This window comes from Lacisediminihabitans sp. (genome assembly GCF_036569425.1).
Lineage (GTDB): Bacteria > Actinomycetota > Actinomycetes > Actinomycetales > Microbacteriaceae > Lacisediminihabitans.
The window spans coordinates 1-55,341 of the sequence record NZ_DATCQQ010000052.1; the positions used below are offsets into that span (position 1 = coordinate 1).

Genomic DNA, 55,341 nt, shown 5'->3' on the forward strand with positions numbered 1-55,341 from the left:
TTCACTGCAGCCTGGCTCTGGCCAGACTCAGCGGCAACTGCCGCGACGAGCTCGGTACGGTTTAGTGACTTGTCAGCCATTGAAGTCCTCCTCGGACGTTGTGCTTTGCAGAACAAACATTCCTGCTCAAGAGAACAGTTCTGTTGGTTGGATTAGTTAGCGATTGGCAGGGCTAACCCTGTAACCGCCTGTAATTTACCAGCTTGACTTGGTAATTCCGGGCAACTCGCCCCGGTGAGCCATATCGCGGAATCGAACACGTGACACACCGAACTGGCTGAGGAAACCACGCGGACGACCATCGATGGCGTCACGACCACGCACGCGCACTGGTGATGCGTTGCGTGGAAGCTTCTGCAGTCCGAGGCGAGCGGCTTCGCGCTCAGCATCGGTAGAGGTGGGGTCGACGAGCGCCTTCTTCAGCTCAAGTCGCTTGGTCGCGTAGCGCGCGACCACGATTTTGCGCTGCTCATTGGCAGCAATCTTGCTCTTCTTGGCCATGTTTAGCGCTCCTCGCGGAATTCGACGTGCTTGCGCACGATGGGGTCGTACTTCTTGAGCACCAGACGGTCTGGGTCGTTGCGACGGTTCTTCTTGGTCACGTAGGTGTAACCGGTGCCAGCCGTCGAGCGGAGCTTGATGATCGGACGAACGTCGTGCTGCTTAGCCATTAGATCTTCACCCCACGAGCCAGGATGTCCTTGACCACAGATTCGATACCGCGAGCATCGATGACCTTGATGCCCTTTGCGCTCAGCGTGAGCGTGACGTTACGGCGCAGGGAAGGAACGTAGTACGTCTTCTTCTGCACGTTCGGGTCGAAGCGTCGCTTGGTGCGACGGTGCGAGTGGGAAATGTTGTGTCCGAAGCCGGGAATGGCTCCGGTCACCTGGCAGGTTGCTGCCATGGTTGTCCTCCATCAGTACCGTAGAGACGAACTGTCTCTACCCAAGGTCTCTTGTCGGCACGCACAGCCCACCGGATTGTTCCAGTTGGTGAGTTTGCGTACAGGCTGCGGCGCAGATCACGCCCAGCAGCGTCCAATACTACGGATTCACCGCCGACAAAGCAATCCGGGGCCGGTCAGGGCCGCGGCGGATCGGCGGCAACCGAGCAGGCGGCGCAGAGTCCGAAGACGTCGACCACATGGTGCGGCTGGGTGAAGCCATGGTCGGCAGCCACCGACTTTGCCCACCGTTCAACGGCATCCGCCTCTATTTCGACGGTGAGTCCGCAGTTGCGGCAGATCAGGTGGTGGTGGTGCTGGCCGGGAGTGCAGGCCCGGTACAGGCTCTCGCCCTCGATCGACTGGAGCGAGTCGGCCTCGCCCTCCACCGCGAGATCGGCGAGCGCGCGATAGACGGTGGCCAGGCCGATCGGCGAGCCGGCCCCGCGCAGCGACGAGTGCAGGCTCTGGGCGCTCACGAAGCCCTCGTTGTCGCCGAGGGCCTGCCGAACCGCCTCACGCTGCCAGGTATTGCGCTTCATGAACCGATCCTAACTTTCGAGCGCCGCGGTGGGCAGTCGCCCGTTGTTGCCCCGGCGGTCGCGCAGGGCGCCGATCGCTCGGCAGACCACGTAGATGAGGAAAGAGATCGTCGTGACGTACGGGCTGATCGGCAGTCCGCCGCCGAGCGCGAGCAGGACTCCGCCGACCACCGAGGTCACCGCGAATGCCACGCTCAGCACTGGGGTGAGCAGGGGCGAGGCGGTCACCCGCATCGCGGCCGCCGCCGGCGTCACCAGCAGAGAGAGCACGAGCAGTGCACCGACGATCTGGATCGACACGGCCGTCGCGAGACCGAGCATCACCATGAAGGCGATCGAGATCGTCGTGACCGGCAGGCCCCTGGCGCGCGCCACATCCGCGTCGACGCTCGCGAAGCTCAGCGGGCGCCACATCACGAATAGTCCGATGATCACGACGACCGAGATCACCACGAGCATCAGAAGCTGCGGGTTGTCGACCGACACGATCTGCCCGGTGAGAAGCCCGAATTTGTTGGCGCTTCGCCCCTTATAGAGGGCGAGGAACAGGATGCCGAGGCCGAGGCCGAACGGCATCAGCACCGCGATGATCGAATTGCGTTCCCGCGCCCTCGCGCCGAGGATTCCGATCAGCAGGGCCGCGAGGAGGGAACCGGCGATCGAGCCGGCAACCACATTAACCCCGAGCAGGAGCGCGGCGGACGCCCCGGCGAAGCTCAGCTCGCTGATGCCGTGCACCGCGAACGCGAGGTCGCGGGTCATCACGAACGGCCCGATCAGGCCGCCGACCAGACCGAGGATCGCGCCGGCGATGATCGAGTTCTTCACGAGCGCGAGCAACTCTCCGTAGTTGTCGAAGCCGAAGATCTGGTGCCAGAGGTCCTGGTTGTCGGCGAGGATCACGGCTGCGCTCCCGTCACGTGGTGTTCGAGGTGGTCGTGCGCTCCATAGCCTTCCGGCGCGCCGATCACGATGATGCGACCACGGCTGCGGATCACCTCGACCGGGGTGCCGTACATGGAGGAGAGCACCTCGGAGCGCAGCACCTCATCCGGTGCGCCGATGCGGAAGCGGCCACCGGCCAGGTACAGCACCCGGTCGACCATGCCGAGAATCGGGTTGACGTCGTGGGTGACGAAGACGACGGCGGCGTTCGTCACGCGCCGCTGCTCGTCGATGAGCTCGCTGACCTGGCGTTGGTGATTCAGGTCGAGGGAGAGTAGTGGCTCGTCGCAGAGCAGCAGCCGCGGGCTGCCCGCGATCGCCTGGCCGACCCGGATGCGCTGCTGCTCGCCGCCGGACAGCGTGGCTACCGGCACGGCGGCGTACGCGGTAGCGCCGACCGACTCGAGCACCTCGTCGACGCGTCGGCGCACCGCCCGGGAGGAGATCGGCAGTCCCCAGCGGTGGCCGTTGATGCCGAAGGTCACGAGGTCCCGCGCCCGGAGCGGGGTGCCCTGCTCGAGCAGCTTCTGCTGCGGGATGTAGCCGATCTGGCGGCTGCCCCTCGTCACCGGCGCGCCGAGCAGGTCGATCGACCCCGAGGTGAGCTTCTGCTGCCCGAGGATCGCCTTGAGCAGGCTCGTCTTGCCGGTGCCGTTGGGTCCGAGCACCGCCAGGAACTCGCCGGGGCGCACGTCGAGATTGAGGTTGCGCCACAGTTCGCGGTCGCCGAACGAGAGAGTCGCCGCGCGCACGCTCAGCACGGGCTCTGGGGTGTCGGTCATGGGATCCCGGTTCGGTGAGTCGCTCACTGCAGGGCGGCCTTCAGGGTGGCGAGGTTGTCTGTCATCCAGCGCACGTAGCTCGTGCCGCTCGGAAGCGTCTCGGTGAAGGGAACCACTGCGACGCCTGCCCGTTTGGCGGCGGCGAGCACCTGTTGCGTCTCCGCGCTGCTGGTCTGCTCATTGTAGGCAAGCAGCTTCACGGCGTGGTCGGTGAACAAGGAGAGCGTCTGCTTGAGCACGACGGGAGAAACATCGGTGCCCTGCTCGATCGCCGCACTGAAGCTGGCCGGAGTCTTGTTTGTGAACCCGGATGCCTCGAGGAGGTAGAGCGGAACCGGCTCGGTGATCGCGACTCCGTCGCCCTGGAACGAGGACTTGAGGCTCGCTTCGCCGGCCTCGAGTACACCGAGCTGACCGGCGAGTGTCGTGCCGTTCGCCGCGAACGTCTCGGCTCCGGCCGGGTCGAGGGAGCTGAGGGTGGAGACGAGCTTCGCCACCACCTTCTTCACCGTGGGGAAGTCGTACCAGAGGTGCTCGTTGAACGTGCCGGCCTGGTCGTAGCCCGAGATCGTCGTGGCGTTCACGACCTTCGCGCCGGCGTTGTTCGCCCCCGTGAGCAGCGTGCCGACGAAGTCGTCGTAGCCGCCGCCGTTCTCGATCACCAGGTTTGCCTTGGAGATCGCGAGCTGCACCTGGGCGTCGGCCTCGAAGGAGTGCGGATCCTGCGCCGGGTTGCTGATGATCGAATCGACCCTCACGCGGTCGCCGCCGATCTGCTTCGCGATGTCCCCGTAGACGTTGGTGGAGGCGACGACCCGAACGGGGCCGCCCGTCGCCGTCGGGGACGGGGCCGAGCATCCGGAAAAGGCGAGGGCAATCGCGACGCCGACGGCGGTGAGGAGAAACTTCGCGCGCATGGTGGTGCTTTCTAACTAAGGCTAATGAGACTCGTTATCAATAATCCTAGGACAGTCGGCGGCCCCTGCAGCGCGTTTCTCCGGAGGTTTGGCCGCCACGAGCGAAATTAGGGGCGGATTGTGCCCGAAATCGGCCGCGCGGCGCGAAACCTCCGGAGAAACGCGTGTTGGCGGATGCGCGGGTTGGCGATGCGCGGGGACGGGAGACCCGCGGCGGGGGAGCAGGAAGGCCCGGCCGGTGCGGAATCCGCGGCCGGCCGGGCCTACTGTCGAACGGGAGGCTACTTCGTCAGTCCGTCGACGTAGTCCTGGTTCGCGGCGATCCACTTCTTCACGATCGGCGTGTAGTCCTTCACGTCGCCGGTGCCGTTGTACATCTTGTTCTCGAGCGAGAAGAGCCTCGTGGAGTCGAGCTTGAAGCCCTTCACCCACCCGCTGAGCTTGGGGAAGTCCTTCGAGAACGAGGTGCTGCCGAGGGAATGGATCGACTCGGCCGACCCGAGGGTGCCCTTCGGGTCCTTGAGGTCCTTGATCGGGAACGCGTCGTATGCCCACTGCGGGCGCCACAGGGTGACCGCGATGTTCTCGCCCTTGCTCGTTGCCGCCTTCAGCTCGGAGAGCATCGCCGGAGTGGACGAGGTGACGAACTTCATCTTGCCGAGACCGTAGCCCGGAATCACCTTGTCGGTGACGGCCTTGGTGAGGCCGGCGCCAGGCTCGATGCCGACGAGCTTGTTGTCGAACTTGCCCGCGTTCTTCGCCAGCTGGTCGAGCGAGTCGATCGGGGCATCCTTGTTCACCGCGACCGTCAGCTTGGCGTCCGAGTTCCAGGCCCCGAGGTCATCGATCTTGTCGCCGTACTGCGTGAGGTACGAGGCGTGCGTGGTGGGCAGCCAGCCGTCGAGGGCGAGGTCGTAGTCGCCAGTGCTCACCCCGGCGAAGACCGGGCCGGCGTCGGCGTACTTGAGCTTCACCGAGTAGCCCTTCTTCTCGAGGATCGACTTCCACAGGTACGAGGCTGCCTCGCCCTCCGGCCAGCCGTTGAACACGCCGATGGTGAGGTCGGCCTTGTCACCGTTCGACGGGCCGGGCGCGCCGGCGCTCGACGAGCACCCCGTGATGGCCACGAGGGCCGCTGCTGTGACGGCGACTGCCGCGAGGATGTTCTTCTTCATTGTGTTCCTTTCGTTCCGGTGCCGGGCACCGGGAGATTGGGTCAGGTCGTTCCGGTGCCGGGCACCGGGAGATTGGGTCAGGTCGTGGCGGGCTCGGTGGCCCGGTTCGCGGCTGCAGTTTCGGGAGCTGCAGTTTCGGGGGCTGCAGTCTCGGGATCTGGGGACTCGGGCTCGGCGTTACCGGCGTCCACGTCATCCGCCGGTCGCTTCGCGCGGAACGACCAACGGCGCTGGCCGGACGTCCCGAGGGACGCGGTGAGGCGGTCGAGCAGGATGGCGAGGATCACGACCGCGAGTCCCGCTTCGGCGCCGAGGCCGACATCGATGCGGCTGAGGGCCTGGATGATGTCGCCGCCGAGCCCTCCCGCCCCGACCATGCTGGAGATGACGACCATGGACAGCGACAGCATGATGACCTGGTTGACCCCGGCCATGATCGTCGGCTTGGCGAGCGGCAACTGGATCTGCCGAAGGATGCGCCCGGGCGACGAGCCGAACGCGTGGCCGGCCTCGATGACTTCCCGGTCGACACCGCGGATTCCGAGCTCGGTGAGCCGCACCCCCGGCGCGAGCGAGAACGCGATCGTGGCGACGATCCCCGGCACCACGCCGATCCGGAACAGGATGATGGCGGGAATGAGGTAGACGAAGGCGGGCATCGTCTGCAGGAAGTCGAGCACCGGCTCGATCACGGCGGAGGCCGCGTTCGAGCGGGCGGCCCAGATGCCGATCGGGATGCTGATGGCGATGGCGATCGTCGCCGCGACGAGGGTGAGCGCGAGGGTGTCCATCGCATTGCCCCACTGGTCGAGGCCGGCGATCAGCACCAGTCCGATCGCGGCGCCCGATCCGAAGATCCAGCCCCGCGCCCACACGGAGAGGGCGACGAAGAACAGGATGACCACCCAGAACGGCGGAGTGGCGAGCGCCCAGTCGACGGCCTCGTAGAAGCCGCCGAAGACCGCCCGGACGGCGTCGAAGAACCCGCCGCCGGTTGCCGTGATGAAGTCGACGATGGCCGTGGCCCAGTCTCCGACGGGAATGCGGAATCCATTCATTTGCTGCCTTCGTTCGCGGTCGCGAATTCGCCCTGCGGCTGCTGCGCCGTGGCGAGCAGAGTCTGGGTGATCACTTCGACGGAGATGGTGGGGGCCGGCTCGACCAGGTCGATCTCGCCGGTGGTGGTCGACACGTTGCCGAGGGCGCCGAGGAGCGTCACTCGCGGGATGACCCCGAGCAGTCGGTCGCGGGAGTCGACGACCGCCACGGGAAGTGCGCTCTCGACCGACGCCTCGAAGAGCTCGGAGAGCGCGGTCTCGCCCGTGACGGAACTCGTCGGGCGCTCGATCACCGACGAGAGGTCCTGGTCGGAGTTGTGCACGAGACGCATCACGTCTCCGTCGCGAACCACGCCGAGGTAGCGACGCCCCTCGCCGACGACGAACACCGCGGAGGTCTGCAGGTCCCGCATGACGCGGAGCGCCGCCCGGGGGCCGGCGGTCAGCGACACGAGGGCCCTAACCGGCTCCATCACGCTCGCGGCGGTCAGCACCCGCGCCCGGTCGACGTCCTTCACGAACTGGGCGACGTAGTCGGTGGCCGGGTCGGTGAGGATCTCCTCGGGGGTTCCCACCTGCACGATGCGACCGTCCCTCATCACGGCGATCCGGTCGCCGAGGAACATCGCCTCGTTGAGGTCGTGGGTGATGAAGATGATCGTCTTGTCGTACTCCGCCTGCAGCTCGATGAGCTGCTCCTGCATTTCGCGACGGATCAGCGGGTCGAGTGCCGAGAACGCCTCGTCCATGAGCAGGATGTCCGTGTCGGCAGCGAGGGCCCTGGCCAGTCCCACCCGCTGCTGCATTCCGCCGGAGAGCTCGCCGGGCAGCTTGTTCTCCCAGCCGTCGAGTCCGACGCGCCGCACCACGGCGAGCGCCCGTTCGCGTCGTTCGGCGGCCGGCACGCCCTGAATCTCGAGCGAGTAGGCCGCGTTGTCGAGCACCGTGCGGTGCGGCAGCAGGGCGAAGTGCTGGAAGACCATCGACACGCTCCGACGGCGCACCTCCCGCACCCTGGCGGGTGACGCGCCGGTGATAACCGTGCCGTCGATCGTCACGCTTCCGGATGTCGGTTCGACCAGCCCGTTGAGCATGCGGATGAGGGTGGACTTGCCTGAACCCGACAGTCCCATGACCACGAAGATCTCGCCCTTCTTCACCTCGAAGGACGCGTCGATGACGGCGGGGGTGCCTGTACGGCCCACGACGTCGCGGCTCTCGCCGTTTTCGAGGCGCCGCACGGCATCCCGAGGCCGGCGGCCGAAGAATTTGTAAAGGTTGAGCGCCGTGACGGCGAGGGAATCGGACACGTGTTCTCCACATGCGCCGCAGCGATCGAAACCGTCGCGGGTGGCATTCGTACTCTCGTCCGGGTCTGCGTCGCGGCGGGGAGGACTCACCCGTCAAGCATTGGGCGAATATGCGCCATGCGATCGGAGTCTTCCGCTGGTGCAGCCACGGGGCGGCACCGACGACACCAGACCATACGTTGACGCCCCGTGAGTCGGGGCACGAGCGCGGGCTGGGCTCTGTGGGTCTTGAAGACCACGGAAGAGCCTATCAACCCCCGGCGCCGCCCGACGGTTCGGGCGCCCGCATCCGAGGGCCGACCGGTCTCCGCTGCCGGCCCGAAACCCCCGAACCGGCAGGGATGCGGAGGGGTCCGCCGAGCCGTCCCGCAAACTTTGAGACGCGTCGTATTCGAGTGCCCTGCCCGGGCGTGTTGCTCAGTCGAGGAGCAGTGCCGGCTCCTCGATGATGCTCGCGACATCCGCCAGGAAGCGGCTCGCGACATCCCCGTCCACGATGCGGTGGTCGAAGCTCGCACCGAGCGTGGTGACGAAGCGCGGCCGCACCTCGCCGTCGACGACCCACGGCTTCTGCTTGATCGTGCCGAGGGCGACGATCCCGGCCTCGCCGGGGTTCAGGATGGGGGTTCCCGTGTCCATGCCGAAGACGCCGATGTTCGTCACGGTGATCGTGCCGCCCGCCTGGTCCGCCGGGGAGGTCTTACCGTCACGCGCCGTGATGGTGAGCTGCTCGATGGCCGACGCGAGTTCGCGGATCGACAGCTCCTGCGCGTCCTTGATGTTCGGCACGATGAGTCCGCGCGGGGTGGCCGCGGCGATGCCGAAATTCACGTAGTGCTTGACGATGATCTCGCTGTCGGTCCACTGCGCGTTCACGGTGGGATTGCGACGCACCGCCCAGATCATCGCCTTCGCCATGATGAGAAGAGGCGACACCTTCACCCCGGCGAAGTCGGCAGAGTTCTTCAGCCGCTTGACGAACTCCATGGTGCGCGTCGCGTCCACATCCACGAAGAGGCTGACATGGGGTGCGCTGAACGCGCTCGAGACCATCGCGGTCGCGATCGCCTTGCGCACACCCTTCACGGGGATGCGTTCCTCGCGGTCGCTCGACCACGCGGGAGTCTCGATGTTGCGGAACAGGCTCGCCTGGGAGGCCTGCCGGATCACGTCGTCACGGGTGATTTCGCCCGCGAGGCCGGTCGGGTTGACCTCGCCGAGGTTCACGCCGAGGTCCTTGGCGAGCTTGCGGATCGGCGGCTTGGCCACGATCGTGGAGGCGGAGGCCGCCGGCACGGATGACGGCCGCGTCGACGCCACCGGCGAGGTGGCGACCGGGGCGCCGGCACCGCGGTGGCGCCGGGACGACACCTGGCCCTTGATGCCATAGCCGACGAGAACGGCGCCCTGGCCCTCTTCGGAAGAGATACTGCCCGCCGTGTCCGACACCGCTCCGCGGGCCTCGAGGTCGGCCTGGCTCGGCTCCGCCGGGGATGGCGCGGCCGGGGCACCGTCGGACGACACGGAGATGATCGGCGTGCCCACGTCCACCGTCTGGCCCTCCGGCACGAGGATCGCGGTGACCACGCCGGCGAACGGCGACGGCAACTCGACGAGCGACTTTGCGGTCTCGATCTCCACGAGCACCTGGTTGACGACGACGGTGTCGCCCGCCTTCACCCGCCAGGCCACGATTTCGGCCTCGGTCAGACCCTCGCCGACATCCGGAAGATTGAATTCTGAGGTGCTCACGGTGACGCTCCTGAATCTCTAGTAGGCCAGGGCCCGGTCGACTGCCTCGAGCACGCGGTCGGCGTCCGGCAGGTATGGCGTTTCCAGCTTGGCCGGCGGGAACGGGGTGTCGAACGCGGTCACCCTGAGCACGGGCGCCTCGAGTGAATAGAAGGCCTTCTCGGTGACGGTCGCGGCGATCTCGGAGGAGATGCTCACGAATCCGGGCGCCTCGGATGCCACGACGAGACGGCCGGTCTTGTGCACGGAGGCGAGGATCGGCTCGTAGTCGATGGGGGAGAGCGATCGCAGGTCGATCACCTCGACGCTCGTGCCCTCGACCGCAGCGAGCTCAGCGGCCTGCATCAGCACGTTCACCATCGCCCCGTGCCCCACGAGCGTGACCTCGGTGCCCGTGCGCACGACCCGGCTCGAGTGCAGCGGCGACGCGCTGGCGGAGAATTCAACCGGCCCCTTGTGCCAGTAGCGGCTCTTCGGTTCGAAGAACATCACCGGATCGTTCGAGGCAATCGCCTCCTGGATCATCCAGTAGGCGTCATTCGGGGTGCTCGGGCTCACGAGCCTGAGGCCCGGCGTGTGCGCGAAGTACGCCTCCGGGCTCTCCTGGTGGTGCTCGACGGCCCCGATGTGCCCGCCGTATGGCACCCGGATCACCACCGGCATCGACACCTTGCCCTCGTGCCGGCTCGTCATCTTCGCCAGCTGCGTCGTGATCTGGTCGAAGGCGGGAAAGATGAAGCCGTCGAACTGGATCTCGCAGACCGGCCGGTAGCCGCGCATGGCAAGGCCGATGGCCGTGCCGACGATCCCGGACTCCGCAAGCGGGGTGTCGAACACCCGGTTCTTGCCGAAGTCGGCCTGCAACCCCTCGGTGACCCGGAAGACGCCGCCGAGCGGGCCGATGTCCTCGCCCATCAGCAGCACCCTGGAGTCGTCGCCGAGCGCCTTGCGCAGGCCCGCGTTGAGGGCCTTCACGAGTGGGAGTTCCTGGCTGGTGTCGCTCACGCATCGCCTCCGAACGAGGCCTCGTAGTCGGCGAGCCAGCTCTTCTGGGCATCCATCACGGGGTGCGGCTCCGAGTACACGTTGTCGAAGATCAGGTCGGTGCCCGGCACGCGCAGGTCGAGCGTGCGTCGGCGGAGGTCGGCGGCGAAGTCCTCGGCCTCGGTGGCGACCGCGGCGAAGAACGCCTCGCTCGCGCCGCGATTACGCAGGTACTTCTCGTAGCGGTCGATCGGATCCCGGGCGATCCAGGACGATACCTCGTCGTCGAGCCGGTACTTGCTCGGGTCGTCGCTCGTCGTGTGGGCGCCGATGCGATAGGTGAGGGCCTCGATCATCCGCGGACCGCCGCCCGCACGCGCCTCCTCGAGGTTCTTGCGGGTGACCGCGTAGCTCGCCAGCACGTCGTTGCCATCGATCTGGATGCCGGGGACGCCGAACCCCTCGGATCGGAGGTAGAGCGGCACGCGTGACTGCACGCTCACCGGAACCGAGATCGCCCACTGGTTGTTCTGCAGGAAGAAGACCTCGGGCGCCTGGAAGCTCGCCGCGAAGACGAGCGCCTCGCTCACGTCCCCCTGGCTCGTCGCGCCATCCCCGAAGTAGACCATGACGGCCTCGTCGGTCTCCGGATGCCCGGTGCCGGTCGTGCCGTCGAGCGTCATCCCCATGGCATAGCCGGTCGCGTGCAGGGTCTGCGACCCGAGCACGAGCGTGTAGAGGTGGAAGTTGCCGTTGGCGAGCGGGTCCCAGCCGCCGTTCGTCACCCCGCGCATCACCCGCACGATCTCGATGATGTCGAGTCCGCGGATCATCGCGATCGAATGCTCGCGGTAGGACGGAAAGAGGTGATCCTGCTCGCGGGCGGCGCGGGCCGACCCGACCTGGGCGGCCTCCTGGCCGTGGCTCGGCGGCCACAGCGCGAGCTGGCCCTGGCGCTGAAGGTTGGTGGCCTCGACGTCGAAGCGTCGGGTGATCACCATGTCCCGATGGAACTGCTGAAGCTGGTCGTCGGTCAGGGCGTCGATGAATGGAAGGTACTCGGCGGCGGCGTCACCCGTGGTGAGGTTTCCCTCGGTTGAGAGGAGCTGCACCATTCGTGCGGATTCTGCCACTGTGACCTCGCAGTCGTGTTTCGGCAAGCGCCTGGGGGGATTTTCGGCGCCGCACGGCGACACCGAGCTTCTAATCTAGCGCGGGCCCGCTGTGCGGACTTGGTAGGTTGCGAACAACCTCCGCGGACGCCCTTAGGAGTTTGTCCACAGACGCTGCCTCGCCGATCGTCACCCGGACGCCGTCCGGAAGCAGCGCGCGAACCACGATTCCGTGACTCTCGAAGACCCCGGCGGCGTATTCGGTGGAGTCTCCAGTGGCAAGCCAGACGAAGTTGCCGTGCGGTCTCGGCACGTCCCAGCCCTGGTCGACGAGTGCCTGCCAGACCCGGTCTCGCTGCACGGCCAGCCGAGCCACGCGCTCGAGCAGGAGATCCTCGTGCACGAGGGAGGCGAGCCCGGCTGCCTTGGCCTGTTCGGTGACCGAGAGCGGAATCGCGGTGCTGCGTGCGGCGTCGAGAATGTGTTCCGCCCCCACCGCGTAGCCGAGTCGCAGCCCCGCGAGGCCATACGCCTTCGAGAACGTGCGCAGGATCACGACGTTGGGGTACCGGTCGGCGAAGGACCGGCCATCAACCGAACTCTCGTCGGTCACGAACTCGACATATGCCTCGTCGAGAATGACCAGGATGTTGGCCGGAATCCCGTTCATGAACTCGCCGAATTCGTCCGCCGTGACGATCGACCCGGTCGGGTTGTTGGGCGAGCAGACGATCACGACTCGCGTGCGGTCGGTGACCGCGCGGAGCATCGCCGGCAGGTCGTGCCTGCCGTCCGACAGCACGGGGACCTGCACGCTCGAGGCGCCGGACACAGCGACGAGTCCCGGGTACGCCTCGAACGAACGCCAGGCGTAGACGACCTCGTCGCCCACGGTCGCCGCGGCCTGGATGAGCTGGGCGAGCAGCGCCACCGATCCGGCACCGAGGTGAACACGCTCCGCCGCGACGCCGAACCGCGCGGCAATCTGCTCCCGCACGGCAAGGCCAGACGCCTCCGGGTAGCGGTTCACGTCGCCCGCCGCCGCGATCGCCTCGAGCACGGCGGGAATCGGTTCGAACGGGTTCTCGTTCGACGAGAGCTTGAAGGCATCCGCCGGGGCCGGCTTGCCTTGCTTGTACGCGGCGAGCGCGACGATCTCGGGCCGCAGCTTCACCGCGGGCGTCTCCTGGCTATTCACCGTCCAAGCCTATGTCGCCGGGATGCGCGAGCCGATTGCACCTGCGCCCTTCGCACGGGCATAGTTGAGGGATGACGAGACTCATCGTGCGCCTCCTGATCAACGCCGTCGCCCTGTGGCTGACCACCCTCATCGTGTTCGGCGTGAAGGTGGTGCCGTTCGCCCCGGCCGACACCCTGGCCTGGGTGCTCACCTACCTGCTTGTGGCGATCATCTTCGGGATCGTGAACGGCGTGATCGGCAACTTCATCCGCATCGTCGCGTTCCCGATCTACATCCTCACCCTCGGCCTCATCGCGCTCGTCGTCAACTCGCTTCTCCTTCTTCTCGTCAGCTGGATCTCCTCGCTCATCGGCTTCGGCCTGCACGTCGACGGCTTCTGGTGGGGTGTCGTGGGCGCCCTCGTGCTCGCGCTGATCAGCTGGCTCATCGGAATCCTCCTTCGACCCCTCGTGGGAACCGACCGCCGCCGCTAGGCGTACAGCTGGGTCATGGCGTAACGCGGGTTGCGGTGTAAAGGGTCGACTCGACGGTCGACCCGATCTCCGCCGCATTGAGGGCGTCGAGGGTGCGCTCAACCCTGGTTTCGCCCGAGGCGTCCACGAGCGCGGCCGTCTGCCGGTAGGCGGAGAGCTGGTGGGCCGGAAATGCCACGCTCGTGTCGACCGGAGTGCCGGCGAAGAGTTCGCGCCTGGCGAGCACCGGATCGGCCGACGCCCAGGTGCCGCCGAGCGCCGGCACGATGTCGTCGGTGTGCTCGACGGCGAGCCAGGGCACACTCGCGGGCACGGGCACCTGGGCGGCCGGGGCCCCGAGGGTGAAGAGCCCGTCGGCGTTGTAGGCGCCGGATGCCGCGAGCTGCGCGGCCACCAGGCCGCCCTGCGAGTAGCCGGTGAAGACCACGGGCGAGTCGGCGGACACCCCGGCCGCCGCCATCGCCTCCTGTACCGCGCGGTACGAGCCGGCATCCTGCCCGGCGATGCCCGCGATGTTGCTCGTCATGTCCCACGGCTCCGTGCCGGCCACGGCCGAGAAGTCCCGGGTGCCGCCGATGTACACCTCGAACCGGTCGGTCTCGCCGGCCGACCGGTAGCGGTCGATGCGCACCTGCGCTTCGCCCTCCGGGATGCGCGAGGCCCGCTCCGCGAACGTCACCGCGGGGGACGCGGCGGCGGGTGCCGCCCGCTCGACGCTGACGCCGGTCTCGCGGAGGGCGCCGAAGCGGCCGGCCACTCCCACCGCGACCGAGGCCGACGTGCCGAGGCCGACCAGGCCGAGTCCCTCGTCCCCGACGAGGTGAGCGAGGTCGGGCGGAACCCTGAGCACCCCAGCCCCCACGTCGTCAGCACTCATCACCGACAGCCGCACGGCCTCCACGACGCCCGGGGTGGAGAGGGCCTGGCTGTTCCTCCTGAACCACACGGGCAACGCGGCTCCGAGAGCCCGCCGCGTGTCGGCCGATAGCAGGGCGAAGCCGGAAGCCGCACCGCCAGCGAGGCCCACTGCGGCCGGCAGGAGCACGAGTGCGATGGTGGGCAAGGCGAGGCCGAAGAGGTAACCGGCGCCGGCGGCGACCTGCTGCCCGAGCCTGCCGAGCGCGTCCTCTGCCTCGCCGTATCGCTCGGCCGAGAGTTCCAGTGCCGCGCTCAGTTGCTCGAGCTTCGACCGGGTCGCGCCGATCGTGGCGATCGCGCCCTGGATGTCCCGCTCGGCCGCCGCGGCGCTCAGCGGGGCGTCCGCCTCGCGCAGCATGCCGGCGGTCACCCCCCGGTCGATCGCGCCCAGATCGGCGAGGCACTCGTGCAGGCGCGCGCCGATCGTCGCCAGGTCCCGGGCCTGGGAGAAGAGTTCGGCGGTGGCGACGGCGGTGGACCCGCCGCCGCCGATGACGAGGTCACCCGACACGGCCGGCCAGGCTCGCGATGGCTCGCCGGGTGTGCGTCGCGGCGATGGTGAGCTGACGCTCGGCGACCTCGAGGTGTCTCGCCGCCGCATCCACGGCAGCCACGTAGCGCGAGTGCGCCTCGCCCCGCCAGAAACCGCTCTGCCGCGCGGCGGGGAGGCCCGTTCTCGCCGCGGCGATCACGCGCGCGACGCGTTCGAGCGCCACGAGCTGTTGCTCGAGCGCGTGCGCCAACCGGACTCCCGTGGCACCGGGCTGCGCGGTGCCGATGAACTGCGCAGTGCTACCGAACTGCGCAGTGCTACCGAACTGCGCAGTGCCGATGAACTGCGCGGCGACAACGGACTCAGACACCCCAACTCCTCCCGACGCCCCATCATCGCTGCGGGCAGCGCAGTCCGACCCCTGTGCATCCGCCCCCGGGGGCGGATGCCGCGCCGCGCGAGCCTGTGCGGGAGTGGATCGAGCCTGTCTGCGGCAGGGTTGCGCACCTCCGGCGGCCGGGAACGCGCTGGACGCGCGACCAAACTGCGGGAGAATGAAGCCATGAGCTTCGACCGCACCCTCGACGAGTCGGCGCTCTTCAGGATCTGTTTCGTCTGCACCGGCAACATCTGCCGTTCGCCCATGGCCGAGGTCGTGTTCCGCGACCTGATCCGCAAGGCAGGCTACGTCGGCGCCATCACGGTGATGTCAGCCGGCACCGGCGACTGGCACGTCGGCGAGCACTCAGACACCCGAACGATCGCCGCGCTCGAGGCCCACGGCTACGACGGATCCTTGCACCGCGCGAAGCAGTTCGACCCGGACTGGTTCGAGAACCTCGACCTCGTGGTCGTCTTCGACCGCAGCCAGGAACGCATCCTCCGGGCCTGGGCAACGAGCGAACAGGACCGCGGCAAGGTGCAGATGCTGCTCAGTTTCGACAGCGAACAGGCCGCCCAGGTGGATGTTCCCGATCCGTACTACTCCGATGCCGCGATGTTCGACAGCGTGCTCGGGATGATCGAACGATCAAGCTTGGCGCTCTTTCGCCAAATCGAACCAGGAATCCGACGGGGAACCCCATGAATCCACTGCCAGAACAACCGCTCAGCCCGCTCGACGGACGCTACAAGGCCGCCGTGTCCGGACTCGGTGAGCACCTCTCCGAGGCCGGGCTCAACCGCGCCCGCGTGCTCGTCGAGGTCGAGTGGCTGCTCTACCTCACGGACCACGAGCTGTTCGGGTCGCAGCGCCTCGAGGCCGAGCAGGCGCGGGCACTGCGCCAGGTCGTCGCCGACTTCGGGCAGGACGACATCGACGAGCTCGCCGCCCTCGAGGCGACCACTCGGCACGACGTAAAGGCCGTCGAGTACTACGTGCGCCGGCGACTCGTCGCGCTGGGGCTCAGCGACGTCGAGGAGCTCACCCATTTCGCGTGCACGAGCGAAGACGTGAACAACCTCTCCTATGCCCTCACCATCCACGCCGCGGTGCGGGATGTCTGGCTGCCGAGGATCCACCTTCTGATCAACGCCCTGTACGTTCGCGCCGACGAACACCGGTCGGTTCCGATGCTCGCCCACACGCACGGCCAGCCGGCCACCCCGACCACGGTCGGCAAGGAGTTCGCGGTGTTCGTCAACCGGCTGCGTCGCATCGTGGCCCAGGTGGAGGCCACCGAGTACCTCGGCAAGTTCAGCGGCGCCACCGGCACCTTCGCCGCGCACGTCGCCGCCGACCCGACCCAGGACTGGCCGGCCATCTCGCGGGAGTTCGTCACCTCCCTCGGGCTGAGCTGGAATCCGCTCACCACCCAGATCGAGCCGCACGACTGGCAGGCGGAGCTGTACCAGCGAATCAGCCACACCAACCGCGTGCTGCACAATCTCTGCACCGACATCTGGACCTACATCTCGATGGGCTATTTCACCCAGATACCGCAGGCCGGCACGACCGGCTCTTCGACGATGCCGCACAAGATCAACCCGATCCGGTTCGAGAACGCCGAGGCGAACCTCGAGCTGTCGAGCGCCCTGCTCGACTCCCTCGCCGCGACCCTCGTCACCTCCCGGCTGCAGCGGGACCTCACCGACTCGACCACCCAACGCAATATCGGCGTCGCGATCGGCCACTCCGTTCTCGCCCTCGACAACATCCTGCGCGGGCTCGGCGAGATCGCCGTCAACCACGAGCGGTTGGCCGAGGACCTCGACCGCAACTGGGAGATCCTCGGAGAGGCGATCCAGACGGTGATTCGCGCCGAGGTCACCGCGGGGCGCAGTTCGATCGCCGACCCGTACGCCATGCTCAAGGAACTCACCCGCGGGCGCCGCGTCGGCCCGCAGGAGTTGCGCGACTTCGTGAACGCCCTCGACATCGGCGACGAGGCCAAGGCGCGCCTCGCCGCCCTCACCCCGGCGGGCTACGCGGGTCTCGCGAGCGAGCTCGTCGACTACGCCGCGGAGTAGCCGGCGTCCGACCCTCGTGCGTGGCGCGGGAGCGCAGGAAACTAGGTGATTGTGACCCGGTGGCGCCGTCGACCCGACGGTCGGTCGTGCAGGTGACGGCTGCCCTCACCCGGCCCCACCCTTCGGCGCCAGCGTCTGGCGAAGCGGAAGAGAAGCACTGCCAGGAGCAGCAGCAGGAGGGCCATTGCCGCAATCGCAGGGTAAACCCACGCGGGCGGCGTTGTGGTGGTGACGACGGGTGGTGACGTCCCGGTGTCGGGAAAGGTGATGGTCGCCTGGGCGGAGCGCTCGAGCAGTCCGCTGCGTAGCGTGATCCGCGCTTCCCAGGGCCCGGCCGGAACTTCCCTGTCAAGGGTGATGGTCACGGGCTCCGTCTGCCCGATCCCGACGGTCGTGCCCAGCTCGGCTGCGAACGGTCCCGCGCGGAGCCCGCCAGGCCCCGCCTCGAGATTCAGTTCGCCGAACATGTCGAGGGCTCGGCCCCCGGTGTTGCGGACCGTCGCGATGACCGTCGGCCGGCCGTCGGACGTGCGCCCGGGCGTCAGTGAGTCGACGGCGAAGTCGGGAGCGGGCGCGCCGCCCTGGCCGACGGAGAGGTAGATCCGGATGCCGACGCGGCTGACTTCGGTGATGCCGCCGCCGTCAGCGGGAGCGGACCGCACTTCGGCCCAGACGACCCCATAGTGCTCGCCGGGCGCTGCGTCGGTCGGGGTGGCGATACGGACGGTTGCCCTCGCGCTTCCGCTGCCGGGGATGTCGAACGCGGTGACGTCGAGGGAAACCCAGGTCGACAGGTCGTTGGCTGTGCGGTCCGCCTGGCCAAGGAAGGCACCATCCGCGATGGTTGCGGCACCGGGATACAGGGCGACACGGACGCCGGAGGCCCCGGTGTTGGTGACCTCGATTCGGCGGTCGACGACAGAACCGGGAGCAAGATGATCGACGATGTAGACACGCGCCCGGGGATCGTCCACCGACGCGGGGACATCGATGAGCCGCACACCGATTCCAGGCTCTGGCGCCGGTGCAGTCGAATCGATCGTCCGGCTGGGCATGACCGCCGCCGCGACCGCCTCGGTGGCCATGGCCGGTCCGATGCCAATGCCGAGCGCGCATCCGATGATGAACGCTCGGGTCGCCGCGACTGGTGGGTGCATGTGCTGCCGCAGGCATCTACAGGAGCGAGTGTGTGATCGTCGCGGAGTAGACTCCGGCGGCCATGCCTCCCGGAACGGCCACGGTGATCGTCGGATTCCAGGTCGCGGAATTATCCCCGGTGATACCGGTCGCGGTGACCGCCGGAACGACACCGGTCAGGTTCGCGGGATCATTCGCGGTGTAGGTCGCCGTGCCGACCTTGTCGATCGTGCCTGCGCTGTATCCGACGGCGCTGGCCGCGATCGCGGGTCCGGCCGGCGGCGTAAACGCTGTGGAGATGACGCTCACGATCCAGCCGGATCCGGCGACGGCGCTGCGCGCGTCGTTGACCTTCACCACCCCGAGCGATCCCGTGATGGTTTCCCCGGCCACGGTATTCGCCCGGGTTCCGAGATTGCCGGCGTCGGCAGGCACGGTCATCGACAGGACGCCTCCCTGGATGGTGATCGTTGCACCCGTCGGGTCGGCCGATGCAGGCCCCGCCATGCCTATCGTGAGTAGTACAGCAACAATGGCGATAAAACTGAAGCGTGCTTGTATCCGCATGAGAACCCCCCGGCCGCGAGGCGCCGTTGGCTGAAGCGCAAGCGCGCTCCTGAGCTTTTATCCGGTTACCCGCTTTCGCAGCGTAACACCAATTCGCGGCATCTGTCGAGGATCTGTTCCGCGGTCTTGGTCCAGATGAACGGCTTCGGGTTTTCGTTCCATCCCTTGACCCAGTTGCGAATGTCGGACTCGAGGGCCTGGACGCTGCGGTGGTCCGAGCGTTGGAGGAGATCGGCGATGACGTAGGCGAAGAACCGTTCGACCTGGTTGATCCACGAGGAATACGTTGGGGCGAAGTGCATGTGGAATCGGGGGTGCGCTTCAAGCCACTTGACGATGCTGGGGGCTTTGTGGGTGCTGTAGTTATCGCAGACCAGGTGAACTTCCAATCCGTCGGGGACCTCGGTGTCGATCTTGGCCAGGAACTTCTTGAACTCGATCGCCCGGTGCCGGCGGTGAATGCTGGATATGACGGTGCCATCGGCGGTGTTGAACGCGGCGAACAGGCTCGTCGTGCCGTGGCGCAGATAGTCGTGCGTGCGCTTCTCGGGCATGCCGGGCATCATCGGAAACGCCGGCTGGGAGCGTGCCAACGCCTGCACCTGGGACTTCTCGTCCACGCAATAGACAACGGCCGCCTCGAGCTGGTTCAGATACAAACCGATCACGTCGTAGACCTTTTCCACGAACTGCGGATCGTTGGAGAGCGTGAGCCCGTCCTCCCGGTGCGGCTGCAGCTCAAACGCCTTCCAGATCCGCCCGATCGTTGACCTCGACAGTCCACTGCGGTCGGCCATCTTCGCCCTCGACCACTGGGTCGCATTCTTCGGCGTCGACTCCAGAGTTGCCACGACCACCTGCTCCACCTGATCGGCCGTGATCGTCGGCGGGCGCCCCGCACGCGGCTCGTCGTCCAGACCGTCCAGGCCGGACTGGACAAACCGGCCCCGCCATTTACCTACCGTCACTGCCGAGCAGCCCAGCTGCCCTGCGACCGCTTTGTTGTCGACCCCGTCAGCACACGCCAACACGATCCGAGACCGCAACGCTAACGCTTGGGAAGACTTCGCCCGACGCGACCAGCGCAACAACGTCTCCCGCTCCTCGTCACTCAACACCAACTCAGTCTTGGGACGTCCCGTTCGCGGCATACCCCATATTTTACAACATCTTTAAGGAACTTAAGGCGCAGGACACTAGTGTCCCTTGTCCTGCTCGCCGAGGTCGATCTTCTCTGCCTCGTCCGGCTTCACCGCGAGCGACAGCATGGCGATCGTCACGAGCGTCACGATGAAGGCGATGCCAAAGAAGACGAGAGAGAGCACCGGCTGGCGAGTGCTCAACAGCACGACCAGGCCGATGAACACGGAGATGATCGCGGACAGCACGATGAATTCGAGCGGCTTCAGGCGGTCCTGACGGCTGGGAGTTGTCACGCCGAGGTCTCTCTCTCCGCCGGTAACGGCTTGGCTTGTTCTGCTGCTGGGCCCGATTGCGTTCCCCACTTGGCGGAGAGCCCGGCGATCAGCAGGTACACGGCAAGTATCGCGGCGTACGCGCCGAGCAGGCCGACGACCACGACCGAGGAGTCGAGCACCCGGGCCACGCCATCCGGGCCCGTGAATCGCTGGCTGTACCCCGGTGGGATGAGCACGAAGACCACCGCGACGACGGCCGTGAAGGCTCCGGCCGTGACCCAGTCGCCGGATGCGACGAACCGACGCCGCGTGCGCAACCCGCTGTACAGCTCGAGGAATCCGGTGATCGCCGCGAAGACGGTGAGGATGAGGAAGAGGTACTGGACGCCCCCGCCGTTCACGAGGAGGGAGAGCAGCCCGGAGACGGCGGTGACGGCCCCCTGGGCGATGAAGAACGCACGCACCCCCGAGTCGGCGAGCCTCAGCAGTGCCGCCGCCGCGACGACGAGGCCGCCGACGATGCCGAAGATGCCGAACACGACGAGGCCGAACCGCGCGGAGTGGTCGGCGGAGAAGGTGATGACGAGGGCGAGGGCGGCCGCCGGAATCGCACGCGCGATCGGCACCGGCCAGTACGCGGCACGCTGGGCGGCGTTGGGCAGCTGGGGCGCCACGTGACCTCTTTCTCGGTGGGCAAGGAGAGGCTAGTTTACGCTCCCCGGCATCGACAACCGGTGGGAGCCGGCGGTTACGCGCCCGCCATGTCCTGGAAGCGTGAGAAGTGGCCCTGGAAGGCCACTGTGACGGTGCGGGTCGGCCCGTTGCGGTGCTTCGCCACGATGAGATCGGCCTCTCCGGCGCGTGGGTTGTCCTTCTCGTACGCGCTCTCTCGGTGCAGGAGGATCACCATGTCCGCATCCTGCTCGAGCGATCCGCTCTCTCGAAGGTCGGAGAGGGCCGGCATCTTGTCTGCCCGCTGCTCCGGGCCACGGTTGAGCTGGGAGAGCGCGATCACGGGCACCTGCAGCTCCTTCGCCAGCAGCTTGAGCGCACGGGAAAACTCGCTCACCTCCTGCTGGCGCGACTCAACCCGCTTGCCGGATGTCATGAGCTGCAGGTAGTCGATGATCACCATCTTGAGGCCGACCTTCTGCTTGAGCCGGCGGCACTTGGCCCGGATCTCGACGAGGGTCATGTTCGGACTGTCGTCGATGTAGAGCGGCGCGTCGTTGATGCGGCCGCGCGTGGAGGCGATCGTGGTCCAGTCGCGCGTGTCCACTGTGCCCTTACGCATGTTCTGCAGGGGAACCGAGGCCTCGGCGGAGAGCAGGCGCATCGCGATCTCCGAGCGGCCCATTTCCAGCGAGAAGATGATCGACGGCATGTCGTGCTTGATGGATGCCGCCCGGGCGAAGTCGAGCGCGAGGGTCGACTTTCCGAGCGCCGGGCGCGCCGCGACAATGATCAGCTGGCCCGGGTGCAGCCCGTTGGTGAGCTCGTCGAGCTCGGCAAACCCGGTGGGCACGCCGGTCATCGAGCCGTCGCGGCCCTTGGCGGCCTCGATCTCGTCGATCGCGGTCGTGACGGCGATGGTGAGCGGAATGAAGTCCTCGGCTTCGACCCCGCCAGTGACCCCGTAGATCTCGGCCTGGGCATTGTTGACGAGGTCGACGACTTCGCCCTCGCTCGCGTAACCCATCTGCACGATGCGCGTTCCGGCCTCGACGAGGCGTCGAAGCACGGCCTTCTCCGCAACGATGGTGGCGTAGAAGCCGGCGTTGGCGGCGGTTGGCACGAGGCCAGTGAGCGTGTGCAGGTATTCGGCGCCGCCCGCACGGGTGAGTTCGCCGGTCTTGGTCAGCTCGTCGGTGACGGCGATCGCGTCGGTCGGCTCGCCGTGCGAGTACAGCGACAGGATCGCGTCGAAGATGATCTCGTGCTTCGGGATGTAGAAATCGACGGCGCGCACCGATTCGATCACGTCGGCCGTGGCATCCTTGCTCAGCATCATGCCGCCGATGGCGCTCTGCTCGGCGAGCAGATCGTGCGGTGGAGTGCGCCCTGACTGCCGCTGGTCGGCCGCGAGGCCCAAATGGGCGATCGACATCTCACACCTTTCGAAAACACTGACCGGGCGCCAAGAGGCGCCCGGAAACCGGGACTACCAGGACTTCGTGTGTCGGTCCAGTTCTACCGGTCGCTACCGACAATTCCTGCCCAGCCTGTGGTTCCTTGTGGCCTCCCCGATGGCCCTGCTACACCATAGGAACCCCATGGCACCGGTGGCAAACTGCCCCTGTGCATAACCCTGTGCGCAAGTGGCGCGAAACGCCGACGACGATGTGAGCAAACTGTGGAAAGTCCTGTGAGTAAGTCGCCACTTTTGCTGGCTATACACACTCTGACCTGCATTTTTAGTGGATTGATGCTGTGTGTAGAAACATGTTTACAGTTGCGGTTGAGGGTTGGTGCGTTCTTCTTCATCCTGTGTACAAACGAAACCGCAGCGACTCGAAAAAGGCCCCCAAAAAGGGGGTAGCAGCAGGCTCTCGCCTGCCGCTACCCCCTGAGGGAAAGAGGTGCTACTTTGCTGCCACGACCTGGAGGGTGATGGTGGCCACGAGGTCGTCACGGAGGCGAACAGTCGCCTCGTGCTGGCCCGTCAGCTTGATCGCCGACGAGATCTCGATCTTGCGCTTGTCGACGCTGCCGAGTCCCGCGGCGGCAACGGCCTCCGCGATGTCGGTCGTCTTCACCGAGCCGAAGAGGCGTCCGCCCTCGCCGGCCTTGACGGTCAGCTTGACGGTCGTCGCCTCGAGCTTGGCCTTGAGGTCGAGGGCTTCCTCGATCGTGGCGTGCTCGCGGGCTACGCGCGCTGCCTTGATCGATTCGACCTGCTTCTCTCCACCGCGCGTCCACGCGACGGCGAAGCCCTGGGGGATGAGGTAGTTACGGCCGTAGCCGTTCTTGACATCGATGACGTCGCCGGGTGCACCGAGGCCGGTGACCTCGTGCGTGAGAATCAACTTTGACATTGTCTGGCTCCTTAACGGCCTGAGCCGGCGTAGGGAAGCAGTGCCATCTCGCGCGCGTTCTTGACGGCACGGGCGATGAGGCGCTGCTCCTGTACGGAGACACCGGTGATGCGGCGAGCACGGATCTTTCCACGCTCGGAGATGAACTTGCGGAGGGTGGCGACATCCTTGTAGTCGATGACGCCGACGCGAATGGACTTCGCCGGGGCGGCGTTCTTGCCGCCCTTGATCGTGCGGAGGGGCTTACGGCGATCGCCGCTGCTCTTTCCAGCCATGGTTTCCTGCTTTCTGAAAAAGGTGTGATCCAGTCCCTTCTCGGGACCGAAGGTTTAGAAGGGGGTTTCGTCGCTGTAGCTACCCGGCGTGTTCCAGACGTCGCCGGCGGCAGGCTCGCTCGGGGCGGATGCCGCCCACGGCTCGTCTGCAACCTGGCCGCGTCCGCCGCCGGAGTTACCGCCACCGGAGTTGCCGCCACCGCCGCCGGAGCCGCCCTCGCGAGAGGACGACGTGCGGGTGACTTGCGCGGTTGCGTAGCGCAGGCTCGGGCCGATCTCGTCGACCTCGAGCTCGATGCTGGTGCGCTTCTCGCCCTCTTTGGTCTCGTACGAGCGCTGCTTGAGCCGACCGGTCGCCACGACGCGGGAACCCTTGGTGAGGGAACCTGCAACGTGCTCGGCGAACTCGCGCCACACGCTTGCGCGCAGGAACAGCGCGTCGCCGTCTTTCCAGTCATTGCTCGCCCGGTCGAAACTGCGGGGAGTGGATGCGATGGTGAAGTTGGCAACCGCCAGCCCGTTCTGCGTGTAACGCAGTTCGGGGTCGCTGGTGAGGTTACCCACCACGGTGATTACGGTTTCGCCGGCCATGGCTACTCGGCGCTCGTCGCGGCAGGCGCGGCGGGGGCGGCAGGCGCAGCAGGCGCGACCGGGGCGGCAGGCGCAGCGTTCGTGGCAGGAGTCGCGGAAGCGACCTCAGCCGACTTCGCGGCGGTTCCTGCTGCAGCGCCGGCCTTCGCGGGGGCGGCGGCCTTGCGGGCGGCCTTCTCTGCGGAGAGCTTGGCGGCCTCGGCAACCTGGGCGATCGCTTCCTCGGCGCGGAGCACCTTGGTGCGCATGACCGCTTCGCTGAGCTTCAGCTGGCGGTCGAGTTCGACGGTCGCATCCGGGTTGGCGGTCAACGCGACGACCGCGTAGATGCCCTCGGACTTCTTGTTGATTTCGTAAGCAAGGCGACGACGGCCCCAGACATCAACCTTGTCGATGGTTCCACCATCGTTACGGATGACGTTGAGGAACTTATCGAGGCTCGGGGCCACGGTGCGCTCATCGATCTCTGGATCGAGAATTACCATTAGTTCGTACTGATGCATAACTAACCCACCTCCTTTGGACTAGAACGGCCACAGACGATCTGTGACAGGAGGGTTTTGGCATCGTTGGCCGTGCCGAAAGGCAATGGACAACCTGCCTAGTGTAGTCAGTTCCCCCTGCAAGAAACAAGGAGCACTACACGCATGCCACTCAAGGTCGCCATCGCAGGAGTCGGTAATTGCGCGAACGCGCTCGTGCAGGGGGTCACCTTCTACGCCGACGCGGATGAAACGCAGGTGGTCCCGGGTCTCATGCACACCCGCTTCGGCCGCTATGGCATCGGCGACATCTCGTTCGTCGCGGCGTTCGACGTGGACGCCGCCAAGGTGGGAGTGGATCTCTGCGAGGCGATCTGGGCGAGCGAGAACAACACGCTGCGTTTCGCCGATGTCGCGCCGGCCGGCGTGATCGTGCAGCGCGGCCCGACCCTCGACGGGCTCGGCGAGTATTACCGGGACGTGATCGATGAATCCGGGGCCCCCGCCGTCGACGTCGCGCAGGCCCTGCGCGACTCCGGTGCCGATGTGCTCGTCTGCTATCTCCCGGTCGGCTCGGAGGAGGGCGCGAAGCACTATGCCCAGGCGGCCCTGGATGCGGGCGTCGCGTTCGTGAACGCCCTCCCGGTGTTCATCGCGAGCGATCCGGTCTGGGCCGCGAAGTTCGAGGCGGCGGGCATCCCGATCGTCGGGGACGACATCAAGAGCCAGCTCGGCGCCACGATCACCCACCGCGTGCTCGCCCGGCTGTTCGAGGAGCGCGGTCTCGTGCTCGACCGCACGTACCAGCTGAACGTGGGCGGCAACATGGACTTCAAGAACATGCTCGAGCGCAAGCGTCTCGAGTCGAAGAAGATCTCGAAGACGCAGGCGGTGACGAGCAACATCGACGTGACGCTCCCCGAGCGCGACGTGCACATCGGGCCGAGCGACCACATCCCGTGGCTGGACGACCGCAAACTCGCCTTCGTGCGCCTGGAGGGTCATGGTTTCGGCAACGCGCCGACGACCCTCGAGTACAAGCTCGAGGTGTGGGACTCGCCCAACTCCGCCGGGGTCGTGATCGACGCGATCCGTGCGGCAAAGATCGCCCTGGATGCCGGACTCGGCGGCCCGCTCGAGGCGGCATCCGCGTACTTCATGAAGAGCCCGGCGCGGCAGCACCCGGACCCGGTCGCTCGCGAACTGCTCGAACAGTTCATCCGCGAGCACGGCTGAGCGAGGCTAGCGGGATACCCACCAGGCGCGCAGGCGTTCGGCGGCCCGCTCGGCGCCGAGCGGGCCCTCCTCGAGTCGAAGCTCGAGCAGGAAGCGGTAGGCCTCGCCGACCTCGCGCCCAGGCGGGAGCGACAGGATCTCCATGATCTGCTCCCCGTCGAGGTCTGGGCGGATCGCGGCGAGCTCCTCCTCGAGGCCGAGCGTCACGATGCGCTCCTCGAGGTCGTCGTAGGCGAACGACAGCCGATCGGCTTTGCGGCGGTTGCGGGTGGTCACGTCGGCCCTCGTGAGAATGTGCAGGCGCTCCAGCAGCGACCCGGCATCCCGCACGTACCGACGCACCGCCGAATCGGTCCAGGCCCCCTCGGTGTAGCCGAAGAACCTCAGGTGCAGTTCGATCAGCCGGGAGACATCGGCGACGGTCTCGTTGTCGTAGCGCAGCTCCCGCAACCGCTTCTTTGCGAGTTTCGACCCGACGACGTCGTGGTGGTGGAAGGTGACCACCCCGCCCGCCTCCGTGCGCTTCGTCGCCGGCTTGCCGATGTCGTGAAGCAGCGCGGCGAGACGCAGGATGAGGTCGGGGACCTTGCCGGGGTTGCGCTCGGTCTCGAGCTCGATGGCCTGGTCGAGCACGGTGAGGCTGTGCTCGTAGACGTCCTTGTGATGGTGGTGTTCGTCGATCTCCAGCCGCAGTGCCGGTAGCTCCGGCAACACGATCGCCGCAAGACCGCTCTCCACGAGCAGGTGCAGGCCCTCGCGCGGGGACGGGCTGCAGAGCAGCTTGCTGATCTCATCATTGATGCGCTCGACGGAGATGATCGAGATTCGGCTGGCGAGCGCGAACAGGGCCGAGCGGGTGGGCTCATCGAGCGTGAATCCGAGCTGGGAGGTGAACCGGGCGGCCCGAAGCATGCGCAGCGGATCGTCCCCGAATGAGTGCTCCGGCGTGCCGGGGGTGGTGAGTCGCCGCGCGACCAGGTCCTCGAGCCCCCCGGACGGATCGACGAGTTGCTTCTGCGGAAGCCTGAGTGCCATGGCGTTGACGGTGAAGTCGCGGCGCACCAGGTCGCCCTCGAGCGAATCACCGAAATCCACGATGGGCTTGCGCGTCTCACCGTCGTACGCGTCGCTGCGGTAGGTCGTGATCTCCACGGTGTGGCCGTCGATGCGCGCGCCGATGGTGCCGAAGGCCCTCCCGATGTCCCAGTGGGTGTCGGAGATCGGCTTCACGATGCGGAGGATCTCGTCCGGGCGCGCGTCGGTCGTGAAGTCGAGGTCGTTGAGCGGGCGGTCCAGAAAGGCGTCGCGAACCGGACCGCCCACGAGGGCCAGCTCGAAGCCCTGGGCGGCGAAGGCGGCCGCGAGGCGCGCAATGTGCGGGGAGTCAGCGAGGTCCGACAGCCGCTGAATTGCCGAGGCGACGCTTTCCATGGCTCCCAGACTAGTAGCGGCCGCGCACGGCGCGTGGTCGGCCGGCACAGGCGGCGCCGAGGTGGAAGACCCTAGAATCACTTGGGGACGGCCGAGCAATTCTGGTGGTGCCGACCCCAATCGCCTATGAGACTAGTCACTTCCCTGATTGCGCTGGCCATGGCCATCGGCGCCGTCGTGCTGCCCGGGGCGGCGGATGCAGCCGAGCCTCCCGCGTTAACCGCGTCGTTCGCGCCTGCGGCGCTCGGCTCGCTCGCACCGGGCCAGGATCTCGTGCTCAGCGGCACGATCACCAACTCCGGCGACCAGGCGATCCCCGCCGGCACCGCGACCGTGACGCTCGATCGCACCGCCATCTCGTCGCGCACCGATCTGGCCGGCTGGCACGACTCCGACTCCACTCTCGGCGATGAGAAGCTCGGCACGCGGATCTTCGAGACCGGCACCCCCGAGGTGCCCGCTGGTCATTCGGTTCCCGTCGTCATCACGGTGCCGGCGGCCGCTGTGAGCCTGAGCGCGCAGTCGTCATGGGGCACGCGCACCGTCGCCGTGACGGCGCGGAGCGGCGGCAGCGTCGTCGCCCAGGCCAGGACCGACATCGTGTGGGCACCCGGCGGTCCGGTCTCGGCCACCGGCCTTGCGGTCGCAATTCCGCTGACGGTGCCCCACCCGGCGACAGGACTCATCCCCGCCGACCTGCTCGCCAGTTACACCGGAATCGGCGGCATCCTCTCCCACGACCTCGACGCGGTCATCGGCCGCAATATCGCCATCGGTATCGATCCGATGCTGCTCGCCTCCATCCGCATCCTGGGCGACACCGCTCCACCGTCCGCCAGGGCGTGGCTGTCCCGGCTCGAGGGCGCGCCCAACGACACCTTCGCCCTCAGCTACGCCGACTCCGATCTCGCCGGCGCGAACCAGGCCGGGTCGAAGCGACTTCTCACGCCCACCGGGTTCCCGATCGACCCGACGCTGTTCCCCGGTGCCGCCACCGCGTCCCCGTCGCCACAGACCGACGCTCCCACCGCCGGCCCGACACCGACCCCCACTCCCACCGGAGAGCCGGTGAGTCCGCTGCCGACGCCCGAGAGCCTCGTCGCCTGGCCGTACACGATCGACAAGATCGGCTGGCCCGCCGACGACACCGTGGCGGAGGCCGACCTGGACGCCTTCGACTCGTTCGGTCTCACCACCACCATCCTGAACTCCTCGAACGTGTCATACACCGTCAACTACGCGCCAAGCGCGGCGGCGACGATCGACAAGCACCGCGTCGTCGTCTCGGACAACACGCTCTCCTCCCTGCTTCGGTCGGCGGCCGGGGCCTCCTCGCAGCTTGCGTGGGAGAACGCGATGGTGAGGCTCTCCGGGTCGATCGCCGTCGTTGGCCGGGAACGCCCGGCGGACTCGCGCACCCTGCTGGCGACACTGGGCCGCTCGGTGACGGGAACCGAGCCGCGGTTGTCCCAGACCCTGGACGCGCTCGCCACCCTGCCCTGGGCGACACCCTCTACAGTGGCGGCGATCGCCACGGCCGGCGAGCCGATCAGCGCATCGGTCACCGCCAAGCCCGTGCCCGCCGCACGCCTGGCCCAGATCAAGGCCCTCCTGACATCCGAGGCGCAGGTCGGTAACTTCTCCTCGGTGCTCGCCGACCCCTCCTTGCTCACCATCGAGCGCCGGCTCGGCCTCCTCGCACTCCTCTCGAACTCGTGGAGCGCGGATGATTCCGGGCTGGCGGCTGCGAGCGCGAAGTACCTGACCCGGTCGACCACGATCCTCAATTCCGTGAGCATTGCCGAGAGCAGCTCGCTGTTTCTCACCTCCCAGAACAGTCCGCTGCCGGTGACCGTGAGCAACAAGCTGCCGTGGCCGGTCACCGTCTACGTAGGCGTGCGGTCGCCCACCGGCATCCTCGAGGTTCTCGAACCGCGAGTGGAACTCACTATTGAGGCAAATTCGCAGGCCAAGGCGTCCGTGCCGATCAGGTCGGTGGCGAACGGCGAGGTTCTCATCGACACGACGCTGTCGAGCGCGACCAATGTCCCGATCGGCACGCCGGTGCAGACCAGGGTCGAGGTGCAGGCCGGATGGGAGACCGCGTTCACCGCGGTCGTCGCCGCCCTCGTCGTGGGCGTCTTCGGGTTCGGCATCTGGCGCAACATCCGCAAGCGGCGCAAGGGCAAGGAGGCCGCCGGCGATGGCGAGTCTGGCGACGAGCCAGACGAGACCCCCGCCCCGGCCGGCGCCCCGGAGACGCCAGCCGCAGAGACGCCGGCCGCAGGGCCGCCAGCCTCGTGAGCGACTCCGTCGAGGCCGCGGAGCCTCCCGCCGGGCTGGGGCGCGCCAGCGCGATCCTCGCGGCCGGAACCGTGGTGTCCCGCGTGCTGGGGTTCGTGCGCGCGGCGGTGCTCGCGCTCACGATCGGCGCGCTCGGAGCGGCGGGTAACGCGTTCGCCGTGGGCAACCAGCTACCGAACAACATCTACGCGCTCGTCGCCGGCGGTGTGCTCAGCGCGGTGCTCGTGCCACAGATCGTGCGTGCAGCGGCCCACTCCGACGGCGGCCAGCAATTCATCAACCGCGTGGTCACCCTTGGCATTGTCGTCTTCGCCGTCGTCACGATCGCCGCTACCCTCGCCGCCCCGGCGCTCGTCAACATCTACGCCGTGCAGTCGACCACCGGCCGCGGCTTCACCCCGGCGGCGCTCGCGCTCGCGACGGCCTTCGCCTACTGGTGCCTGCCCCAGATCTTCTTCTACGCGCTCTACAGCCTGCTGAGCGAGGTGCTCAACGCCCGGCAGGTCTTCGGCCCGTTCACCTGGGCGCCGGTGCTCAACAACGTCGTCTCGATCGCCGGGCTCGCGATCTTCATGGTCGCGTTCGGGGCGGCCGACCAGAACAGCACGGTTGAGGTCTGGGACACCGCCCGCATCACCCTCCTCGGCTCCACGACCACGCTCGCCGTCGCTGCGCAGGCCCTCGTACTGTTTCTGTTCTGGAAGCGCGCCGGCCTGCGCTACCGGCCGGACTTCCGCTGGCGAGGGGTGGGACTCGGAGCCACCGGCAAGGCCGCGGGCTGGCTGTTCGGCATGATCCTCATCACCCAACTCGCGGGCATCGTGCAGAGCCGGGTGGCCTCCATCGCCTCCGACCACGGGGCGTCGATCTTCGCGCTGCAGAACTCGTGGCTCATTTTCATGCTTCCGCATTCCGTGATCGCGGTCTCGGTGGCGACGGCGTACTTCACCCGGATGAGCGGCCACGCCAGGGACGGCAACCTCGGTGGAATGCGCGACGACCTCTCCGCCTCGCTCCGCAGCATCGGGCTGTTCATCGTCTTCGCCGCGGTGAGCCTCTCGGTCGTCGCCTATCCGTTTGCCCGGGTCTTCACTAACACCGGATTCACTGATGTCACCGGCATGGGGAACGTGATTCTCGCCTTCCTGCCTGGGCTCATCCTCTTCAGCATGCTGTTCGTGCTGCAGCGCGTGTTCTACGCCCTCGGTGACACGCGCACGCCCTTCTTCATGCAGTGCGTGCAATCCGGGCTGTTCGTCATCGGCGCCCTGCTCTGCATACTGCTCCCGACCGCGTGGATCGGCGTGGGGATCGCGGCTGTAACCTCCATAGCCGGTAGCGCGCAGGCCGTCGTGGCCATCGTGCTGGTTCGTCGCCGGCTGAAGGGCATGGACGGCGCCCTCGTTCTGCGCCGGCACCTGCAATACCTCGTGCTCTCGCTCGCGGCCGGGGCAGTCGGTGTCGCGGTGGTCGCGCTTCTCGGCGGCTATTCCCCGCGCGGCTTCGCCCAGTCCGGAGTCTTCCCTGCGCTCCTCTCGATCGTCATCGCCGCGGGCGTGATGGGGGCCGTCTATTTCGCCCTGCTCCTCGCCTTCCGCAACCCGGAGCTCACGTCCGTCACGAGCGTCGTCAGCGCGCGATTCGGCCGACGACGCTGAATCCGGCCGCCCGGGGGCCGGTCCTGACGCGGTCCGCCGGCCTTTCAGGGCCATGGAATATCGTGCGAATAGGATGTGTTGTACCGGGAAGTGGAGCGGGCAGAGGCCCGCGCCCACCGTCATGCAAGGAGATGTTCCAGTTGCGCCAGACCATCATCATCGGTTCCGGTCCCGCCGGCTACACGGCCGCGATCTACGCCGCGCGAGCCAACCTGAACCCGCTGCTCATCGCGAGTTCTGTCGAGGCGGGGGGCGAGCTCATGAAGACCACCGAGGTGGAGAACTACCCGGGCTTCCCGGATGGCATCCAGGGTCCGGACCTCATGGCCGCGTTCCAGGCCCAGGCCGAACGATTCGGCACCGAGATCGTGCTCGACGACGTCACGTCGCTCGAACTGCGCGGCGACGTGAAGAGGGTCACCCTCGGCAACGGGGACGTGCACGAGGCCCTCACCGTGATTTTCGCCACCGGATCGGCCTATCGCAAGCTCGGCCTCGAGGATGAAGAGCGCCTGAGCGGCCACGGCGTCTCCTGGTGTGCCACCTGCGACGGGTTCTTCTTCCGCAAGAAGAACATCGCGGTCGTCGGCGGCGGCGACTCAGCGATGGAGGAGGCGACCTTCCTCACGAAGTTCGCGGACAAGGTCTCCGTGATCCACCGTAGCCAGACGCTGCGCGCCTCCAAGACGATGCAGGATCGCGCCTTCGAGAATCCCAAGATCGAGTTCGTCTTCAACAAGACCGTCGAGCACATTTACGGCGACGGCGCGGTGACCGGCCTCGGCCTCGTCGACACGACAGACGGTTCGGAGACGACCCTGGATGTCAGCGGACTCTTCGTCGCGATCGGCGCCGACCCGCGCACCCACCTCGTGCACGGCCAGCTGGACATGAACGCGGACGGCACGATCGCCGTCGAGGGCCGCAGTTCACGCACCAACATTCCCGGCGTCTTCGCCGCGGGCGACGTTCTCGACCCCACCTACCGTCAGGCCGTCACGGCCGCCGGTTCGGGCACCGTCGCCGCCCTCGACGCCGAGCACTACCTCGCGTCCATTCCCAAGGAGCTGCTTGCCAGGGCGACCGCCTTGCCTGAGCCGGAAACCGTATCGGCCTAGAGCCGATCCAAGCGAAAAGAGAGAAACCGATGTCCACTGCCAAAGATGTGACCGACGCCAGCTTCCAGGCCGACGTCCTAGACTCTGACAAGCTCGTGCTTGTGGACTTCTGGGCCGAATGGTGTGGCCCGTGTCGCGCGGTCAGCCCGATCCTCGACCAGATCGCCTCAGAGCACGCGGATAAGATCCAGCTCGTCAAGGTGAACGTGGACGACAACATGGAGATCGCCGCGAAGTACCAGATCACCTCGATCCCGGCCATGAAGCTGTTCAAGGGTGGCGAGGTCGTCAAGAGCGTCATCGGCGCCAAGCCGAAGCCCGCGCTCGAGGCCGACTTCGCCGAGTGGCTCAAGTAGTAGTCCTCTAGCTCTCGTAGCCCGCACGATTCCAGGGCCCGTCCACACACAGTGGGCGGGCCCTTTTTTGCGTTGCGTTTCGTTCTGGGGCGGCGTCGAGGGGGTGGCCCAGACACCACCGACTATTGTTTAAGCTTCTCCACTTCTTCGCACAACCGGGATCCCAGATGACCAGCCACGGCACGTCGCCCCACCACGCGACCCAACGCGATGCCGGCCTGCCCGGCGCCGGAACCAACCTCGACCCGTGGTACGACCTGTACGCGGACCGCACGGCCGGCCTCAGTGCCTCGGAGGTGCGCGCCCTGTTCGCTGTGGCATCACGCCCCGAGGTGGTCTCGCTGGCTGGCGGCATGCCGTTCGTCTCCGCGCTTCCGAGCGAGCTCATCGCCGGCGCCTTCGAGCGGATGATGCGGGACGAGGGTCCGCAGGCGCTGCAGTATGGCTCCGGCCAGGGCGTGCCGGCGCTCCGGGAGCACATTCTCGAGATCATGGCGCTCGAGGGCATCCGGGCGAGCGTGGATGACGTCGTTGTCACCACCGGCTCCCAGCACGCCCTCGAACTGGTGACGAAGCTCTTCATCAACCCCGGGGATGTCGTGCTCGCCGAAGGGCCGAGCTACGTGACCGCGATGGTGGTCTTCAACTCCTTCCAGGCCGACATCCAGCACGTGCCCATGGACGAGCACGGACTGATCCCCGACGCCCTGCGCGAGGCGATCACCCGGCTGAGGGCGGCGGGCAAGCCGATCAAGTTTCTCTATACGGTTCCGACCTTCAGTAATCCGGCCGGGGTGACGCTCAGCTGGGAACGTCGGCTCGAAATCCTCGAAATCTGCCGCTCGAACGACATTCTCGTGCTCGAAGACAACCCCTACGGGTTGCTTTACTTCGATTCCCCGCCGCCCCAGGCGATGCGCTCGGTGGAGGAAGACGGCGTGATCTACCTCGGCACCTTCTCGAAGACGCTCGCACCGGGCTTTCGGGTGGGCTGGGCGCTGGCTCCGCACGCGATCCGCGAGAAGCTCATTCTCGCCAACGAGGCCGCCGTGCTCTCCCCCAGCTCCTTCAGCCAGTTGATGATCACGGAGTACCTCAACACCGCCGACTGGAAAGAGCAGATAAATACCTTCAGGGGAATCTATCGGGATCGTCGCGACGCGATGCTCGGTGCCCTCGCCGAGTACCTGCCCCAGCTCACCTGGACGGTGCCGAACGGCGGGTTCTACGTCTGGGCGACCCTCCCGTCCCACCTCGACTCGAAGGCCATGCTCCCGCGCGCGGTGAAGGAGCTGGTTGCCTACACGCCGGGCACGGCCTTCTACGCGGACGGCAACGGGCGCAACAACATCCGCCTGTCGTTCTGTTACCCGACCCCCGACTTCATTCGCGAGGGGATCCGGCGGCTGGCCACCGTGATCAACGGGGAGATCGACCTGCTCAACACGTTCTCCCAGACCACCCCGCTCGCCACGATTCCGCTCAAACAGGGCATCGTGAGCCCGCCGCCCAACACCGATTAGCCGGCAGGCGGGCCGTGACCAGTGAAGAGAGCGACGAAATGAACGAGTCTTCCCCGCGCACCGTGGTGGTGCTCGCCGGTGGCATCTCCCACGAGCGGGATGTCTCCCTGCGCTCTGGGCGCCGGGTCGCCGACAGCCTCGCCGAACACGGCATCACCGTGGAGCTGCGCGATCCTGACGCCACGCTCCTCGCTTACCTCGCCGACACGAGGCCTGACGTGGTCTGGCCCGCCCTGCACGGTGCCAGCGGGGAAGACGGCGCCCTGCGGGGCCTGCTCGATTTCATCGGCATCCCCTACGTCGGCTCCAATTCGGGTGCGGCGCGCCTCGCCTGGGACAAGCCGACAGCCAAGGTGCTGGTCGACCGGGCCGGCGTGGCGACGCCCAAGTCCATCGCCCTCTCGAGGGACGCCTTCCGTGAACTCGGCGCTCAGAGTGTGCTGGACTGCCTGTCGCACGAACTGCCGGTACCGGTCGTGGTCAAGCCCGCGCAGGGCGGCTCGGCCCAGGGCGTGACCCTCGTCGATGATCGCGCCAACCTGCCTCGGGCGATGGTTGACGCGTACACCTATTGCGATGTTGCGCTGATCGAGAAGCGCATCATCGGCACCGAGATCGCGATCGGCATCATCGACAGCGGCGACGGCCCGGTGGCCCTCCCCGCGGTGGAAATACAGCCCCTATCAGGGGTTTATAGTTTCGAAGCGCGCTACAACGCGGGCGAAACCCGGTTCTTCACGCCCGCCCGGCTGGGGCCGGAGGAGACCGCACGCGCGGCGGAGGCGGCGTTGCTCGCCCACCGCACGCTCGGCCTGCGACACCTCTCTCGCGTCGACCTGATCGTGGACGAGGAGGGTGTCCCCTGGTTCCTCGAGGCCAATGTTCTTCCCGGGCTCACCGAGACCTCGCTGCTGCCCCAGGCCCTCGAGGCCGCCGGCCACGATCTGGGCTGGGTCTACTCGGCTCTCGCCGAGGCGGCCATCGGCGAGAGCCGCGCCCAGGCCACAACCGGTCTCGGCGGGAGTCGGGCCTAGCCGAATCCCGGTTCGTTGAGTTCGGCAAGAATGCGGTTCAGGTCGGCCACGGTCGCGAAGTCGATCACGATCGTTCCCTTCGTCGCTCCGAGGTTCACCTTCACCCGGGTGTTGAGTCGATCTCCGAGGCGCTCGGCGATCTCGTCCAACTGACCCTGGCGCCGGCCCGCACTCGGGCGAGCCGGACGAGCCGGCTTGGTGGTGACGAGTCCCGCGGCAGATTCGGTCGCGCGCACGGACAGGTCCTCGTTCACGATCTTGTCCGCCAGGCGCTCCATGGTGGCGTGGTCCCCGGCCGAGAGGATGGCGCGGGCGTGCCCGGCGCTCAGTACACCGGCCGCGACGCGATTCTGCACGGAGATCGGCAGTCGCAACAGGCGGATGGTGTTGGTGATCTGCGGCCGTGAACGCCCGATCCGTGTGGCGAGCTGGTCCTGGGTGATTCCGAAGTCCGCGAGGAGCTGTTGGTAGGCCGATGCCTCCTCGAGCGGGTTGAGGTTGGCCCGGTGCAGGTTCTCGAGCAGCGCATCCCGGAGCATTGCCTCGTCGGCGGTGTTCTTGACCACCGCGGGAATCGTCTCGAGCCCCAGTTGCTTGCTCGCGCGAAGGCGACGCTCGCCCATGACGAGTTCGTAGTGCGGGCCAGTGGCGGTCGCGCCGACGATCGGGCGCACCACGATCGGCTGGAGCACACCGACTTCACGAATCGAGGCGACGAGTTCGTCCAGATCCTCCTTGATGAAGTCCTTGCGCGGCTGGGCGGCGTTCGGCACGATGTCGCTCGGAGCGATGTTCGCGAGACGCGCGCCCGGCACCGCGACGAGGCCCTCGGGCTCGGGCCTGCTCGTGGGGAAGAACACATCCACCGGTCGCGCTGGGCTGCCCTCGTCCGTGGGGATGAGCGCGCCGATCCCTCGGCCCAGTCCGGTTCTTTTTGGTGCGGCCATTACTGCGGTGCCCCTCGTCGTGCGATTTCGGCGGCCGCCTCGAGGTAGGAGAGCGAGCCGGTGGAGTTGGTGTCGTAACTGATTACGGTCTGACCATAGCTCGGCGCCTCCGAAATGCGCACCGAACGCGGGATGAGCGTGTTGAGAACCTGGTCGGGAAAGTGGTCCCGCACGTCCTGGGCAACCTGGTTCGCGAGATTCGTGCGGGAGTCGTACATCGTCAGCAGGATCGTGGACACGGTAAGCACCGGATTAAGGTGTCGTTCGATCAGCTTGATGTTATTGAGCAACTGGCTGAGTCCCTCAAGCGCGTAGTACTCGCACTGGATGGGAATCAGCACCTCCTGGGCCGCGACGAAGGCATTGATGGTGAGCAACCCGAGCGACGGCGGGCAGTCGATGAAGACGTAGTGGAAGAGATCAGGGCTCTCTGCGAGGAATTGGTCGAGCGCGGTGTGCAGCCGTTGTTCACGAGCCACCAGCGAGACGAGCTCGATCTCCGCGCCGGCGAGGTGAATCGTTGCCGGGAGGCAGTAGAGAGACTCGAATTCCGGGCTTTTCTGCACGACACCGGCCATGGGGACGTCACCGATGATCACGTCGTAAACGCTGATCGTCTCCGAACGGTGTTCGATGCCGAGGGCGGTGGAGGCGTTGCCCTGGGGATCGAGGTCTATCACCAGCACGCGCGCACCGCTGCGCGCGAGCGCCGCCGCGAGATTGACGGTGGTGGTGGTCTTGCCCACTCCCCCTTTTTGGTTCGCGACGGTGAGAACCCGGGTCTTCGACGGCAATGGAAGCCGCTGGGCGGCCAGCGCAAGCTTGCGCCTGGTGATCTCGGACAATTCCCGAGCCAACGGGGTGTCGTCGAACGCTCCGACAGAATTGACCTCGGTGGGTTCAGGATGTTTCACGTGAAACCTTCTTGGCTGGGGAGGTGGGGCGATGGTGAGCAGATGGTCCGGCACACCGAGGCTGTGCCCGACCATCCGTCACGCTCGACTCACGTTGTGCGGCCGCCAAGACGACTCGCACCACGAAGCACGCCGCGCGGGATCGATCAATCAACTCTAGCCCGAAATACCCGGGTCACCTCGGTTACGAGGCCCTCTCCGAGTGTCAGGACCTCCACATCGGTGAGCCTCGCCTTTCGAATGGCCTTTGCCGCCGCATCGACTTCGGCTGTGACGCTGGCCCCCTTGAGGAAGAGCAGCTCGCCCCCGGAGCGAACGAGGGGCACGGTGAGCGGAATGAGTTTGGAGAGGGCGCTCACCGCGCGCGCGGTGGCCTGGTCGAGCCAGGGCCTCAGCCTCGCCTCCTCGGCGCGGGCTCGCACGACCTCGACGTTGTCCAATCCAAGCTCAGCCGTCTCCCGCAGGAGCCACTCCACCCGGCGCTCCATCGGCTCGATGAGGATGAGCTGCACATCGGGACGTGCGATCGCCAGCACGAGGCCGGGAAGCCCGGCACCACTGCCGATGTCGCCGACTCGACCCGGCCCCAGCAGGGGAGCGAGCAAGGCGCTGTTCAGCACGTGCCTGGTCCACAACCGGGGAATCTCCAGCGGACCGATCAGCCCGAGTTCCTCGCCGCGGTCGGCGAGGTGCCGGGTGTAGGCGCGAGCCAACTCGATTCGATCACCAAAGAGCTCGCCGGCAGCGTGAGGCTCTGGTTCGAGCTCGGGCGACGACTCAGCCACGTCGATGTTTCACGTGAAACTACGCGTGGGAGATGACGGTGTGGCGATCGGAACCCTCACCCTCCGACGCGGACGCGAGACCCTTGGCTGCGACCAGATCGTGCACGAGTTTGCGCTCGTAGGACGACATGGGTGGAAGGGCTGCCGATTCGGCGCCGCCCTCGATGCGATCGGCTGCGCGATCGACGAGCAGCGAGAGCTCGGCCTCCCTGGCCTGCCTCGAGCCGCCGACGTCCAGGATCAGCCGGGAGAACACGCCGGTCTTCGCCTGCACCGCGATGCGGGTGAGTTCCTGGAGCGCATTCACCGTCTCTGGCTTGGACAACAGTCGCAGGTTGCTGTCCTGGCTCGAGTTGACAGAGAGATACGCCCGGCCATCGCGGGCGTCGATGTCGATGTCGCCATCCAGATCGGTGATGTCGAGCAGCTCCTCGATGTAGTCGGCGGCGATCTCGCCTTCCTCCTCGAGCTGGGTGACCGAACGACCGGCGCCCTCATCGACAGCGGCTTCCGTGGCAACGGCCCCGTCGCTCGCGGGGACCGGAGTCTCGTTCTCTACGTCATGGGTCGTCTCTGCCACGTGACTGCTCTCTTTCTTGAGGATGCTGGAGGGTGCGCGCACTACTTCTTGGCGCCTGGCTTCTTCTTGCGATTCTTCGCATTCACCGGCTGAACCCGCTGCGTCTGCCGCGGCTCTTCGATCTGCTCGGGGGAGTCCTCTACCAGCGTGAACCCACGGCGCTGGGCCTTACGGGCGATCCGGGTCTCCCGAGCCAGTGCTGCCTCGCTGCCCGGGGTGGGCATGTTGCGGATCACGAGAAACTGCTGGCCCATCGTCCAGAAGTTCGAGACGAGCCAGTAGAACATCACGCCGAGCGGGAAGGTGAAGCCGGAGAACGCGAACACGAGGGGGAGCAGGTACAGCAGGATGCGCTGCTGCTTGAACATCGGGCTGGCCTTCATCTCGGCCGACTGGTTCTTAGACATGATCTGAAGCTGAGTGATGAACTGGGAGCCCGTCATCAGGATCACCATGATCACGGCGATGACGATCACGGCGACGTTGCCGTCGGCGGTGCTGATCGCGAGCTTCAGCGGGGCTACTCCGAACAGCGATGACTCGCCGAACGACTTGGCCAACGGGCCGGTGAGGAGCCCCACGCCGGCCTGGTGCGTCTTGTCATAATTTTGAGCAGAACTCAATACCGAGAAGAGGCTGAAGAAGATGGGCATCTGCAAGAGCAGCGGCAGACAGGAGCTCAGCGGGTTGGTGCCGGTCTTCTTGTAGAGCTCCATCGTCTCGCGGGACATGGCCTCGCGGGAGAACTGGTCCTTCTTGCCCTTGTACTTGTCCTGGATCTTCTTGAGGTGCGGGGCGACCTCGAGCATGCGGCGCTGGCTCTTGATCTGGCGCACGAAGATCGGGATGAGGGCTGCACGGATCACGAGCACCAGGCCCACGATCGACAACACCCAGGTGAAGCCCGCGTCGGGGTTCAGGCCGAGGAACGTCCAGAAGGCGTGCCAGGACACGAGCAACAGCTCGACGACCCACTTGATGGGCCAGAGGAGTACGGCAATAAACTCGGGCATTTTTCTAGGTCAGCCCTTTCCATGGCCGTGAGTAGTAACAAAACCAAACCGCGTTACCGCGTACTTCTGAACCGCAGGCTCCGGCACGTCATCCACGCCGCCGGCGGCCCAGGGGTGACAGCGGGCGATCCTCCGGGCACCGAGCCAGCTGCCCTTGATCACGCCATACTTCTGGATCGCGCCCAGCGTGTAGGCCGAGCAGGAGGGGTAGTACCGGCAGACGTCGCCGTACAGTGGGGAGATCACCGCACGATAGACCCTCAGGATGAGAACACTCGCGTTGCGGGGGAGAAGCAGCAGAAAAGCCAGGATTCGATTCACCTCCGTGTCTCGCCCCCGCCCAATGCTTCCGAAATCTCAGAACGAAGATTAGCCCAGCTAGCCTGCGCTGCGCCTGGCAACGCTCGAATCACAATCTCCGTCCCAGGAGCAAGGCGATCGAGCGCTTCGAAGCTGAGCGCCTTGAGGCGACGGCGCACGAGGTTCCGCTTCACCGCGACTCCCACCGACTTGGCCACGATGAAGCCAAACCGGGGAGCGCTCGCGCTATCGGCTCGCGCCAGATAGACCACCGCATGCTCCGTGGTGATCCGGCGACCCCGACGCACAAGACGTCGATAGTCGTCGGCCGTCACCAGCCGGTTGGCTTTGGCCAACACGAGCGAAGGCTACGCGGAGAGTTCGGTGCGTCCCTTGCGGCGACGCGCACCGAGGATGGCACGGCCGGCGCGGGTGCGCATCCGCAGGCGGAATCCGTGGACCTTCGCGCGACGCCGGTTGTTGGGCTGAAAAGTTCTCTTGCTCATGATTGTTATTTCTCCACGTATTGGGACTCCGCGAGGCCAGCTCGCAATAGTGAGCAGTGGAAGCCAAGGAAGTGAAGGTTAGCCATCAGGCTGAAGTCAACTGATTAAAAATACGGTCTTAAAGCGCTGCGGTCAAACCCTGAGGCTACCAGCCGCATTATCCACATACAGTGAAAGGGGGCGTGGCAGCGACATGCCGTCACAAACTAAGGTGGTGGGACTGCACAGTCGGTGGATAACCCTGTGAGTAACTTACTCAACAACAGCGAGGGGAACATGGCTGACATTGCGGATCCGACCAGGGAAATCTGGGCATCTGTGCTGTCCAGCCTTCGCGACGACGAGAGAATAACCCCGCAATTGCAGGGTTTCCTGAGTCTGGTCGAGCCCAGGGGCGTGATGGCCGGCACCCTCTACCTCGAGGTTCCGAACGACCTCACCCGCGGGATGCTGGAGCAGCGGATCCGGCTTCCGCTCCTCAATGCCATCACCGGCCTCGACGAAGACCACTCGGTGAGCAATTTCGCAATCGTGGTGAATCCCGAGATCGCGCACGACGCCCTCGGCGAGCCGAGCCCGTCCGCCGTCGAGCAGCCATACATCGAACAGGTGGCCCCGCCCGCCCCGCTCTCGGAGTCGATAGGCACCAATTCCCGTCGGGCGGACTCGCGGCTCAACCCGAAATACAACTTCGACAAATTCGTTATCGGCGGCTCAAACCGATTCGCCCACGCCGCGGCGGTCGCCGTTGCAGAGGCTCCGGCCAAGGCCTACAACCCGCTCTTCATCTATGGGGACTCCGGCCTCGGTAAGACCCACCTCCTGCACGCCATCGGTCACTACGCGGAGAGCCTGTATCCGGGAATCCGCGTGCGCTACGTGAGTTCCGAGGAGTTCACCAACGACTTCATCAACTCGATCGCCAATAACCGGGCATCGGTCTTCCAATCCCGGTATCGCGAGATCGACATTCTGCTCATCGACGACATCCAGTTCCTGCAGCGTGCGGTGGAGACCCAGGAGGCCTTCTTCCACACGTTCAACACGCTGCACGACCACAACAAGCAGGTGGTGATCACCAGCGACCTGCCACCGAAGGCCCTCACCGGGTTCGAGGACCGGATGCGCTCCCGCTTCGAGTGGGGACTGATCACAGATGTTCAGGCACCCGACCTCGAGACCCGCATCGCCATCCTGCGCAAGAAGGCCCAGAGCGAGAAGCTCCAGGTGAGTGCCGAGATCCTCGAATACATGGCCACCAAGGTGTCGTCCAACATCCGCGAGCTCGAGGGCACCCTCATCCGGGTCACCGCCTTCGCGAGCCTCAACCGCACGCCGGTGGACCTCGCCCTGGTGCAGACCGTACTCAAGGACCTCATCACCCTCGACGACGACAATGTGATCGCGCCGGTCGACATCATCAACCACACCGCGGAGTACTTCAAACTCACCGTCGACGACCTCTATGGCTCATCCCGCTCTCAGGCGGTGGCCACGGCACGACAGATCGCGATGTACCTCTGCCGGGAAATGACAAATCTCTCCCTGCCGAAGATCGGCCAGTTGTTCGGCAACCGCGACCACACCACGGTGATGTACGCGAACAAGAAGATCAGTGAGCTCATGAAGGAGCGTCGCTCCATCTACAACCAGGTCACCGAGCTCACCAGCCGGATCAAGCAGAATCACCGCTACAGCAAGATCTGAGCAAGATCTGATCGGCACGGGTGCCCCGCAAGCCCTCCACCGGCGCACATACGTGCCAGGCACCGCCCGCACACGGCGTCACCCGGGCCACTATGCCTCTCGTGTCAGCACTGCGCCTCTCGTGTCAGCACTGCGCCCCGAGGGCGGGACACAGAGTCGACAACGGGCGCCCACCCGACCTGTGCAGTGCGGGCCCACCTTCACACAACGCACAACCCACAACCCACAGTGTGCATAACCTGTGGATAACTGTGGATAGACCCCGACACCGTTGTGTGATTCAAGCGACGCCCTGTGGAAACTGCGTCCTTCAGACGCGCTTCGTCTCCGACGAATCACAACAATTTTCACAGGCTCCCCACAACTCACACGGTTGTAGTTCCCCGCCGACCGTTGGGTCCGCACAAGTTATGCACAGTTCCCACAGCGGTTAAGAGTGTTAATCCTTTAATTAATTCACTGTTGGGGGAGATAACCCTTGGGACTCGAGCGCACAGCGGCTGTGCCAGTATTAACCTCCCGGAGCAACTTTCATATCGACAGGGGTGGGCATGAAGTTCCAAGTCAATCGTGACGTCTTCAGCGAGGCCGTTTCCTTTGCCGTCAAGCTTCTTCCCCAGCGCACGACCCTCCCGATTCTGAGTGGTGTGCTCATCGAGACGATCGACACCGGGCTCAAACTTTCGTCATTCGACTACGAGGTGTCCGCCCAGACCGAGATCGCGGCCGACATCGAGGAGCCAGGCAAGATCCTGGTCTCAGGGCGTCTGCTCGCCGACATCGCCAGCCGGCTTCCGAACGCCCCGGTGCAGTTTTCCACGATCGAGGGTCGAATCACGGTCACCTGCGGCAGCGCCACCTTCACGCTTCTGAGCATGCCGGTCGAGGAATATCCCACCCTCCCGCAGATCTCGGAGCAGACCGGCCTGCTCCCCGCCGATGCCTTCGCCACCGCGGTGTCCCAGGTTGCCGTCGCCGCATCCCGTGATGATGTCACTCCGGTGATCACCGGAGTGCAGCTCGAGGTGTCGAACAACAGCCTCACGCTCGTCGCAACCGACCGGTATCGGGTCGCCGTGCGCGAGATCGAGTGGGATTCCGGCGACGTCGCCAGCACCGAGACGCTCACGGCGCTCGTTCCGGCCCGCACCCTGCAGGAAATCGCCAAGACCTTCGGTCACAGCGGCACGATCTCTGTGGCCATCACGAGCACCGACGATCGGGAGCTGATCGCCTTCCGTGCGGATCGCAAGACCGTGACGTCCCTGCTCATCAAGGGCAATTTCCCTCCCGTCAAGCGCCTGTTTCCCGAGACTGTCGACAATTATGCGGTGATCAACACAGCGGAGCTCATCGAGGCGGTGCGTCGGGTCTCCCTCGTGCTCGAGCGCGAGGCGGCCCTGCGCTTCACCTTCACGATCGACGGAGTGACCCTCGAGGCGATCGGCTCCGAGCAGGCCCAGGCCTCCGAGACCATCGACGCGCATCTCAACGGCGGCGACACCGTCGTGTCGCTCAAGCCGGCCTTCCTACTCGACGGCCTCGGCGCGGTGCACTCGGAGTTCGTGCGGATCTCGTTCACGAAGACCGAGAACCCGAACAAGCCGGGACCCGTGCTCGTCACGAGCCAGTCCTCCAAGGACCAGCCGGGCGCAGACAACTACAAGTACCTCCTGCAGCCCAACCTGCTGCTCCGCTAGTCAGATCGAAAGAAGTACGCCATGCACATCGGCCTCGTTGGTCTCGGAAAAATGGGAAACAACATGCGTGAGCGCCTGCGCGCTCACGACATCGAGGTCACGGGCTTCGATCGGAACCCGGCCGTGTCCGATGTTCCGAGCATCGAGGAACTCGCGAAGGCTCTGCCCACCCCACGCATCGTGTGGATCATGGTTCCGGCCGGCGAGATCACGACCGCGGTCGTCACGGAGCTCTCTGGCGTGCTCGAGGCCGGCGACCTCATCATCGACGGCGGCAACTCGCGCTTCACCGAGGACTTCAAACACTCCGCGCTGGTCGCCGACAAGGGGATCGAATACGTGGATGCCGGAGTGTCCGGCGGAATCTGGGGCCTGGCCAACGGCTACGGCCTCATGGTGGGTGGCCACAAGAAGAACATCGACCTGGCAATGCCGATCTTCGACGCGCTGCGACCGGAGGGTCCTCGCGAGGAGGGCTTCGTGCACGCCGGCGAGATCGGAGCCGGCCATTACGCCAAGATGGTGCACAACGGAATCGAATACGCCCTCATGCAGGCCTACGCCGAGGGATATGAGCTCCTCGACAAGCGTGACGACATCATCAAGGACGTCACCGGCACCTTCAAGGCCTGGCAGCGCGGCACCGTCGTGCGATCCTGGTTGCTCGAGCTTCTCGTGCGCGCGCTCGAGCAGGACCCGGAATTCAAGGACATCGAGGGCTACGTCGAAGACTCCGGCGAGGGTCGCTGGACCATCGAGGAGGCGCTCGCGAACGCCGTTCCGGTTCCCACGATCAGTGCGTCGATCTTCGCCCGGTTCGTGTCGCGCCAGCCGGAGGGATCTCCGGCGATGAAGGCCGTTGCCGCACTGCGCAACCAGTTCGGTGGGCACTCGGTCAAAGCGGTCGACTAGTCCAGTGACAGCGTGATCGTCACCCACCTCAGCCTCACCGACTTTCGTAATTACACGACCGCCGAGGTGCCGCTGGTCGCCGGCGCCAACCTGTTCGTCGGCAGCAACGGCCAGGGCAAGACCAATCTGGTGGAGTCCCTCGCTTACCTGAGCACCCTCGGATCGCATCGGGTCTCGGTCGACCACGCCTTGATCCGCCAGGGGGCGGAGGCGGCGATCATCCGTGCGCGCCTCGAGCACGGCGAACGACAGGTTCTCGCCGAGGTGCAGATCAACCGCTCGTCGGCGAATCGCGCGCAGATCAACCGCTCGGTGATCAAGACGCGGGATTTGCCGAGGTACTTTTCCAGTGTGTTGTTCGCTCCGGAAGACCTGGCGCTGATTCGCGGGGAGCCGTCGGGGCGCCGTCGTTTTCTGGACGAGCTGCTCGTGCTGCGCTCTCCCCGACTCTCCGGAGTCATCGCCGACTACGACCGGGTGGTGCGCCAACGAAACACCCTGCTGAAGTCGGCCAGGGCATCCGGGGTCAAGGGCAACCAACTGGGAACCCTCGACATTTGGGACGATCGGCTCGTGGATCTCGGATCGCAACTGATCGAGGCGCGAAGCGCACTGATCACGGAACTTCAGCCCGAGGTCACCGCGGCCTACACGGCGGTCGCCGGCGAGGACCACCACGCGACGCTCGCGAGCCAACTGAGCATCTTCAGTGGCGGATCCGAGTCCGACGACGCGGGTGGCGTGGCCTTGAGGCGGGACATCATCACCGCCCAGGAGGCGTCCGGCGCGTTCCGGGAGGCGCTCGGCAGGCTTCGGCGCAGCGAACTCGACCGCGCGATCACCCTTGTTGGTCCCCATCGGGACGACCTCGTCCTCGAGCTGAACGGTCTCCCCGCGCGCGGCTACGCGAGTCACGGCGAATCCTGGTCGTTCGCCCTCGCCCTCAAACTGGCGTCGGCGAACATTCTTCGCCGTGAATCGAACACCGGCGACCCGGTGCTCATGCTCGACGACGTGTTCGCCGAACTCGACGAGTCTCGCCGGCTGAGGCTCGCGGCTGCCGTTGGTGACTTCGAGCAGGTGTTGATCACGGCCGCTGTGCTCGACGATGTGCCGGCGGCCCTCACCGGCAACACGGTGCACATCGCCCACGGAACGATTGTGGAGAGCACGCCATGACCGAGGACAACGCGCCGAGCGAATCCACCGCGGTCTACCTGCGCTTCCGTCGCGTCTTCGGCGACGGCTCGTCGAGATCGAACGACGCCCGCAAGCGCGCGAAGAAGGAGCCGGGATCGAGCGTTCCGTTCGGGGCCGGCCGCGACCCGGAGGGACTCGGCTCGATCGTGGACGCGCTCACCACCCGGCTCGGCTGGAATTCGCCGCTCGCGCGATCGGAGTTGCTCTCTTCCTGGGCGCAGATCGCCGGCGCCGAGACCTCAGAACACTCGACTCCGGTCGGAATCGAAGAGGGGGTGCTCACGGTGCGTTGCGACTCGACGGCGTGGGCGACGCAGCTTCGCCTGATGCGGGTTCAGATCATGACGCAGATCAGTGTGCGCTATCCGGATGCCGGCATCGACTCGATCCGTTTTGAAGGGCCGGGTGCCCCCTCCTGGAAAAGAGGCCCCAGATCAATCCCAGGGCGCGGTCCGCGCGATACTTACGGCTAACTAGGCAAAATAGGTCGCCGCACCGAAATAAAGTCCCCAGACGGGCGTTTTCGGACCTGTACCCCGTTCGTGTTTGGTAGAATTGGACGGTCGTCATGACAGCTTCCTTCTGGGAACCCCGGTCGCGAACGGCTCATCGATCCACCCGGCAGGAGACCAATTTCACATGGCAGCAAACCGCTCGAATTCCGAATCTGAAGACAACTACGGCGCAGATCAGATCCAGGTCCTCGAGGGGCTCGAAGCGGTGCGCAAACGTCCGGGCATGTACATCGGATCGACCGGCCCGCGCGGGCTCCACCACCTCGTCTACGAAGTCGTGGATAACTCGGTGGACGAGGCCCTCGCCGGGTACTGCGACACCATCCTCATCACCATGCTGCGCAACGGCGGCATTCGCGTCATCGACAACGGCCGCGGAATCCCGGTCGACCTCAACAAGTCGGAGAACAAGTCCAGCGTCGAGGTGGTCATGACCATCCTCCACGCAGGTGGCAAGTTCGGCGGCGGCGGCTATTCCGTCTCCGGCGGCCTGCACGGCGTGGGCATCTCCGTCGTCAATGCTCTCTCCTCTCACATGGACACCGAGGTCCGCCGACAAGGGGCAGTCTGGCGGATGAGCTTCACCAACGGTGTTCCCGACGCGCCGCTCGCCAAGGGCGAGGAATCGGATGAGCACGGCACCACCCAGACTTTCTGGCCCAGCGCCGAGACCTTCGAGACCGTCGAGTTCGACTTCGAGACGCTGCGCGCCCGGTTCCAGCAGATGGCCTTCCTCAACAAGGGACTGTCGATCACCCTCACCGACGAGCGCGTGAACGCCGACGCCGAGAGCGCCGAGCCGGTCTCGGTGACCTACCTCTACGAGAACGGTCTCGTCGACTATGTGCAGTACCTCAATTCGGCGAAGAAGGTCGAGGTGGTGCATCCCGAGATCATCTCCTTCGAGCTCGAAGACAAGGAACTCAAGATCTCGCTCGAGGTCGCGATGCAGTGGACCACCTCCTACCAGGAGAGCGTGCACACCTACGCGAACACGATCAACACGCACGAGGGTGGAACCCACGAAGAGGGTTTCCGCGCCGCGCTCACCACCCTCGTGAACAAGTACGCCAGGGAGAAGGGGATCATCAAGGAGAAGGATGAGAACCTCACCGGGGACGACGTGCGCGAGGGTCTGACCGCGGTCATCTCGATCAAGCTCGCCGAACCGCAGTTCGAGGGCCAGACCAAGACCAAGCTCGGCAACACCATCGCCAAGTCGTTCGTGCAGCGCATCACCGGGGACCAGCTCGGCGACTGGTTCGACCGCAACCCCACCCAGGCCCGCGACGTGATTCGCAAGGCCATCCAGGCCTCGGCCGCCCGCCTCGCCGCCCGCAAGGCGCGCGAGCAGACCCGCCGCAAGGGACTGCTCGAGTCGGGAGGCATGCCGGGCAAGCTGCGCGACTGCTCGAGCAACGACCCGAGCCTGTCCGAGATCTTCATGGTGGAGGGTGACTCGGCCGGCGGCTCGGCCGTGCAGGGCCGCAACCCGGAGTTCCAGGCGATCCTGCCGCTGCGCGGCAAGATCCTCAACGTGGAGAAGGCGCGCCTCGATCGGGCCCTTGCCAACAACGAGGTGCAGGCCATGATCACGGCGTTCGGCGCCGGGGTCGGCGAGGACTTCAACCCCGAGAAGGCCCGGTACCACAAGATCGTGCTGATGGCCGATGCCGATGTCGACGGCCAGCACATCACGACCCTGCTGCTCACCCTGTTGTTCCGTTACATGCGTCCCCTCATCGACCTGGGTTACGTCTATCTGGCCCAGCCGCCGCTCTACCGCCTCAAGTGGAGCAACTCCCCGCACGAATACGTCTACAGCGACCGGGAGAAGGACGCCCTGCTCGCGGCGGGCGCCGCGGCCGGCAAGCGGATGCCCAAGGAGAGCGGCGTGCAGCGCTACAAGGGCCTCGGTGAGATGGACTACAAGGAACTGTGGGAGACGACCATGGATCCGGTAACCCGCACCCTGCTGCAGGTCACCCTGGATGATGCCGCCGCCGCGGACGAGATCTTCTCGACCCTCATGGGCGAAGACGTCGAGTCCCGCCGCAGCTTCATCCAGAAGAACGCGAAAGACGTGCGCTTCCTCGACATCTAGTCAGCAGGCCGCCCGCGGCCGTATCGAAATCTTCACCAACGGCACACCACAGACTGGAATTCAATGGCTGACGTAACACCCCCGGACGACGCCGAACCGCAGATCGCCGGCAAGGAGATCGACCTCGCCCACGACAAGATCACCCAGGTAGACCTGCAACTCGAGATGCAGCGCTCCTACCTTGACTACGCGATGAGCGTCATCGTCGGTCGCGCCCTTCCCGAGGTTCGGGACGGCCTCAAACCGGTTCACCGCCGGGTGATCTACGCGATGTACGACGGCGGCTACCGCCCGGACAAGGGATTCTCCAAGTGCACCCGCGTCATCGGCGACGTGATGGGGCAGTTCCACCCGCACGGTGACTCGTCGGTGTACGACGCCCTCGTTCGTCTCGTTCAGCCGTGGAGCCTGCGCTACCCCCTCGCTCTCGGACAGGGCAACTTCGGTTCCCCCGGCAACGACGGCGCGGCGGCACACCGGTACACCGAGACCAAGATGGCTCCGCTCGCGATGGAGATGGTGCGGGACATCGAGGAAGAGACCGTCGACTTCCAGGACAACTACGACGGACGCACCCAGGAGCCGTTCGTGCTCCCGAGCCGATTCCCGAACCTGCTGGTGAATGGATCGGTCGGCATCGCGGTCGGCATGGCCACCAACATCCCGCCGCACAACCTTCGCGAGGTCGGCGAGGCCGCGCTGTGGCACCTCGCTCACCCCGACGCGACCAAGGAGGAGCTGATCGAGGCGCTCATCCAGCGCATCAAGGGACCGGACTTCCCCACCGGGGCCCAGATACTCGGGGTCAAGGGCATCCAGGACGCCTACCGGACGGGTCGCGGATCGATCACGATGCGCGCCGTTGTGAATGTGGAGGAACTGCAGGGTCGCACGTGCCTCGTCGTGACCGAGCTGCCGTACCAGGTGAACCCCGACAACCTCGCGCTCAAGATCGCCGAGCTCGTGAAGGAAGGCAAGATCTCGGGCATCGCGGATATCCGCGACGAGACCTCAGGACGCACCGGCCAGCGCCTCGTGGTCGTGCTCAAGCGCGACGCCGTCGCCAAGGTGGTTCTCAACAACCTCTACAAGCACACCTCGCTGCAGGAGAACTTCGGCGCGAACATGCTCGCCATCGTCGACGGCATCCCGCGCACCCTCGCGATCGACGGATTCATCACCGCGTGGGCGGCCCACCAGATCGAGGTCATCGTGCGCCGCACGGTGTTCCGTCTGCGCAAGGCCGAGGAGCGAGCACACATCCTGCGCGGATACCTCAAGGCCCTCGACGCTCTCGACGAGGTGATCGCGCTCATCCGTCGATCGGCGACCGCCGAGGACGCCCGAGACGGGCTGATGGCCCTGCTCGACGTGGACGAACTCCAGGCCAACGCGATCCTCAGCATGCAGCTGCGCCGCCTCGCCGCCCTCGAGCGCCAGAAGATCATGGACGACGCCGACGAGCTCGAACGCCAGATCGCCGAATACAACGCGATCCTCGCCGACCCGCAGCGCCAGCGCGACATCGTCACCGAGGAGCTCACCGAGCTCGTCGCCAAATACGGCGACGACCGCCGCACCGAGATCATGTTCGGCTTCGACGGCGACATGAACGTGGAAGACCTTATCCCCGAGGAGGAGATGGTCGTCACAGTCACCCGCGGCGGATACATCAAGCGCACGCGCAGCGACAACTATCGCACCCAGCATCGGGGCGGCAAGGGAGTCAAGGGCGCGCAGCTGCGGGCGGATGACGTGGTCGAGCACTTCTTCGTCACCACCACCCACCATTGGCTGTTGTTCTTCACGAACAAGGGGCGCGTCTACCGCGCAAAGGCCTACGAGGTTCAGGAGGGCGGCCGCGACACGAAGGGCCAGCACGTGGCCAACCTGCTCGCCCTGCAGCCGGACGAGGAGATCGCCCAGATCCTGGACATCCGCGACTACGAGGTGGCCAAATACCTGGCCCTCGCCACCCGCGGCGGACTCGTGAAGAAGACCCTGCTCTCCGAGTACGACACGAATCGCACCGGCGGCATCATCGCGATCAACCTGCGGGACGAGGACGAGCTGGTCTCCGCGATGCTCGTGGAGGAGGACTCGGACCTTCTGCTCGTGTCGCGCAAGGGAATGTCGATTCGGTTCACGGCATCCGATGAGGCGCTGCGTCCGATGGGGCGCGCAACCTCCGGAGTGATCGGAATGCACTTCCGTGACGACGACACGCTGCTCGATGCTTCGGTGGTGAGCGACGACGGCTACGTCTTCGTGGTTACCGAGGGCGGGTTCGCCAAGCGCACGGCCGCCGACCAGTATCGCTTACAGGGTCGGGGCGGTCTCGGCATCAAGGTGGCCAAGCTCCAGGAGGCCCGTGGCGACCTCGCCGGGGCGCTCATCGTGGAGGAGGACGACGAAGTTCTGGTGGTTCTTGCCAGTGGCAAGGTGGTACGCTCGTCTGTCGCCGAGGTGCCGGCCAAGGGTCGTGACACCATGGGAGTTGTGTTCGCACGTTTCGCGGACGACGACAGGATCATCGCAGTCGCGAAAAACAGTGAACGAAATCTGGATGTCGACGAGACGGAGCCCTCTGATGAGGATCCGGCGGGAGATGTCCAGACCGGAAAGGACGAAACAGTAGATGAGTAGCGTCGCCGAAAAACTCCAGCGAAAGTCGCAGCGCGCCTCCGCGACCAAGCAGGTTCGCCTCAAGCTCGTGTACATCGACTTCTGGTCGGCGGTGAAGCTCTCATTCCTGGTGGCGGTCTCGCTGGGGATCGTGCTCGTCGTGGCGAGCATGCTGATCTGGGTGGTGCTCAACACCACCGGCGTCTTCGGCAAGATCGACTCGCTGCTGACCGACATCCTGAACCAGCCGTTCAGCGTCGCCCAGACCTTCTCGCTGCCCCAGGTGGCGGTGTTCTCCCTCGTCGTCGCGATTCTCAACACGGTGGTCGGCACCGCGCTTGGTGCGATCACGGCGGTGCTGTACAACTTCACCGTGCGCATCACCGGAGGCCTGCTGGTCGGTTTCACCAACAACTAATTCGCGAATTTCGGGTCCGAATGGACTCGATTTACCGAATCTCGGCAGGTGCGATACTCTCGTATCTGTCCACGGGGATATAGCTCAGGCGGTTAGAGCGCTTCGCTGATAACGAAGAGGTCCCAGGTTCAAGTCCTGGTATCCCCACGTGTGGCCCACGGGGACGTAGCTCAATTGGCAGAGCACCGCCTTTGCAAGGCGGGGGTTAGGGGTTCGATTCCCCTCGTCTCCACACCAGCCCGTGCCGCAGCCCGGCTCACACGCTCGCTCGAGCCTGTCCGACTCCGAGACGACGGGCGATCCGCCCCGGAAGTCTGGCCAGTCTCGACGGCATCGAATCGACTCGCGGAATCCGCACCGGGCGCACCCGGCCGTTGTGCGGCGCGGAACAGCCGGCCATCCCCGGAGCGCACCGCCACGAGCGTCTGGCGCGACAGCCGGCCCTTCGGCAGGGCGGTTCGCCAGGGCATCAGCACCGAGGCATTCGCGTAGATGAGCACGGTGTCCGGCCCGAGGCACCTGATCGATTCGATCTCGCCGACGAGCCTGGACCCGGCCAGAACGCCACGAAAGAGTTGATCGTGGGCGGCTTGGATGGGCGCGCGGCCGGCCGACCGGGTGCCGTCGAATGAGACGTAAGTCCGAGTTCTCGGTGAAGCAGGCTACATACGCAGCGGCGTCGCTGTCACCCCACGCCCTGAGGAATCGGTCGAAGAGTCGGCGGATACGGTCGTCGCGTGCCATGGTGCCGGGTCCCTGCCGGGTCCCTGCCGGGTCCCTGCCGGGTCCCTTCCCGGGGCGATCCCCCGACCATTCCAGATATTTAGTTCATCTAACTACTCGGCGGCCCATCGGCCGAGATGCGCTCCCCGTGCTCTTCGAGCAGACGCCGCGACCGGGCAAGAAAGTCCAGGATGATCGCGCGCTCGGCGGCGGAATAGTCGCCCAACTGCCTGGCCCCCTGCTCCCCGATCGGACCGTAGTCCTCCCGCGTGATGGCCAGCGCCGCGTCGGTCAGCTCGATGGTCGCGCGGCGGCGATCCGTGGCATCCGGCACCCGGGTGACGTACCCGGCCCGAGTGAGCCTCTGGATGGCGACGGTCGTGGAGGCCGGCGTCAGCCTCAGTCCCAGCGCCAGCTCGCCGGGGCTCAGCGGCCCGCGGGAGTCCAGCAGGCTCAACAGGGCGAGGTCGGTGCGGTTGACCCCCAGTCGCACGGCGGCCGCCGCGTCGTAGGCGTCTGTGGCGATCTGGAGCTCCGCCACGGCCCTCATCACCTCGCGCACTTCGTGTGCGTGCTCGTCGTGGGCGCGCTCATCCGTCACGAGATCCTCCGGCCTGGCCGCACGCGTGTTGAGAAACACTAAGCACCATATCGCCTGTGTCACACTCGTTACACCAACAACGTCGTTGCTGCGCGGGAGACCGCTCGCCCCCTACTCGAAAGGCCCGCGTCATGATGGCCAGCAGTGCAGCAACCCTGCGTTTTCTGGGCGCCACGCAGACGGTCACCGGATCCCGTTACCTCGTTTCGGTGGGCGACGCGAGTGTTCTCGTGGATTGCGGGATGTTCCAGGGCTACAAGCAACTGCGGGATCGCAACAGACTCCCGTTCCCGGTCGATCCGGCCTCGATCGACGCGGTGGTGCTCACCCACGCGCACCTCGACCACTCCGGGTATCTTCCCGCGCTCGTTCGGGATGGCTTTGCCGGCCCGATCTACGCGACCTCCGGCACGGCGGAACTCTGCTCCCTCGTGCTCGTCGACAGCGGACACCTTCTCGAGGAGGAGGCGCGGTACGCGCAGAAGCGCGGGTCGTCGAAGCATCACCCTCCGCGGCCGGTCTACACGGTGAAGGATGCCGAGCGGGCGCTCGAGTCATTCCGGGTCACGCCGTTCGACCGGGAATTCGAAATCGCCGACCGGCTGAGCGCGACCCTCGTGCCGGCCGGCCACATCCTCGGCGCAGCCCAGGTGACTCTCGACGCGGCAGGCTCCCGGGTGCACTTCACAGGCGACCTCGGCCGCAAGAGAGACCCGCTCATGCGCGAACCCCGCCCACTCGGCGCGGTCGACGTGCTCGTCACCGAGTCCACCTACGGCAATCGAGACCATCCGGCGGTAGACCCTCAGGCCCAGCTCGGCGAGATCGTGACCCGGGTGGCGAGCCGGGGCGGCGTCGTGCTGATCCCGTCGTTTGCGGTCGGCCGGGCGGAGAGTCTGCTGCTTCACCTCTCCCGGCTGCGCGCCAAGGGGGCGATCCCCGACATCCCGATCTATCTCAACAGTCCGATGGCGGTCGACGCGTCGCTGATCTACCAACGGCACGAGGACGAGCATCGGGTGTCGCCGGCAGAGTTTGACGCGATGTACTCCATCGCGAGACTGGTGCGCACCGTCGATGACTCGAAGCTGCTCAACTTGCGCGGTGGGCCGATGGTCATCATCTCGGCGAGCGGCATGCTCACCGGTGGAAGGATCCTGCACCATATCGCGGCCTACGGCTCGGATCCCAGGAACGCCATCGTGTTGAGCGGGTTCCAGGCCGGCGGCACCCGTGGCGCGGCACTCGCACGCGGCGAAACCACGCTGCGGATCTTCGGCCAGGACGTGCAGATTCTCGCCGAAGTGGTGCAGGTCGAGGGCCTGTCGGCGCACGCCGACCGCGGAGAACTGATCGACTGGATGCGCACGGCACCGCAGGCACCGTCAATGACCTACATCACCCACGGGGAACCGGATGCGGCGGACGAACTGCGCGCGCGCATCAAGCACACCCTCGGCTGGCCGGCCAGAGTGCCCGAATACCTCGAGACGGTGAGTCTCGCGGACCCGCGCTGACGCGCCTAGTGTCGCGTGTCGTTGTTTCATTTACGTTAGGCGCGCTGGCAAAATTGAGTCATGTATCTGGCTCAAGCGTTGGTGTTGCGTGATGGCGATCAGTCTCGACTTGAGGCTCTGACTCGGGGACATGGGGCGTCGACGGCAATGGCGTCGCGCGCGCGGGCTGTGCTCTTCGCATCGGAGGGGGTGCCGAATGTCGAGATCAGCCACAGGGTGAATTTGTCCCGTCCGAGCGTTCTGAAATGGCGGAACAGGTATGGCGAGGCCGGGCTCGACGGGCTGAGCGATGCGCCCCGACCCGGCCGCGTGCCGGTCATCGACGAGCTCGCGGTTGTGGCCGAGACCCTCGCCGACAGCGGGAAACCGCCCGCTGATCTGGGCATTTCACATTGGTCGGTGCGGTTGATGGCTGACCGGCTGGGGATCTCGTTCGCGTCCGTGGGCCGGATTTGGCGCAAATGGAACATCCAGCCACACCGGCTCGACACCTTCAAGTTCTCCACCGACCCGGAGCTGGAAGCGAAACTGCGCGATGTCGTCGGGCTCTATATGTCACCGCCGGAGAACGCGGTTGTGGTCAGCGTCGATGAGAAGTCGCAGATCCAAGCGTTGGATCGCACCCGCCCGGACCAACCGTTAGAGAAGGGCAGGCCTGCCGCGCGAACCCATGACTGCAAACGGAACGGGACGACGACACTGTTCGCCGCGTTGGAGATCGCGACCGGGAAACTTTCCGCGGACAAGTGCTACCAGAAACACACGAATGCGGAGTTCGTCGACTTCCTCGGCCTCGTCGCCAACGCCCACCCGGACGTCGAATTGCACGTTGTCTGCGACAACTACGCCACCCACAAACACGCGAACGTGAAGGCCTGGCTGGCAGAGAACCCCCGGGTCGCCCTCCATTTCACACCGACGAGTTGCTCGTGGTTGAACATGGTCGAGATCTTCTTCGGCATCATCACCAAGCAAGCCATCCGACGCGGCTCATTTCACAGCGTCGACGCCCTCGAGGCCACGATCAGCGCC

General features: G+C 66.1%; 55 protein-coding genes, 2 tRNA genes and 3 pseudogenes. 22 read left to right on the forward strand and 38 right to left on the reverse strand.

What is annotated here, in order from left to right; genetic code table 11:
* From VIM54_RS08820 to VIM54_RS08890, 15 genes and pseudogenes are all read right to left on the reverse strand, one after another.
* Nucleotides 1–80: pseudogene (locus tag VIM54_RS08820) on the reverse strand (integration host factor); the annotation flags it as partial.
* 115 nt (nucleotides 81–195) lie between these two features.
* Nucleotides 196–501, reverse strand: a complete 306-nt coding sequence (gene rpsN / locus VIM54_RS08825) for a 30S ribosomal protein S14 (protein ID WP_147784259.1) — start codon at nucleotides 499–501, stop codon at nucleotides 196–198.
* 2 nt (nucleotides 502–503) lie between these two features.
* Nucleotides 504–671, reverse strand: coding sequence for a 50S ribosomal protein L33 (gene rpmG, locus VIM54_RS08830; protein WP_331900596.1), 168 nt, complete (start codon nucleotides 669–671; stop codon nucleotides 504–506).
* The gene (gene rpmB / locus VIM54_RS08835) at nucleotides 671–907 is read right to left on the reverse strand and encodes a 50S ribosomal protein L28 (protein WP_147784260.1); all 237 of its coding nucleotides are present in this window, start codon (nucleotides 905–907) and stop codon (nucleotides 671–673) included. Before rpmB ends, rpmG begins: the two co-directional genes overlap by 1 nt.
* Before the next feature lie 176 nt (nucleotides 908–1,083).
* Nucleotides 1,084–1,488 carry a transcriptional repressor gene (locus VIM54_RS08840; RefSeq protein WP_331900597.1) on the reverse strand — a complete coding sequence of 135 codons (405 nt, stop codon included), beginning with the start codon at nucleotides 1,486–1,488 and terminating at the stop codon, nucleotides 1,084–1,086.
* A 9-nt stretch (nucleotides 1,489–1,497) separates the two neighbouring features.
* Nucleotides 1,498–2,391 (reverse strand): metal ABC transporter permease, encoded by an 894-nt coding sequence (locus VIM54_RS08845; protein WP_331900598.1) that lies wholly within the window; start codon nucleotides 2,389–2,391, stop codon nucleotides 1,498–1,500.
* Nucleotides 2,388–3,215, reverse strand: coding sequence for an ABC transporter ATP-binding protein (locus tag VIM54_RS08850; protein ID WP_331900599.1), 828 nt, complete (start codon nucleotides 3,213–3,215; stop codon nucleotides 2,388–2,390). Before VIM54_RS08850 ends, VIM54_RS08845 begins: the two co-directional genes overlap by 4 nt.
* Before the next feature lie 23 nt (nucleotides 3,216–3,238).
* Nucleotides 3,239–4,132, reverse strand: a complete 894-nt coding sequence (locus VIM54_RS08855; protein ID WP_331900600.1) for a metal ABC transporter solute-binding protein, Zn/Mn family — start codon at nucleotides 4,130–4,132, stop codon at nucleotides 3,239–3,241.
* A gap of 281 nt (nucleotides 4,133–4,413) precedes the next feature.
* Nucleotides 4,414–5,307 carry a glycine betaine ABC transporter substrate-binding protein gene (locus tag VIM54_RS08860; RefSeq protein WP_331900602.1) on the reverse strand — a complete coding sequence of 298 codons (894 nt, stop codon included), beginning with the start codon at nucleotides 5,305–5,307 and terminating at the stop codon, nucleotides 4,414–4,416.
* Nucleotides 5,308–5,384: 77 nt separating this feature from the next.
* On the reverse strand, nucleotides 5,385–6,365 hold the full coding sequence (locus VIM54_RS08865) for an ABC transporter permease (protein ID WP_331900604.1): 981 nt from the start codon (nucleotides 6,363–6,365) through the stop codon (nucleotides 5,385–5,387).
* Complete coding sequence (locus VIM54_RS08870; protein ID WP_331900606.1) at nucleotides 6,362–7,675, reverse strand: glycine betaine/L-proline ABC transporter ATP-binding protein; 1,314 nt, start codon at nucleotides 7,673–7,675, stop codon at nucleotides 6,362–6,364. The genes VIM54_RS08865 and VIM54_RS08870 overlap by 4 nt, the downstream gene beginning before the upstream one ends.
* A 417-nt stretch (nucleotides 7,676–8,092) precedes the next feature.
* Nucleotides 8,093–9,427, reverse strand: coding sequence for a dihydrolipoamide acetyltransferase family protein (locus tag VIM54_RS08875; RefSeq protein WP_331900608.1), 1,335 nt, complete (start codon nucleotides 9,425–9,427; stop codon nucleotides 8,093–8,095).
* 18 nt (nucleotides 9,428–9,445) lie between these two features.
* A complete protein-coding gene (locus VIM54_RS08880; protein ID WP_331900610.1) occupies nucleotides 9,446–10,432 on the reverse strand; it encodes an alpha-ketoacid dehydrogenase subunit beta in 987 nt (328 codons plus the stop codon).
* The gene (locus VIM54_RS08885) at nucleotides 10,429–11,526 is read right to left on the reverse strand and encodes a thiamine pyrophosphate-dependent dehydrogenase E1 component subunit alpha (RefSeq protein ID WP_331900612.1); all 1,098 of its coding nucleotides are present in this window, start codon (nucleotides 11,524–11,526) and stop codon (nucleotides 10,429–10,431) included. The genes VIM54_RS08880 and VIM54_RS08885 overlap by 4 nt, the downstream gene beginning before the upstream one ends.
* A gap of 88 nt (nucleotides 11,527–11,614) precedes the next feature.
* Nucleotides 11,615–12,721: a histidinol-phosphate transaminase gene (locus VIM54_RS08890; protein ID WP_331900614.1), complete on the reverse strand. Its 1,107-nt coding sequence runs from the start codon at nucleotides 12,719–12,721 to the stop codon at nucleotides 11,615–11,617.
* A gap of 71 nt (nucleotides 12,722–12,792) precedes the next feature.
* Between VIM54_RS08890 and VIM54_RS08895 the strand changes: the two genes are divergently transcribed.
* Nucleotides 12,793–13,197, forward strand: coding sequence for a phage holin family protein (locus tag VIM54_RS08895; RefSeq protein ID WP_331900616.1), 405 nt, complete (start codon nucleotides 12,793–12,795; stop codon nucleotides 13,195–13,197).
* Between the two features lie 13 nt (nucleotides 13,198–13,210).
* Here the strand turns inward: VIM54_RS08895 and VIM54_RS08900 are convergent, their stop codons facing one another.
* Nucleotides 13,211–14,626, reverse strand: a complete 1,416-nt coding sequence (locus VIM54_RS08900) for a hypothetical protein (protein WP_331900617.1) — start codon at nucleotides 14,624–14,626, stop codon at nucleotides 13,211–13,213.
* On the reverse strand, nucleotides 14,616–14,978 hold the full coding sequence (locus VIM54_RS08905) for a hypothetical protein (RefSeq protein ID WP_331900619.1): 363 nt from the start codon (nucleotides 14,976–14,978) through the stop codon (nucleotides 14,616–14,618). The genes VIM54_RS08900 and VIM54_RS08905 overlap by 11 nt, the downstream gene beginning before the upstream one ends.
* Before the next feature lie 192 nt (nucleotides 14,979–15,170).
* Here VIM54_RS08905 and VIM54_RS08910 point away from each other — a divergent pair, with 192 nt between their 5' ends.
* Together VIM54_RS08910 and purB are read left to right on the forward strand one after the other, a co-directional pair.
* Complete coding sequence (locus VIM54_RS08910) at nucleotides 15,171–15,695, forward strand: low molecular weight protein-tyrosine-phosphatase (RefSeq protein ID WP_331900621.1); 525 nt, start codon at nucleotides 15,171–15,173, stop codon at nucleotides 15,693–15,695.
* Nucleotides 15,692–17,077, forward strand: a complete 1,386-nt coding sequence (purB, locus tag VIM54_RS08915; RefSeq protein ID WP_331900623.1) for an adenylosuccinate lyase — start codon at nucleotides 15,692–15,694, stop codon at nucleotides 17,075–17,077. Before VIM54_RS08910 ends, purB begins: the two co-directional genes overlap by 4 nt.
* Nucleotides 17,078–17,118: 41 nt before the next feature.
* Here purB and VIM54_RS08920 read toward each other — a convergent pair whose 3' ends face one another.
* The 10 genes and pseudogenes from VIM54_RS08920 to rpsF all read right to left on the reverse strand — a co-directional run.
* Entirely contained in the window at nucleotides 17,119–18,234 is a 1,116-nt protein-coding gene (locus VIM54_RS08920) for a hypothetical protein (RefSeq protein ID WP_331900625.1), read from the reverse strand.
* A gap of 16 nt (nucleotides 18,235–18,250) precedes the next feature.
* Nucleotides 18,251–18,721 carry a hypothetical protein gene (locus VIM54_RS08925; RefSeq protein WP_331900627.1) on the reverse strand — a complete coding sequence of 157 codons (471 nt, stop codon included), beginning with the start codon at nucleotides 18,719–18,721 and terminating at the stop codon, nucleotides 18,251–18,253.
* Between the two features lie 125 nt (nucleotides 18,722–18,846).
* Nucleotides 18,847–19,932, reverse strand: a complete 1,086-nt coding sequence (locus VIM54_RS08930) for an IS630 family transposase (protein WP_331900629.1) — start codon at nucleotides 19,930–19,932, stop codon at nucleotides 18,847–18,849.
* 45 nt (nucleotides 19,933–19,977) lie between these two features.
* On the reverse strand, nucleotides 19,978–20,217 hold the full coding sequence (locus VIM54_RS08935) for a hypothetical protein (RefSeq protein WP_331900631.1): 240 nt from the start codon (nucleotides 20,215–20,217) through the stop codon (nucleotides 19,978–19,980).
* The gene (locus tag VIM54_RS08940; RefSeq protein ID WP_331900633.1) at nucleotides 20,214–20,873 is read right to left on the reverse strand and encodes a hypothetical protein; all 660 of its coding nucleotides are present in this window, start codon (nucleotides 20,871–20,873) and stop codon (nucleotides 20,214–20,216) included. Before VIM54_RS08940 ends, VIM54_RS08935 begins: the two co-directional genes overlap by 4 nt.
* 74 nt (nucleotides 20,874–20,947) lie before the next feature.
* On the reverse strand, nucleotides 20,948–22,306 hold the full coding sequence (dnaB, locus tag VIM54_RS08945) for a replicative DNA helicase (RefSeq protein ID WP_331900635.1): 1,359 nt from the start codon (nucleotides 22,304–22,306) through the stop codon (nucleotides 20,948–20,950).
* A 475-nt stretch (nucleotides 22,307–22,781) separates the two neighbouring features.
* Nucleotides 22,782–23,234 (reverse strand): 50S ribosomal protein L9, encoded by a 453-nt coding sequence (gene rplI / locus VIM54_RS08950; RefSeq protein ID WP_147784280.1) that lies wholly within the window; start codon nucleotides 23,232–23,234, stop codon nucleotides 22,782–22,784.
* Between the two features lie 11 nt (nucleotides 23,235–23,245).
* Nucleotides 23,246–23,509 carry a 30S ribosomal protein S18 gene (gene rpsR / locus VIM54_RS08955; RefSeq protein ID WP_147784281.1) on the reverse strand — a complete coding sequence of 88 codons (264 nt, stop codon included), beginning with the start codon at nucleotides 23,507–23,509 and terminating at the stop codon, nucleotides 23,246–23,248.
* A gap of 54 nt (nucleotides 23,510–23,563) precedes the next feature.
* A complete protein-coding gene (locus tag VIM54_RS08960) occupies nucleotides 23,564–24,100 on the reverse strand; it encodes a single-stranded DNA-binding protein (RefSeq protein ID WP_331900636.1) in 537 nt (178 codons plus the stop codon).
* Nucleotides 24,101–24,240: 140 nt separating this feature from the next.
* Nucleotides 24,241–24,603 (reverse strand): annotated as a pseudogene (gene rpsF, locus VIM54_RS08965) (30S ribosomal protein S6); the annotation flags it as partial.
* Between the two features lie 144 nt (nucleotides 24,604–24,747).
* Between rpsF and VIM54_RS08970 the strand changes: the two are divergent.
* Nucleotides 24,748–25,818 (forward strand): inositol-3-phosphate synthase, encoded by a 1,071-nt coding sequence (locus tag VIM54_RS08970; RefSeq protein ID WP_331900638.1) that lies wholly within the window; start codon nucleotides 24,748–24,750, stop codon nucleotides 25,816–25,818.
* 6 nt (nucleotides 25,819–25,824) lie between these two features.
* Here the strand turns inward: VIM54_RS08970 and VIM54_RS08975 are convergent, their stop codons facing one another.
* A complete protein-coding gene (locus tag VIM54_RS08975; RefSeq protein WP_331900640.1) occupies nucleotides 25,825–27,249 on the reverse strand; it encodes a CCA tRNA nucleotidyltransferase in 1,425 nt (474 codons plus the stop codon).
* A 126-nt stretch (nucleotides 27,250–27,375) separates the two neighbouring features.
* Here VIM54_RS08975 and VIM54_RS08980 point away from each other — a divergent pair, with 126 nt between their 5' ends.
* From VIM54_RS08980 to VIM54_RS09005, 6 genes are all read left to right on the forward strand, one after another.
* Complete coding sequence (locus VIM54_RS08980; RefSeq protein WP_331900642.1) at nucleotides 27,376–29,553, forward strand: DUF6049 family protein; 2,178 nt, start codon at nucleotides 27,376–27,378, stop codon at nucleotides 29,551–29,553.
* The gene (gene murJ / locus VIM54_RS08985; protein WP_331900643.1) at nucleotides 29,550–31,211 is read left to right on the forward strand and encodes a murein biosynthesis integral membrane protein MurJ; all 1,662 of its coding nucleotides are present in this window, start codon (nucleotides 29,550–29,552) and stop codon (nucleotides 31,209–31,211) included. Before VIM54_RS08980 ends, murJ begins: the two co-directional genes overlap by 4 nt.
* A 140-nt stretch (nucleotides 31,212–31,351) precedes the next feature.
* Nucleotides 31,352–32,329 carry a thioredoxin-disulfide reductase gene (trxB, locus tag VIM54_RS08990; RefSeq protein WP_331900712.1) on the forward strand — a complete coding sequence of 326 codons (978 nt, stop codon included), beginning with the start codon at nucleotides 31,352–31,354 and terminating at the stop codon, nucleotides 32,327–32,329.
* 29 nt (nucleotides 32,330–32,358) lie between these two features.
* Nucleotides 32,359–32,685: a thioredoxin gene (gene trxA / locus VIM54_RS08995; RefSeq protein WP_331900645.1), complete on the forward strand. Its 327-nt coding sequence runs from the start codon at nucleotides 32,359–32,361 to the stop codon at nucleotides 32,683–32,685.
* A 167-nt stretch (nucleotides 32,686–32,852) separates the two neighbouring features.
* Complete coding sequence (locus VIM54_RS09000) at nucleotides 32,853–34,208, forward strand: PLP-dependent aminotransferase family protein (RefSeq protein ID WP_331900647.1); 1,356 nt, start codon at nucleotides 32,853–32,855, stop codon at nucleotides 34,206–34,208.
* Between the two features lie 38 nt (nucleotides 34,209–34,246).
* Nucleotides 34,247–35,242 carry a D-alanine--D-alanine ligase gene (locus VIM54_RS09005; protein WP_331900648.1) on the forward strand — a complete coding sequence of 332 codons (996 nt, stop codon included), beginning with the start codon at nucleotides 34,247–34,249 and terminating at the stop codon, nucleotides 35,240–35,242.
* Here the strand turns inward: VIM54_RS09005 and VIM54_RS09010 are convergent.
* The 8 genes from VIM54_RS09010 to rpmH all read right to left on the reverse strand — a co-directional run bounded on the left by VIM54_RS09010 (nucleotide 35,239) and on the right by rpmH (nucleotide 40,287).
* Complete coding sequence (locus VIM54_RS09010; protein ID WP_331900650.1) at nucleotides 35,239–36,189, reverse strand: ParB/RepB/Spo0J family partition protein; 951 nt, start codon at nucleotides 36,187–36,189, stop codon at nucleotides 35,239–35,241. The two genes, VIM54_RS09005 and VIM54_RS09010, sit on opposite strands and share 4 nt — an antisense overlap.
* The gene (locus tag VIM54_RS09015) at nucleotides 36,189–37,103 is read right to left on the reverse strand and encodes a ParA family protein (protein WP_331900652.1); all 915 of its coding nucleotides are present in this window, start codon (nucleotides 37,101–37,103) and stop codon (nucleotides 36,189–36,191) included. The genes VIM54_RS09010 and VIM54_RS09015 overlap by 1 nt, the downstream gene beginning before the upstream one ends.
* A gap of 146 nt (nucleotides 37,104–37,249) precedes the next feature.
* Nucleotides 37,250–37,888, reverse strand: coding sequence for a 16S rRNA (guanine(527)-N(7))-methyltransferase RsmG (rsmG, locus tag VIM54_RS09020; protein WP_331900653.1), 639 nt, complete (start codon nucleotides 37,886–37,888; stop codon nucleotides 37,250–37,252).
* A gap of 19 nt (nucleotides 37,889–37,907) precedes the next feature.
* Nucleotides 37,908–38,468, reverse strand: coding sequence for a protein jag (locus tag VIM54_RS09025; RefSeq protein ID WP_331900654.1), 561 nt, complete (start codon nucleotides 38,466–38,468; stop codon nucleotides 37,908–37,910).
* A gap of 41 nt (nucleotides 38,469–38,509) precedes the next feature.
* A complete protein-coding gene (gene yidC / locus VIM54_RS09030; RefSeq protein WP_331900655.1) occupies nucleotides 38,510–39,481 on the reverse strand; it encodes a membrane protein insertase YidC in 972 nt (323 codons plus the stop codon).
* 9 nt (nucleotides 39,482–39,490) lie between these two features.
* Nucleotides 39,491–39,802 (reverse strand): membrane protein insertion efficiency factor YidD, encoded by a 312-nt coding sequence (gene yidD / locus VIM54_RS09035; protein ID WP_331900656.1) that lies wholly within the window; start codon nucleotides 39,800–39,802, stop codon nucleotides 39,491–39,493.
* Nucleotides 39,799–40,140, reverse strand: a complete 342-nt coding sequence (gene rnpA, locus VIM54_RS09040; protein ID WP_331900658.1) for a ribonuclease P protein component — start codon at nucleotides 40,138–40,140, stop codon at nucleotides 39,799–39,801. The genes yidD and rnpA overlap by 4 nt, the downstream gene beginning before the upstream one ends.
* A gap of 9 nt (nucleotides 40,141–40,149) precedes the next feature.
* The gene (gene rpmH / locus VIM54_RS09045; RefSeq protein ID WP_010204566.1) at nucleotides 40,150–40,287 is read right to left on the reverse strand and encodes a 50S ribosomal protein L34; all 138 of its coding nucleotides are present in this window, start codon (nucleotides 40,285–40,287) and stop codon (nucleotides 40,150–40,152) included.
* A gap of 276 nt (nucleotides 40,288–40,563) precedes the next feature.
* Here rpmH and dnaA point away from each other — a divergent pair, with 276 nt between their 5' ends.
* The 10 genes from dnaA to VIM54_RS09095 all read left to right on the forward strand — a co-directional run bounded on the left by dnaA (nucleotide 40,564) and on the right by VIM54_RS09095 (nucleotide 51,700).
* Nucleotides 40,564–41,994, forward strand: coding sequence for a chromosomal replication initiator protein DnaA (gene dnaA / locus VIM54_RS09050; protein WP_331900692.1), 1,431 nt, complete (start codon nucleotides 40,564–40,566; stop codon nucleotides 41,992–41,994).
* A gap of 551 nt (nucleotides 41,995–42,545) precedes the next feature.
* Complete coding sequence (gene dnaN / locus VIM54_RS09055; RefSeq protein WP_331900694.1) at nucleotides 42,546–43,694, forward strand: DNA polymerase III subunit beta; 1,149 nt, start codon at nucleotides 42,546–42,548, stop codon at nucleotides 43,692–43,694.
* Nucleotides 43,695–43,715: 21 nt separating this feature from the next.
* Complete coding sequence (gnd, locus tag VIM54_RS09060; protein ID WP_331900695.1) at nucleotides 43,716–44,606, forward strand: phosphogluconate dehydrogenase (NAD(+)-dependent, decarboxylating); 891 nt, start codon at nucleotides 43,716–43,718, stop codon at nucleotides 44,604–44,606.
* Between the two features lie 12 nt (nucleotides 44,607–44,618).
* Entirely contained in the window at nucleotides 44,619–45,785 is a 1,167-nt protein-coding gene (gene recF, locus VIM54_RS09065) for a DNA replication/repair protein RecF (RefSeq protein ID WP_331900697.1), read from the forward strand.
* Nucleotides 45,782–46,279 (forward strand): DUF721 domain-containing protein, encoded by a 498-nt coding sequence (locus tag VIM54_RS09070; RefSeq protein ID WP_331900699.1) that lies wholly within the window; start codon nucleotides 45,782–45,784, stop codon nucleotides 46,277–46,279. The genes recF and VIM54_RS09070 overlap by 4 nt, the downstream gene beginning before the upstream one ends.
* A gap of 166 nt (nucleotides 46,280–46,445) precedes the next feature.
* Nucleotides 46,446–48,425: a DNA topoisomerase (ATP-hydrolyzing) subunit B gene (gene gyrB / locus VIM54_RS09075; protein WP_331900701.1), complete on the forward strand. Its 1,980-nt coding sequence runs from the start codon at nucleotides 46,446–46,448 to the stop codon at nucleotides 48,423–48,425.
* 63 nt (nucleotides 48,426–48,488) lie between these two features.
* Nucleotides 48,489–51,071, forward strand: a complete 2,583-nt coding sequence (gyrA, locus tag VIM54_RS09080; protein WP_331900703.1) for a DNA gyrase subunit A — start codon at nucleotides 48,489–48,491, stop codon at nucleotides 51,069–51,071.
* A complete protein-coding gene (locus tag VIM54_RS09085) occupies nucleotides 51,064–51,468 on the forward strand; it encodes a DUF3566 domain-containing protein (protein WP_331900704.1) in 405 nt (134 codons plus the stop codon). Before gyrA ends, VIM54_RS09085 begins: the two co-directional genes overlap by 8 nt.
* A gap of 73 nt (nucleotides 51,469–51,541) precedes the next feature.
* A tRNA-Ile gene (locus VIM54_RS09090) sits at nucleotides 51,542–51,615 on the forward strand.
* A 12-nt stretch (nucleotides 51,616–51,627) separates the two neighbouring features.
* A tRNA-Ala gene (locus VIM54_RS09095) sits at nucleotides 51,628–51,700 on the forward strand.
* Nucleotides 51,701–51,878: 178 nt separating this feature from the next.
* Here the strand turns inward: VIM54_RS09095 and VIM54_RS15935 are convergent.
* A pseudogene (locus VIM54_RS15935) lies at nucleotides 51,879–52,097 on the reverse strand (hypothetical protein); the annotation flags it as partial.
* Between the two features lie 203 nt (nucleotides 52,098–52,300).
* On the reverse strand, nucleotides 52,301–52,831 hold the full coding sequence (locus tag VIM54_RS09100) for a MarR family winged helix-turn-helix transcriptional regulator (protein ID WP_331900706.1): 531 nt from the start codon (nucleotides 52,829–52,831) through the stop codon (nucleotides 52,301–52,303).
* A gap of 92 nt (nucleotides 52,832–52,923) precedes the next feature.
* On the opposite strand from VIM54_RS09100, the gene VIM54_RS09105 reads away from it, so the two are divergent.
* Both VIM54_RS09105 and VIM54_RS09110 read left to right on the forward strand, forming a co-directional pair.
* Nucleotides 52,924–54,309, forward strand: a complete 1,386-nt coding sequence (locus tag VIM54_RS09105) for an MBL fold metallo-hydrolase (protein WP_331900708.1) — start codon at nucleotides 52,924–52,926, stop codon at nucleotides 54,307–54,309.
* A 60-nt stretch (nucleotides 54,310–54,369) separates the two neighbouring features.
* Nucleotides 54,370–55,341: IS630 family transposase (locus VIM54_RS09110; RefSeq protein WP_331900710.1), on the forward strand; the 972-nt coding region annotated here is incomplete at its 3' end.

Excerpts from the sequence above, each read along its gene's own strand:
- rpsN (WP_147784259.1), bottom strand. The coding sequence starts at position 501 with ATGGCCAAGAAGAGCAAGATTGCTGCCAATGAGCAGCGCAAAATCGTG.
- rpmG (WP_331900596.1), bottom strand. The coding sequence starts at position 671 with ATGGCTAAGCAGCACGACGTTCGTCCGATCATCAAGCTCCGCTCGACG.
- rpmB (WP_147784260.1), bottom strand. The coding sequence starts at position 907 with ATGGCAGCAACCTGCCAGGTGACCGGAGCCATTCCCGGCTTCGGACAC.
- VIM54_RS08840 (WP_331900597.1), bottom strand. The coding sequence starts at position 1,488 with ATGAAGCGCAATACCTGGCAGCGTGAGGCGGTTCGGCAGGCCCTCGGC.
- VIM54_RS08850 (WP_331900599.1), bottom strand. The coding sequence starts at position 3,215 with ATGACCGACACCCCAGAGCCCGTGCTGAGCGTGCGCGCGGCGACTCTC.
- VIM54_RS08855 (WP_331900600.1), bottom strand. The coding sequence starts at position 4,132 with ATGCGCGCGAAGTTTCTCCTCACCGCCGTCGGCGTCGCGATTGCCCTC.
- VIM54_RS08860 (WP_331900602.1), bottom strand. The coding sequence starts at position 5,307 with ATGAAGAAGAACATCCTCGCGGCAGTCGCCGTCACAGCAGCGGCCCTC.
- VIM54_RS08865 (WP_331900604.1), bottom strand. The coding sequence starts at position 6,365 with ATGAATGGATTCCGCATTCCCGTCGGAGACTGGGCCACGGCCATCGTC.
- VIM54_RS08885 (WP_331900612.1), bottom strand. The coding sequence starts at position 11,526 with ATGGTGCAGCTCCTCTCAACCGAGGGAAACCTCACCACGGGTGACGCC.
- VIM54_RS08895 (WP_331900616.1), top strand. The coding sequence starts at position 12,793 with ATGACGAGACTCATCGTGCGCCTCCTGATCAACGCCGTCGCCCTGTGG.
- VIM54_RS08910 (WP_331900621.1), top strand. The coding sequence starts at position 15,171 with ATGAGCTTCGACCGCACCCTCGACGAGTCGGCGCTCTTCAGGATCTGT.
- purB (WP_331900623.1), top strand. The coding sequence starts at position 15,692 with ATGAATCCACTGCCAGAACAACCGCTCAGCCCGCTCGACGGACGCTAC.
- VIM54_RS08920 (WP_331900625.1), bottom strand. The coding sequence starts at position 18,234 with ATGCACCCACCAGTCGCGGCGACCCGAGCGTTCATCATCGGATGCGCG.
- VIM54_RS08925 (WP_331900627.1), bottom strand. The coding sequence starts at position 18,721 with ATGGCGGGGCCTGCATCGGCCGACCCGACGGGTGCAACGATCACCATC.
- VIM54_RS08930 (WP_331900629.1), bottom strand. The coding sequence starts at position 19,932 with ATGCCGCGAACGGGACGTCCCAAGACTGAGTTGGTGTTGAGTGACGAG.
- dnaB (WP_331900635.1), bottom strand. The coding sequence starts at position 22,306 with ATGTCGATCGCCCATTTGGGCCTCGCGGCCGACCAGCGGCAGTCAGGG.
- rplI (WP_147784280.1), bottom strand. The coding sequence starts at position 23,234 with ATGTCAAAGTTGATTCTCACGCACGAGGTCACCGGCCTCGGTGCACCC.
- rpsR (WP_147784281.1), bottom strand. The coding sequence starts at position 23,509 with ATGGCTGGAAAGAGCAGCGGCGATCGCCGTAAGCCCCTCCGCACGATC.
- VIM54_RS08960 (WP_331900636.1), bottom strand. The coding sequence starts at position 24,100 with ATGGCCGGCGAAACCGTAATCACCGTGGTGGGTAACCTCACCAGCGAC.
- VIM54_RS08970 (WP_331900638.1), top strand. The coding sequence starts at position 24,748 with ATGCCACTCAAGGTCGCCATCGCAGGAGTCGGTAATTGCGCGAACGCG.
- VIM54_RS08975 (WP_331900640.1), bottom strand. The coding sequence starts at position 27,249 with ATGGAAAGCGTCGCCTCGGCAATTCAGCGGCTGTCGGACCTCGCTGAC.
- VIM54_RS08980 (WP_331900642.1), top strand. The coding sequence starts at position 27,376 with ATGAGACTAGTCACTTCCCTGATTGCGCTGGCCATGGCCATCGGCGCC.
- trxA (WP_331900645.1), top strand. The coding sequence starts at position 32,359 with ATGTCCACTGCCAAAGATGTGACCGACGCCAGCTTCCAGGCCGACGTC.
- VIM54_RS09000 (WP_331900647.1), top strand. The coding sequence starts at position 32,853 with ATGACCAGCCACGGCACGTCGCCCCACCACGCGACCCAACGCGATGCC.
- VIM54_RS09005 (WP_331900648.1), top strand. The coding sequence starts at position 34,247 with ATGAACGAGTCTTCCCCGCGCACCGTGGTGGTGCTCGCCGGTGGCATC.
- VIM54_RS09010 (WP_331900650.1), bottom strand. The coding sequence starts at position 36,189 with ATGGCCGCACCAAAAAGAACCGGACTGGGCCGAGGGATCGGCGCGCTC.
- yidC (WP_331900655.1), bottom strand. The coding sequence starts at position 39,481 with ATGCCCGAGTTTATTGCCGTACTCCTCTGGCCCATCAAGTGGGTCGTC.
- rpmH (WP_010204566.1), bottom strand. The coding sequence starts at position 40,287 with ATGAGCAAGAGAACTTTTCAGCCCAACAACCGGCGTCGCGCGAAGGTC.
- dnaA (WP_331900692.1), top strand. The coding sequence starts at position 40,564 with ATGGCTGACATTGCGGATCCGACCAGGGAAATCTGGGCATCTGTGCTG.
- dnaN (WP_331900694.1), top strand. The coding sequence starts at position 42,546 with ATGAAGTTCCAAGTCAATCGTGACGTCTTCAGCGAGGCCGTTTCCTTT.
- gnd (WP_331900695.1), top strand. The coding sequence starts at position 43,716 with ATGCACATCGGCCTCGTTGGTCTCGGAAAAATGGGAAACAACATGCGT.
- VIM54_RS09070 (WP_331900699.1), top strand. The coding sequence starts at position 45,782 with ATGACCGAGGACAACGCGCCGAGCGAATCCACCGCGGTCTACCTGCGC.
- gyrB (WP_331900701.1), top strand. The coding sequence starts at position 46,446 with ATGGCAGCAAACCGCTCGAATTCCGAATCTGAAGACAACTACGGCGCA.
- gyrA (WP_331900703.1), top strand. The coding sequence starts at position 48,489 with ATGGCTGACGTAACACCCCCGGACGACGCCGAACCGCAGATCGCCGGC.
- VIM54_RS09085 (WP_331900704.1), top strand. The coding sequence starts at position 51,064 with ATGAGTAGCGTCGCCGAAAAACTCCAGCGAAAGTCGCAGCGCGCCTCC.
- VIM54_RS09105 (WP_331900708.1), top strand. The coding sequence starts at position 52,924 with ATGATGGCCAGCAGTGCAGCAACCCTGCGTTTTCTGGGCGCCACGCAG.